43 protein-coding genes and 1 pseudogene (1 of these 44 running past the window's edge) are annotated in these 57,671 nt (G+C 45.4%); 13 read left to right on the top strand and 31 right to left on the bottom strand.

The genetic code is table 11. The features are described from left to right. Nucleotides 1-205: 205 nt before the first annotated feature. From Q1A41_RS19235 to Q1A41_RS19250, 4 genes are all read right to left on the bottom strand, one after another. Nucleotides 206-928 (bottom strand): CpsB/CapC family capsule biosynthesis tyrosine phosphatase, encoded by a 723-nt coding sequence (locus Q1A41_RS19235; protein ID WP_299982468.1) that lies wholly within the window; start codon nt 926-928, stop codon nt 206-208. Further along, nucleotides 925-3,213, bottom strand: coding sequence for a polysaccharide biosynthesis tyrosine autokinase (locus Q1A41_RS19240; protein ID WP_299982470.1), 2,289 nt, complete (start codon nt 3,211-3,213; stop codon nt 925-927). The genes Q1A41_RS19235 and Q1A41_RS19240 overlap by 4 nt, the downstream gene beginning before the upstream one ends. A gap of 60 nt (nt 3,214-3,273) precedes the next feature. After that, nucleotides 3,274-3,858: a polysaccharide biosynthesis/export family protein gene (locus Q1A41_RS19245; RefSeq protein ID WP_299982473.1), complete on the bottom strand. Its 585-nt coding sequence runs from the start codon at nt 3,856-3,858 to the stop codon at nt 3,274-3,276. A gap of 254 nt (nt 3,859-4,112) precedes the next feature. Further along, nucleotides 4,113-5,342 (bottom strand): outer membrane beta-barrel protein, encoded by a 1,230-nt coding sequence (locus Q1A41_RS19250; protein ID WP_299982476.1) that lies wholly within the window; start codon nt 5,340-5,342, stop codon nt 4,113-4,115. A 629-nt stretch (nt 5,343-5,971) separates the two neighbouring features. Between Q1A41_RS19250 and galU the strand changes: the two genes are divergently transcribed. The 4 genes from galU to Q1A41_RS19270 all read left to right on the top strand — a co-directional run bounded on the left by galU (nt 5,972) and on the right by Q1A41_RS19270 (nt 10,846). Beyond that, the gene (galU, locus tag Q1A41_RS19255; protein WP_299982480.1) at nt 5,972-6,886 is read left to right on the top strand and encodes a UTP--glucose-1-phosphate uridylyltransferase GalU; all 915 of its coding nucleotides are present in this window, start codon (nt 5,972-5,974) and stop codon (nt 6,884-6,886) included. A 39-nt stretch (nt 6,887-6,925) separates the two neighbouring features. Next, entirely contained in the window at nt 6,926-8,587 is a 1,662-nt protein-coding gene (gene pgi / locus Q1A41_RS19260; RefSeq protein WP_299982483.1) for a glucose-6-phosphate isomerase, read from the top strand. Nucleotides 8,588-8,691: 104 nt separating this feature from the next. Beyond that, entirely contained in the window at nt 8,692-9,984 is a 1,293-nt protein-coding gene (locus Q1A41_RS19265; protein WP_299982486.1) for a nucleotide sugar dehydrogenase, read from the top strand. 295 nt (nt 9,985-10,279) lie between these two features. Then, the gene (locus tag Q1A41_RS19270) at nt 10,280-10,846 is read left to right on the top strand and encodes a UPF0149 family protein (protein ID WP_299982488.1); all 567 of its coding nucleotides are present in this window, start codon (nt 10,280-10,282) and stop codon (nt 10,844-10,846) included. A gap of 116 nt (nt 10,847-10,962) precedes the next feature. On the opposite strand, the gene Q1A41_RS19275 is transcribed toward Q1A41_RS19270, so the two are convergent. From Q1A41_RS19275 to Q1A41_RS19345, 15 genes and pseudogenes are all read right to left on the bottom strand, one after another. Next, nucleotides 10,963-11,697 (bottom strand): WecB/TagA/CpsF family glycosyltransferase, encoded by a 735-nt coding sequence (locus tag Q1A41_RS19275; RefSeq protein ID WP_299982491.1) that lies wholly within the window; start codon nt 11,695-11,697, stop codon nt 10,963-10,965. Continuing rightward, the gene (locus tag Q1A41_RS19280) at nt 11,684-12,709 is read right to left on the bottom strand and encodes an SDR family oxidoreductase (protein ID WP_299982494.1); all 1,026 of its coding nucleotides are present in this window, start codon (nt 12,707-12,709) and stop codon (nt 11,684-11,686) included. Before Q1A41_RS19280 ends, Q1A41_RS19275 begins: the two co-directional genes overlap by 14 nt. Before the next feature lie 5 nt (nt 12,710-12,714). After that, on the bottom strand, nt 12,715-13,989 hold the full coding sequence (gene tviB, locus Q1A41_RS19285) for a Vi polysaccharide biosynthesis UDP-N-acetylglucosamine C-6 dehydrogenase TviB (RefSeq protein ID WP_299982497.1): 1,275 nt from the start codon (nt 13,987-13,989) through the stop codon (nt 12,715-12,717). 632 nt (nt 13,990-14,621) lie between these two features. Then, the gene (locus Q1A41_RS19290; RefSeq protein ID WP_299982499.1) at nt 14,622-15,791 is read right to left on the bottom strand and encodes a hypothetical protein; all 1,170 of its coding nucleotides are present in this window, start codon (nt 15,789-15,791) and stop codon (nt 14,622-14,624) included. Between the two features lie 3 nt (nt 15,792-15,794). After that, nucleotides 15,795-17,957 (bottom strand): bi-domain-containing oxidoreductase, encoded by a 2,163-nt coding sequence (locus tag Q1A41_RS19295; RefSeq protein ID WP_299982502.1) that lies wholly within the window; start codon nt 17,955-17,957, stop codon nt 15,795-15,797. Then, nucleotides 17,954-19,372: a hypothetical protein gene (locus Q1A41_RS19300; protein WP_299982506.1), complete on the bottom strand. Its 1,419-nt coding sequence runs from the start codon at nt 19,370-19,372 to the stop codon at nt 17,954-17,956. Before Q1A41_RS19300 ends, Q1A41_RS19295 begins: the two co-directional genes overlap by 4 nt. Before the next feature lie 4 nt (nt 19,373-19,376). Continuing rightward, on the bottom strand, nt 19,377-20,507 hold the full coding sequence (locus tag Q1A41_RS19305; RefSeq protein WP_299982509.1) for a glycosyltransferase family 4 protein: 1,131 nt from the start codon (nt 20,505-20,507) through the stop codon (nt 19,377-19,379). Continuing rightward, nucleotides 20,495-21,595, bottom strand: coding sequence for a glycosyltransferase family 4 protein (locus tag Q1A41_RS19310; RefSeq protein WP_299982512.1), 1,101 nt, complete (start codon nt 21,593-21,595; stop codon nt 20,495-20,497). The genes Q1A41_RS19305 and Q1A41_RS19310 overlap by 13 nt, the downstream gene beginning before the upstream one ends. Further along, entirely contained in the window at nt 21,570-23,477 is a 1,908-nt protein-coding gene (gene asnB / locus Q1A41_RS19315) for an asparagine synthase (glutamine-hydrolyzing) (RefSeq protein ID WP_299982514.1), read from the bottom strand. Before asnB ends, Q1A41_RS19310 begins: the two co-directional genes overlap by 26 nt. Beyond that, nucleotides 23,477-24,538, bottom strand: coding sequence for a glycosyltransferase family 4 protein (locus Q1A41_RS19320; protein WP_299982593.1), 1,062 nt, complete (start codon nt 24,536-24,538; stop codon nt 23,477-23,479). The genes asnB and Q1A41_RS19320 overlap by 1 nt, the downstream gene beginning before the upstream one ends. A 47-nt stretch (nt 24,539-24,585) precedes the next feature. Continuing rightward, the gene (locus Q1A41_RS19325; protein WP_299982517.1) at nt 24,586-25,983 is read right to left on the bottom strand and encodes an oligosaccharide flippase family protein; all 1,398 of its coding nucleotides are present in this window, start codon (nt 25,981-25,983) and stop codon (nt 24,586-24,588) included. Further along, nucleotides 25,980-26,183, bottom strand: a pseudogene (locus Q1A41_RS19330) (DapH/DapD/GlmU-related protein); the annotation flags it as partial. The gene Q1A41_RS19325 and the pseudogene Q1A41_RS19330, both read right to left, overlap by 4 nt. Before the next feature lie 308 nt (nt 26,184-26,491). Then, complete coding sequence (gene wecC, locus Q1A41_RS19335; protein ID WP_299982520.1) at nt 26,492-27,733, bottom strand: UDP-N-acetyl-D-mannosamine dehydrogenase; 1,242 nt, start codon at nt 27,731-27,733, stop codon at nt 26,492-26,494. Then, complete coding sequence (gene wecB / locus Q1A41_RS19340) at nt 27,730-28,869, bottom strand: UDP-N-acetylglucosamine 2-epimerase (non-hydrolyzing) (protein ID WP_299982522.1); 1,140 nt, start codon at nt 28,867-28,869, stop codon at nt 27,730-27,732. The genes wecC and wecB overlap by 4 nt, the downstream gene beginning before the upstream one ends. A gap of 15 nt (nt 28,870-28,884) precedes the next feature. Further along, a complete protein-coding gene (locus Q1A41_RS19345) occupies nt 28,885-30,795 on the bottom strand; it encodes an exopolysaccharide biosynthesis polyprenyl glycosylphosphotransferase (RefSeq protein ID WP_299982525.1) in 1,911 nt (636 codons plus the stop codon). Nucleotides 30,796-31,987: 1,192 nt separating this feature from the next. On the opposite strand from Q1A41_RS19345, the gene Q1A41_RS19350 reads away from it, so the two are divergent. Continuing rightward, nucleotides 31,988-32,731, top strand: coding sequence for a hypothetical protein (locus tag Q1A41_RS19350; protein ID WP_299982527.1), 744 nt, complete (start codon nt 31,988-31,990; stop codon nt 32,729-32,731). Between the two features lie 114 nt (nt 32,732-32,845). Further along, on the top strand, nt 32,846-34,219 hold the full coding sequence (locus tag Q1A41_RS19355) for an O-antigen ligase family protein (RefSeq protein ID WP_299982530.1): 1,374 nt from the start codon (nt 32,846-32,848) through the stop codon (nt 34,217-34,219). 170 nt (nt 34,220-34,389) lie between these two features. Here Q1A41_RS19355 and Q1A41_RS19360 read toward each other — a convergent pair whose 3' ends face one another. From Q1A41_RS19360 to Q1A41_RS19390, 7 genes are all read right to left on the bottom strand, one after another. Continuing rightward, nucleotides 34,390-36,030 (bottom strand): SH3 domain-containing protein, encoded by a 1,641-nt coding sequence (locus Q1A41_RS19360; RefSeq protein ID WP_299982533.1) that lies wholly within the window; start codon nt 36,028-36,030, stop codon nt 34,390-34,392. A gap of 84 nt (nt 36,031-36,114) precedes the next feature. Continuing rightward, entirely contained in the window at nt 36,115-37,533 is a 1,419-nt protein-coding gene (locus Q1A41_RS19365; RefSeq protein WP_299982536.1) for a mannose-1-phosphate guanylyltransferase/mannose-6-phosphate isomerase, read from the bottom strand. 351 nt (nt 37,534-37,884) lie between these two features. Next, nucleotides 37,885-38,466 carry a transposase gene (locus tag Q1A41_RS19370; RefSeq protein ID WP_299982537.1) on the bottom strand — a complete coding sequence of 194 codons (582 nt, stop codon included), beginning with the start codon at nt 38,464-38,466 and terminating at the stop codon, nt 37,885-37,887. A gap of 722 nt (nt 38,467-39,188) precedes the next feature. Continuing rightward, on the bottom strand, nt 39,189-40,838 hold the full coding sequence (gene aceF / locus Q1A41_RS19375; protein ID WP_299982540.1) for a dihydrolipoyllysine-residue acetyltransferase: 1,650 nt from the start codon (nt 40,836-40,838) through the stop codon (nt 39,189-39,191). Nucleotides 40,839-40,850: 12 nt separating this feature from the next. Next, nucleotides 40,851-43,514, bottom strand: coding sequence for a pyruvate dehydrogenase (acetyl-transferring), homodimeric type (gene aceE / locus Q1A41_RS19380; protein WP_299982542.1), 2,664 nt, complete (start codon nt 43,512-43,514; stop codon nt 40,851-40,853). Between the two features lie 270 nt (nt 43,515-43,784). Continuing rightward, on the bottom strand, nt 43,785-44,861 hold the full coding sequence (locus tag Q1A41_RS19385; RefSeq protein WP_299982546.1) for an AI-2E family transporter: 1,077 nt from the start codon (nt 44,859-44,861) through the stop codon (nt 43,785-43,787). A 44-nt stretch (nt 44,862-44,905) separates the two neighbouring features. Further along, nucleotides 44,906-45,151 carry a sulfurtransferase TusA family protein gene (locus tag Q1A41_RS19390; RefSeq protein WP_299982549.1) on the bottom strand — a complete coding sequence of 82 codons (246 nt, stop codon included), beginning with the start codon at nt 45,149-45,151 and terminating at the stop codon, nt 44,906-44,908. A gap of 256 nt (nt 45,152-45,407) precedes the next feature. Between Q1A41_RS19390 and Q1A41_RS19395 the strand changes: the two genes are divergently transcribed. Beyond that, nucleotides 45,408-46,862, top strand: coding sequence for a M48 family metalloprotease (locus tag Q1A41_RS19395; RefSeq protein ID WP_299982552.1), 1,455 nt, complete (start codon nt 45,408-45,410; stop codon nt 46,860-46,862). Nucleotides 46,863-47,180: 318 nt separating this feature from the next. On the opposite strand, the gene Q1A41_RS19400 is transcribed toward Q1A41_RS19395, so the two are convergent. Continuing rightward, the gene (locus Q1A41_RS19400; protein WP_299982555.1) at nt 47,181-49,112 is read right to left on the bottom strand and encodes a winged helix-turn-helix domain-containing protein; all 1,932 of its coding nucleotides are present in this window, start codon (nt 49,110-49,112) and stop codon (nt 47,181-47,183) included. Between the two features lie 274 nt (nt 49,113-49,386). On the opposite strand from Q1A41_RS19400, the gene Q1A41_RS19405 reads away from it, so the two are divergent. Then, the gene (locus Q1A41_RS19405; RefSeq protein ID WP_299982558.1) at nt 49,387-50,451 is read left to right on the top strand and encodes a class I SAM-dependent methyltransferase; all 1,065 of its coding nucleotides are present in this window, start codon (nt 49,387-49,389) and stop codon (nt 50,449-50,451) included. Nucleotides 50,452-50,478: 27 nt separating this feature from the next. On the opposite strand, the gene Q1A41_RS19410 is transcribed toward Q1A41_RS19405, so the two are convergent. Both Q1A41_RS19410 and Q1A41_RS19415 read right to left on the bottom strand, forming a co-directional pair. Further along, the gene (locus Q1A41_RS19410) at nt 50,479-50,724 is read right to left on the bottom strand and encodes a SlyX family protein (protein ID WP_299982561.1); all 246 of its coding nucleotides are present in this window, start codon (nt 50,722-50,724) and stop codon (nt 50,479-50,481) included. Nucleotides 50,725-50,779: 55 nt separating this feature from the next. Continuing rightward, the gene (locus tag Q1A41_RS19415) at nt 50,780-51,919 is read right to left on the bottom strand and encodes a serine hydrolase domain-containing protein (protein ID WP_299982564.1); all 1,140 of its coding nucleotides are present in this window, start codon (nt 51,917-51,919) and stop codon (nt 50,780-50,782) included. 234 nt (nt 51,920-52,153) lie between these two features. Here Q1A41_RS19415 and Q1A41_RS19420 point away from each other — a divergent pair, with 234 nt between their 5' ends. After that, nucleotides 52,154-52,978: a UDP-2,3-diacylglucosamine diphosphatase gene (locus Q1A41_RS19420; protein WP_299982567.1), complete on the top strand. Its 825-nt coding sequence runs from the start codon at nt 52,154-52,156 to the stop codon at nt 52,976-52,978. 208 nt (nt 52,979-53,186) lie between these two features. Here Q1A41_RS19420 and Q1A41_RS19425 read toward each other — a convergent pair whose 3' ends face one another. Next, on the bottom strand, nt 53,187-53,978 hold the full coding sequence (locus Q1A41_RS19425) for an ion transporter (protein ID WP_299982596.1): 792 nt from the start codon (nt 53,976-53,978) through the stop codon (nt 53,187-53,189). A gap of 189 nt (nt 53,979-54,167) precedes the next feature. Between Q1A41_RS19425 and Q1A41_RS19430 the strand changes: the two genes are divergently transcribed. The 3 genes from Q1A41_RS19430 to lnt are packed head-to-tail and all read left to right on the top strand — an operon-like array spanning nt 54,168 to nt 56,367. Beyond that, nucleotides 54,168-54,515, top strand: coding sequence for a hypothetical protein (locus Q1A41_RS19430; RefSeq protein ID WP_299982569.1), 348 nt, complete (start codon nt 54,168-54,170; stop codon nt 54,513-54,515). Then, on the top strand, nt 54,508-54,831 hold the full coding sequence (yciH, locus tag Q1A41_RS19435; RefSeq protein WP_363322492.1) for a stress response translation initiation inhibitor YciH: 324 nt from the start codon (nt 54,508-54,510) through the stop codon (nt 54,829-54,831). The genes Q1A41_RS19430 and yciH overlap by 8 nt, the downstream gene beginning before the upstream one ends. A 6-nt stretch (nt 54,832-54,837) precedes the next feature. Beyond that, a complete protein-coding gene (gene lnt, locus Q1A41_RS19440; RefSeq protein ID WP_299982572.1) occupies nt 54,838-56,367 on the top strand; it encodes an apolipoprotein N-acyltransferase in 1,530 nt (509 codons plus the stop codon). Here the strand turns inward: lnt and Q1A41_RS19445 are convergent. After that, nucleotides 56,350-56,745 (bottom strand): hypothetical protein, encoded by a 396-nt coding sequence (locus Q1A41_RS19445; RefSeq protein WP_299982575.1) that lies wholly within the window; start codon nt 56,743-56,745, stop codon nt 56,350-56,352. The two genes, lnt and Q1A41_RS19445, sit on opposite strands and share 18 nt — an antisense overlap. 362 nt (nt 56,746-57,107) lie before the next feature. Between Q1A41_RS19445 and Q1A41_RS19450 the strand changes: the two genes are divergently transcribed. Beyond that, nucleotides 57,108-57,671 carry the 5' portion of a DUF6279 family lipoprotein gene (locus tag Q1A41_RS19450; RefSeq protein ID WP_299982578.1) on the top strand. It continues 285 nt past the right edge of the window, so 564 of the gene's 849 nt are visible here — the first part of the coding sequence; the start codon lies at nt 57,108-57,110; the stop codon falls past the right edge of the window.

Below are 57,671 nucleotides of genomic sequence, written 5' to 3' on the forward strand. Positions count from 1 at the left end.
GATCATCTAAACCACATACATCGTGCCTTAACATGGGGTCAGATCCCTTGGGATCTGACCCCGGTATCGGAGCCGGGGTTTAAATCGCAACTACCCAAGCCATAAACGGCAATATCTGAAAGATCATCCAAACCAAGAACATCGTGCCTTAACATGGGGTCAGATCCCTTGGGATCTGACCCCGTATCGGAGCCGACCTTGCTTGCTATTCGCTTAGGCCTGCAATTCTTCCAGGGTTTGTGACAAACAATTGCTCGGCCATCTTATCCCCATAACGCTCAGCCACAATGCCAAACGCCTCAGATAAAACCGGCGGCCTTGATTCACAATTATGTGCATCACTCGCGACAATCGTCGCCCATCCTTGCTCTAAAATGGTATGCGCTGTCTCGTACGCATAATCACCAAAGCGATCACAAATACTCATTGCGGTTAACTGCAACAAACATCCCATTTCTAAAAATGGATACAGGCGGCTAATATCCGCTGCAAAGCCTTTGTTCCTCTCCGGATGCGCAATCATCGGTAGCACCCCGCGATCAATCAGCCACTTGGCTAACTTATCACTCCCCGGCGGCACATTGCCGTGGGGCAACTCCAGCAACATTACCTGCTTACCTTCCCATTCACCCAAATACGGCAAGGATTGATTAGCAAACAAGGCCAACACCTCAGCCGATAAACGTACCTCTCCAGCCATGGCCAAGCTCAAAGGAATATTTTCCGCCACTAACTGCGATTGCAAATGCTCAAAAACAGGCTGAATAGACTGGCGAGTATTTTCCCAGCGACCGGGGTGAATATGAGGGGTGGCGGTCATATGGCGAATGCCATCAGCCGCCGCCATTTTACAAAGCGCTAAGGCATCTTCAAGATCGCGGGCACCGTCATCGATGCCCGGTAAAATATGGCAGTGTAAATCAATCATGCCGCCCGAATTTTTTGCTCTTCTTTTTGGTTTTTACTGGCTTTGGCGGTTTCTGCTGCGTAGCCATAACTATCATAATAGCCCGCATAATAATCAGAGCCGTAATAGCGCGAAGATTTATCCAAATCTACCTGATTTAGAATCACACCAACCAGAGGTGCATTAATATCGCGTAAACGCTTCAGGCCAGCCTTCACCTGGGTTGCCGAGGTAGAATCGGCTTTTACCACATAAACCATGGCACCCACCAAAGGTGCAATCGCCAAGGCATCACTTACCGCCTGACACGGTGGTAAATCAATAACAATACGATCGTATTTATCTTCAAGTACTTTCAAAGCCTGTGCAAAGCGCTTAGAAGATAACAACTCTAAAGGATTCGGCGGAATCAAACCGGCCAGCATCACATCAACATCACCTTCTTCATAACGCTGAATGCAATCACTAAGATCGGCCGTACCAGCAACCAATGCAGATAGGCCCGGCTTAGCGCGATCTAAGCCCAGCACCTTACCAATGGATGGGCGACGCATATCAGCATCGATCAATAGAGTTTTTTCCATTTGCGATAATGCGCAAGCAAGGCTGATGGATGTCGACGTTTTACCTTCTGAAGGTACTGTAGAGGTTACAGAAATGGTTTTTTGTGGCGAATCCAAAGAAGACAGTACAATACCTGTACGAATCGTTCGCACCGCTTCACCAAAGCCAATATCTTCGCCTTCAACAAACGCTCGATAACTCTTAATAGCCTTATCTTTACCCTTGGACTTAATAAGCGGCAGTAAGCCCAACATGGTGCTTTGTAATTTTTGCTCAATATCTTCCGTTGTTTTGATGGTGTTATTAAGCGCTTCCAATAAAAACGCACAAGCGACAGCAAACATTCCGCTCACCACCATCGCCAACATAGCAATCAGCTTTTTCTTTGGTTTGGCCGGACTAACAGGAACAACCGCTGGATCCACAATACGAGCATTTGCCGAGTTTAAGTCACCCGTTGCGCTGGTTTCGTTAATGCGTTGCAAAAATGTATTGTAAATAGCACGCTTGGTTTCAACATTTTGCTCTAGCTCACGTAATTTAAAACGCTTGCGACTCAAGCTTTGCAAATTGCCTTTTGTCCCTGCCAGTGCGTTATCTAAACTACGCTCACTTGCTACAGCTGCGCGATAATCTGACTCGATACCTTTAGCTACTGAAACCACCTGCGCATCCAAAGCCACTTTGGCTCGCAGCACTTCTGATTCTACAGCAATCATTTTAGGGTGCTTGTAACCATAACGTTTCGCCAACTCCGATCGTTTTAACTCCACTTCTAATAGTGACTCTTTAAAACGTTGTACAGTTTGATCGCGCAAAATACCGGATATACGCTGCAAGCCCTCACTATTGTTACTACCAACTGTGCGAATCTGCTGATAAACCCCCTCCAAGGCCAAGCGCTCTTTACGGGCATCAACCAATTTATCTGCGACTAAATCAACTTCTTTATTCGCAATATCTGTACCGCCAGCATTACCCACCAAGCCTTCTTTGTCTTTATATTTCTGCAACGCTAATTCTGCTTCATTCAGCTCGGCCTTGATATTACCCATACGGTCATTTAACCAAGAAGAGGCTTGGACAGTAACTTCCAGCTTTGCTTCAAGCCCGCTTTCTATATAAGCCTGCCCCAAAGCATTAGCAACCTCAGCAGCAAGAACCGGATCATTAGCTTCGAAGGAAACTTTTGCCAATTGGGTTTTCCGAATTGGTGTAATTCTTAGACGCCCAAGAAAGGTATAGACAAGCTGGTTTAAACCAATTGAATTAGAATTTTTCTCGCCTTTTGATGGAAGCTGGAAAGGAAGCATTCCTTTCCAATTAAAACTTTCTTCAACCTGAAATTCTTTATGAGATTGTAAATTTAAAGAAGTTATAACCTTTTCAACTAAACTACGGCTTTTCAAAATCTCAAATTGAGTCGATAAATACTCTTGGTTTGTACCATCAATTCCATACACTGACTCAATTGAAACAACATTATTATTTTTATTTTCAATCAATAAAGTGGCTGTAGCCCTGTAAACAGGTTTCATAGACATTAAAACCAAAACCGTCAGCAAGGTAACTACAAGCGAGAAACCCATTATCCCCCAACGATAACGCATCAATGTGCGCCAATACTGACGAAGATCGATCACCTCTTCATCATACGCAGCCCCCATAGCAGGCTGATTTAGTGCCATCGGTGAGGCATGCACCGCAGTGGGTACATGTGAATTATGAGCAGGAGGGTTCATAAAAGTATTCCGTTTTTGCTAGCGCCACTGCACATCTTGTGCTTCGCCTTGCTTTTATTGTTAGAAAAAGCTCTGTTCTATATCGATAATATCGCCGGGCAAAATTTTACTGCTTAACTCGCCCTTATAAACACTGCTTGTGCCATCAGCCTTTTCGCGAGTAATTGTGATTTTGCTTTTGGATGCACGCTCAGTAAAGCCACCTGCTAGGGCTACGGCTTTTTGCAGTGTTAAGCCTGGCAAAAAGGCAAAACCGCCAGGCTCTTCTACTTCGCCATTAATAAAAAACTGGCGATACTCTACAACAGAGACATTTACACTAGGGTTTATCAAGTAACCGTCTTTTAACTGTGTAGTGATATATTCGCTTAACTCACCGGTGGTAAGGCCTTTAACTTTAATTTCGCCTACAAATGGGTAAGAGATGGTACCCGCATCACTTAGGCGAGTTTCAAGGCTTAAATCGTCTTCACCAAAAACCTGAATACTCATTAGATCACCCGAGCCTAAACGGTAATCGGATAGGCCTGCCTCTTGGGCGCTAATTTGTGGGGCAACAACAAAGCAAGCTAAGAATAAAAACAGAAAAGAAACATTAAATTGACGCTGCAGAAACCACAGATGCGAAGAAATACGCTCAACCACAATACACCTCTATCCTTGAATTGCCATAGCGACTGCACACTAGCTGCCACTGGCCAAATATCAAATATTCGGCACTGGCACATAGAGCCACATTATGACACAGGAACACCCAAGTAAAACTACCGTTTGGCAGGCGCATCAGATGTAAAAATGATACACGGCCAAAAATTTAGAAACAAAAGTGGGCGACAATAAAAGCCGCCCACTGATATTCAAAAACCCAAGCAAATTAACTTTAAGAAAGCGCTCAGCGCTTATAAAGAAACATCCGCTCGCAAATAAATCGTATTTTTATCGTAATCTAAACCTGAAATATTGGAGCTACGATCACTGTAGTCATAGTTCAAGCTTAAATCTAACCAGCGACGCATGTTATACATTAAGCTAATACCCCAAGTATCTTCTTCGTCTTCACGGGCATTACCAATGTATTCGCCATCGCGACGACCAGCACTTAAACGCGTTTTAAAGCGTTCACTCCACTGGTGAGACCAGCTTAAGTTAACCCCAGTACGATCAATATAAGTGCCTGTACCATCTGTTTCTTCAGGTAATTTAGACGTAGCCAAGGTAAACACTGTTCTCTCGATTGGAGACCAATCTACGCTCACTTCCCAGCTTACACTGTCATCGTCTTGTAAGTTCGTCGAGTCAAAATCTTTCTCTGCTAGACCTATTTTGACCGTACCGGACGTTTGAGCGGTTGCTTCCCAAGTGGCACCTACCAAGTAAAACGTCTCTGAGCTATCCAGTGGTGAAGTTGTTAGATCGTAATCGATCTTTTTACGCTTAATCTCAAAAATAGCTTGAGTTTTGGGGGCTACGCGATAATAGAATGTACCGGCGACATAATTGTTCTTACGATCACGGGCTGCGTTTTGATCCAAAAAGTTGGTGTACTCTTTATCCAAAAAGCCGGCCGCAACTTTTAGTCGGCCATCAGCTTCTTTACCACCGTAGGTATACGCCACATCAAAAGTGCGCTCGTCATACTCTGCTGGCACCGGGTTAGATGTTGCATCGTTACCTTGGTTGGCACCGGTACCACGTGGCTCGTGATTCTTGGTAAAAGCAGCGCTGATATCAAGGTAGTTACGGCTATTTAGCTCTAGATTGATATCACCACGCAAAGAATGATCGGTATAATCATCATCTCGGCTATCTTGCACGATACCGTGATTTACACCATAGGTAATGGAGTAGCTGTCATTGCCGTTTTCAGCAATAAACTGCACTTGAGGGTTAATAATGGTTACCCACGATTCCTTCTCGTTACCGTCGGTTAAGAAAAGGTTGCTATCGTAACCATTGCTTATACCTAAGGTAGGCACAAGCCGAAAAGGCCCCATATCTACAGCGGCAGGCTCCAGCGCATTAACCGGCAGCGCCATTGCAATTGCCAAGGGCAGTGTGGCGAGCTGAACGCTCTTTTTTCCTAAGATCAGCTTAGCCTTATGGCCAATACAGCCGGTACGCGTCGTCATGACGTCCTCCATGATTATGTCCTTCCTTTTTGCTCCCTAAACCCGCCATTGCGCTCTCTACCGGCTACGCCACAATGACCGAAACAGACCCATTTGTTTATTTGTCGTTATAAAAACACCACGAGCTCAATAAATCAGGATGACTACTTAAGCATAACTAAAAGGACTTAGTTCGTAGTTTGGGGGCAGACTTTATCACACTTTTGGGGTATTTCTAATGCCGCTAGCGCCAAAAAGCATAACATTTCACCAATTAAACGATTTACGCGCCAATTATTTGACTAACGCTGCCCCATCAACTACATGCAATGCGATATCTTTGCTTGAACAAAAAACAAGCATATCAGTTCACTATGTCAGTGATATAACAACAATAAGACAGGAACCTTAAAACTCACTCATGGGAGACACAAAATAGACATGTTAGACTATTACCGTACGCTGGATGCAAGTGCCGACCACATGGGATGGCACGAAATAAACAAGACACGCGTCTTAAGAATCAGCTTTAGGTAAACAAACCTAGAACTTCCAGCTGGCGGGGTTAAATCTGAGCCCTTTGGGCGAAGAGAAAGCAAGGCTGCTGTTATTCGCGATAAAACAAATATGGATATTTAAGGGTCTTTTAAATGCAAAGTAGTAGCTCTTCAGTGAACTCAAAACCTTTACGTAAAGTCATTATCCCAGTGGCCGGCTTAGGCACTCGCGTGCTACCCGCCAGTAAGGCTATCCCCAAAGAAATGCTACCGGTTGTGGATAAACCGGTGATTCAGCATGTGGTAGAAGAAGCGGCAGCAGCAGGCTTTACCGATATTATTTTAGTGAGCCGAAGTGGCAAAAGCGCGATTGAAGATCACTTTGATGTGCACTATGAGCTAGAAGCTGAGCTTGCCCGCAAAAACAAAGATGCCATTTTAGCGAGCGTGCAAAGCACCTTACCTGCAGGCGTAAATATTAGCAGCGTGCGCCAAGCAAAAGCCCTTGGCCTTGGGCATGCCGTTTTATGTGCGGCACCTTTAATAGGCGATGAAGACTTTGCGGTTATTTTGCCAGATATGCTTATCCCTACCCCTGCCAAACAAGAATCCGATTTAAGCCAAATGGTCGCCGCCTATAAAGCTCACGGCTGTGGTCAAATCATGGTGGAAGCCGTGCCAGAAGATAAGGTAGAGCGCTATGGCATTGTTGATTGCAATGGCGAATCGCCCGCAGCTGGTGAGTGCGCCGACATTATAGGCATGGTGGAAAAACCAAAGCCTGCCGATGCCCCCTCTAATCTCAGCATTAATGGCCGCTATATTTTACCGGCGCGCGTTATGGAGCTATTAGTAGATACCCAACCTGGCGCTGGCAACGAGATACAGCTTACCGATGCCATGGCCAACCTTATTGCCGAAGGCGGTAAGCTGATGGCCTATACTATGTGCAGCAAAAGCTACGACTGTGGTAATAAAGCCGGCTTTTTAGAGGCCAATATTGTTTATGGCTTAGAGCACCCGGAAACTAAAGACAGTTTGCGCGCTCTATTAGCCAACATAATTTAATACGGCACAGCCCTTGCGAACTAATTACAAATAAAAACTATGAATACTATTAGCGCAGGCCCTCATTGGCAGGCCTTGCAAGCGCTGGCAGAAAACCAGCGTTTGCAGCCCATCCACCAGTTGTTTAGCGAAAACCCCGAGCGTTTCAGCCAGCTGAGCTTTCGCTTAGGGGCATTATTGGTGGATTTTTCCAAGCAACATTATCAGCAAGAAACCATTGAACAGCTAATTGCATTAGCCGAAGAAAGCGAGCTACCCAGCTGGATAGATAAACTCTTCGCAGGTGTCGAAGTCAACCACACCGAAAACCGCCCAGCATTACACACAGCATTGCGCTTACCCGAAGGGCGGGAGTGCTTTTTAGACGGGCAAAATATCAGTATCGATGTGCAAGAAAATTTAAAGCGCATGGAAGAATTGGTTAATCATATTCATACCGGCCAGTGGCGCGGTTTTAGCGGCGAAGCCATTAATACCGTTGTGAACATTGGCGTGGGCGGTTCAGATCTTGGGCCGTTGATGGCTTGCAACGCACTTGCCGAAACCCCCGCCCGCGATGACAGCAGCCAGCTTGCACAGCAAGCCGCTATTGATGTGCACTTTGTAAGCTCTATGGATGGCAGCCAATTGGCAGACCTACTAAAGGTGCTTAACCCTGCCCGCACATTATTTGTGATCGCCTCTAAAAGTTTTACCACTATCGATACCATGGCCAATGCCGCCACCGCAAAAGAGTGGCTATGTAAACATGCCAATTGTAGCGATACCGCTTTAGTGGCCAGGCATTTTATTGGTGTTTCCTCTAAGCCAGAGAAGATGCTGGATTGGGGCATCCCCAAACAAAACCAATTGGAATTCTGGGAATGGACCGGTGGGCGCTACTCCATGTGGTCGGCCATTGGCTTGCTTATCGCTTTAAAGCTAGGCATGAGCACCTTTAAAGATATGTTGGCCGGCGCTCATAATATGGATGAGCACTTTCGCCTAACGCCATTAAAAGAAAATATTCCTGTTTTACTCGCATTAACCGGTATCTGGAATATTAATTTTTTAAATATTGGCGCCCATGCCATATTGCCCTACGACGGCCGCTTAAAAAACTTGCCGGCTTATTTAGAGCAGCTAGAAATGGAAAGCAATGGCAAAAGCGTAAACCGCCAGGGCGAAACTGTCGATTACAATACCTGCCCTATTTTATGGGGTGAAATTGGCACCAATGCGCAGCACGCTTTTTATCAATTGCTGCACCAAGGTACCGAGGCTGTAATGTGTGATTTTATCGTAGCCGCTAAACGCTACGGCCCAGATGCCAGCCAAGAGCTACGCCACCAACATCAATTAAACCTAGCCAATTGCTTTGCCCAAAGTCGTATTTTAGCCTTGGGCGATAGCGTACTTGAAGATGCCCATACAGCACCAGCCCATAAGCGCTACCAGGGCAACCAACCTTGCACCACCATTATGCTGAATGAGCTTAGCCCATTCACCTTTGGCCAATTGATCGCCATGTACGAACATAAAGTATTTGTACAGTCAGTCATTTGGGGGATCAACCCCTTCGATCAATGGGGTGTAGAACTTGGTAAACAGGTTGCCACCAATCTGCTCGGGCAACTCGATGGTGAAAACCTAGAAACACTTGATGCCTCTACCGCTGGTTTAATCAAAACAATTAATGGAGATAAGGTAGGTGTAATGTGAGAAGCAAGATGTGAGAAGTAAGACGAGGGCAAGCATAAGCAGCAATGTCCAAACTCACCTCACATCTACCCTCTCACGTCTAACATCTAACTTCTACACATACTATGAAAATAGCCATTTGGGGTAATGAATTAATCGCTTGGACAGCCGCCGCCTGTTTTGCCGAAATGGGTAACGAAGTTTTGTTTGTACCGCACTATAAAGGCGGTAGTGAAAACACTCGTAAAAGCAGCAGCAAAGATGCACCTGCAAACGTAAAAGAAGAACCTGGTTTAATTAAGCAATTTGAAGAGCAAGAAAATAGCGGCCGCCTACAATTTAGCAATAGCAGCAATGCCAGCGAAGCCATACTGCATCTGCTTGCTTTTTTACCTAAGCAAATTGATCTGGCCAACTCCCTGTGTGAATTATTAGCCATTGATGAAAGCCGTCAACTGGTACTCATCAACACCAGCAACTTTGGTATTGGTGCCAGTGATAAGCTACAGGAGAAGTTTAAAGGCCAGCAGCAAGTTATGGCTTATATACCCGATCAACTGCCCGCTGGTAGCGCACTTAAAAACTTCAAACAGCCAGACCACTTGATCATTGGCTGCCAGCACGATTGGGCATTAATGCATATTCGCGCCTTATACCGCCCCTTTAGCCAAAACCTAAGCAACTGGTTAATAATGAGCGCCAAAGAAGCGGAATATACCAAGTTCGCTATCACTGGCATGTTGGCACTGCGCCTAGCCTATATAAATGACCTAGCAAACTTAGCGGATGAGTTAGATGTCGATATCGATATTATTCGTGAAGCCATGGGCAGCGATGAGCGTATTGGCCAGCATTACTTAAACCCAGGCTGCGGCTTTGGCGGTGAACACTTCCCGCAATATATTGAAGGCCTAGCAGGCACTTTAAGCGAAGCAAGAAACTCCAGTTTGCTAAGCACAGTGCTAGAGCAAAATGAAAAGCAAAAAGAGCTTCCCTTTAGAAAGCTGTGGCGCCATTATGACTGTGACCTACAAGGCAAAACCATCAGCATTTGGGGCCTAGCCTTTAAACCCGGCACCGCCAGCATAAGCAATGCACCCAGCTTAAAAATTATCGACGCCCTATTAAACCAAGGCTGCACAGTACAAGTGCACGATCCAATGGCGCTTGAAAATATACAACAGCATTTCGAGCAGCATATATACCGTAATCAATTGCAACTATGCCAACATGAAATGCAAACCCTAGAAAACAGCGACGGACTACTACTACTCACCGAGTGGCCACAATACTCATCCCCTGATTATCAGGCTATGAGCGAATTGATGAACACTCAACTAATCATCGACGGCCGCAACCTATTCGACAAAGAATTCCTCCAAGAACTAGGCTTCACTTACCAAGGCGTAGGCCGCTAAGCATAAAACGAGGCCGAAAACGGCAAAGCCTCCCACCCAACGGGGTCAGACCCTCACAGGGTCTGACCCCAAACCCATGCACAATCTAAACGCCAAAGCCGATCCGAACCATCCAACGGGGTCAGACCCTCATAGGGTCTGACCCCAAACTCATGCACAATCTAAACGCCAAAGCCGATCCGGGGTCAGAACCCAAGGGTTCTGCCCCCTACCCCCTACACAATCCAAACGCCCCCACTCACAACCCCACCACATAGTCTAAGCTTAAAAAACACCACCAAACAAAAAGCCAACCATGCCCATAAAAACCATCCACCTCCCAAGCGACAGCCAACAACAAGTCCTCACCCAAGAACTCGCTCGCTTCCAAAATTTCCCAGGCGCCCTAAACCTAGAACAACTAGACGGCTACTTCACCGCCCTACACCTAAGCCCCAGCGATTACGACATTGCCGACTGGCTAGAACTAATATGGGGCGGCGGAGACCTCCCCGTAGGTGGCCACTTCTACAGCACCGATGAAATCCAACAGTTCTTCACCACAATGATTCAACACTGGCACAACGTTCGCGCACGCTTAGAAGAAGATGAGCTATTTATGCCACTCACCTTTATCACCAGAAATGACGCCAGCTACTGGGCACAAGGCTTTTTATTAGGAACAAAACTCTACGAAGAGACATGGCAGGAATACTGCGAAACAGATGACCAAGGCATAGAAACCGCATTACTGGCACAGGCCTACCTACACCACAAAGACAAAGATCTAAAAACTTACCAAACAGAAGAAGAACAACAAGAACACACCGCCGAACTAAACCAACAACTGATCATCACCCTAAACCACTTCATAAAAAATTAAACCAAAACAAAAAAGGGTCAGAACCCAAGGGTTCTGACCCCACATCAAAGCCGAAATATTTAAACCTCACCAGAAATCGCTACCAGGCACTAAATTACGATCGCTGCTTATTAAAACTATAAACGCTTAAACTTTTCCTTAATCAACAACCAAGCATACTGAGTATTGGTCATAAGATAACGCTTCCACATACGTCCAGGCTCTTGGATAACCCTATAGAACCACTCTAAACCAGACCGCTGCATCCAAACCGGCGCCCTTCTAACCTTGCCAGCCACCACATCAAATGTGCCACCCACACCCATTACAAAATTTACACCCAGCTCCTCACGCCATTTATTAATAAAATTCTCTTTCTTTGGAGAGGTAATTGCAACAAAGAGTAATTCTGCTCCAGAATCTTTTACTTTATTTACCAAAGATTCCTCATCATCCCAAAAGTAACCATGGTGGAACCCAGCAACCCTTAAATTTGGATGTTTTGCCTTCATTATAGAAGCTGTTTTCTCAACAATTTCTTGCTGGGCTCCAAGGAAGAAGACAGAATACCCATCACGCTCTGCCATTGCATTCAACTCTAGAAACAAATCAACGCCTGCAACTCTTTCTTCTACCTTATACCCCAGAAAACGAGCCCCCCAAACAACACCCATTCCGTCGATATTTATGATGTCGCACTCAGTTACAGAGCTAGCCAATTCCGAATCTTTGCGCATATTCACTAGCTTTGCCACATTGACCACGACATGCTGCGTGAACAAGCTATCCCGCAATCGGAGTGATATAGTATCGACGGTTTCGACCATGGAGCCCGTATCCATAGGAGAACCCAAAAATTCAATTCTTTCCATTTTCTACGTACCAATCTATTGCTTCCGACAACCCCTGCCTAATTGAATGGGTTGGACGGTACCCCAAATCTCTTGAAATTTTCGAAATGTCAGCTCGAGAGTGGCGAACGTCGCCCTTCCTGAAATCTCTATAAGTTGGAGGTCTAATTTCATTAACCCCCTGGCTTCCAAGCTCCTCCGCGAGAAATCCATAAAGCTCGTTAAGTGAAGTTTGATCACTTAACGCAACGTTATACACTTCTGAGCCTGATATACCATACGTAGCTGCCAACAAGTTTGCCTGAACTGCATTCGCCACATAACAAAAATCGCGACTCGTCTCGCCATCACCATTTATGTAGACTTCTTCGTTGTTGAGTATTGACTGTATCCATTTTGGAATAACTGCAGCATAAGCCCCGTTAGGATCTTGTCTCCGACCGAACACATTGAAATAACGCAAACCACAGCTATCAAATCCATATGTTCGATGAAATACCGAAGCATATAGCTCGTTTACATATTTGGTTACAGCATATGGAGATAGTGGATTACCAATAACATCTTCAACCTTAGGGAGCCCTGGGTGGTCACCATAAGTTGAACTACTCGCAGCATAAGTAAAGCTCTTCACTCTTGCATCTTTGGCTGCAATTAGCATATTCAAAAAACCAGAAACATTAGTTTCGTTACTGGCAATGGGATCATCAATTGAACGGGGAACAGAACCTAAAGCTGCCTGGTGCAAGACAAAGTCAACCCCACTGCATACTAATTTGCAAGATGACAAGTCTCTGATATCAGCCTCATAAAAAGTAAAATTAGACCAAAGTGTTTGGCCAACAACATCTTCAACTTCCTCTAGGTTCTTAATATGACCAGTAGAGAAGTTGTCAATCCCAATAACTTTTTGATTTAGTAAAAGCAACTGTTCCAATAAGCTAGACCCTATAAATCCAGCGACTCCTGTAACCAGCCAAATTTTCGGCCTTTCCTTTAGCTCCATTTTTAATTTATCGAATTTCGTTATCATATCAATTACAACCTAATATCCGACTGAGTCGAGCCAAAAACGTACTTCAAGTCGCAAAAAACATGAATGTCTTTTCCAAACTCTCTTATATTAGCGCAACCAAGCTCATAGAACTCGTCATGAGCAACGGCAAGAATGATACCATCGTAGAAATCCGGCTTTGGAGATTCCACCAGGTCGATCGCATACTCGGACAAAGCTTCCTCCGCACTTACCCACGGATCGTATACATCTACGAAAATCCCGTATTCACGTAGCTCTGATATTACATCAATAACCTTAGTATTTCTGATGTCGGGACAGTTCTCCTTAAACGCTAACCCCATTAGGAGTATCTTTGCCCCTTCAACTTGAATCTTTTTCTTTATGAGCTGCTTAACGGTAAGTGAAGCAACATACCGTCCCATCCCATCATTTATCCTCCTACCAGCCAAGATCATTTCAGGATGGTAACCAATAGCCTGTGCCTTGTGAGTCAAATAATATGGGTCAACACCTATGCAATGCCCTCCCACGAGGCCCGGGCGGAACGGGAGAAAATTCCATTTCGTACCTGCCGCTCTTAATACAGCCTCCGTATCTATATTCATCTTGTTAAAAATTAAGGCCAATTCATTAACCAACGCGATATTCACATCCCGCTGAGTATTTTCAATAACTTTCGCAGCCTCAGCAACTCGAATACTTTCCGCTTTATACGTGCCTGCGCTTATAATTAATCGATAGACTTCATCAATAAAACTAGCTGCCATATCACATGAACCTGAGGTAACCTTCAGTATGTTAGTTACTCTGTGTTCTTTGTCACCAGGGTTAATTCGCTCGGGGCTATATCCAGCATAGAAGTCTGTGTTAAGTTTAAGTCCCGAGACCTGCTCAACAATTGGGATACAAACCTCTTCAGTCGCACCAGGATACACGGTAGATTCAAACACAATGTAATCTCCAGGAGAAACAACCGCACCTATCGTTTCCGAAGCCTTTCTCAAAGGAGACAGATCGGGCGCCTTGTTATCATCAATAGGCGTAGGAACTGTGACTATATAAAAATTCGAAGATTTTATATCGCTCAATTTATCTGTGAGAGTAAGTTTAACTGAGCTCTTTAACTGCTCACTTGATACTTCCAAAGTCGAATCAAAGCCTTCATTCAGAGCTTCGATGCGATTTCTATTTACATCAAACCCAACGGTTGAAACTTTGCTACCAAACTCAACCGCCAATGGCAGCCCGACATACCCCAAGCCAATTACAGCCAATCTCAATTCATTAAGATCCATCTCAAAATCCCCAAATCAAATATACAGTCAAATTTCAAAGGCCACTGAAAAAGTGTTAGGCATTAAAACTCATCGCCTATCGCAGCCAACTCAGAAAAACTTACAATATGATAGCTCCTCTCGGAAAAGCACATTAACTAACGCACCAATAGTGGAGAAAAACAAACATTTTAAAAACCTTAAAGCAAGGTCAAACGAGAATTCGCCAATAAACCTTTACCTTTCACATTGGGTCAACCTCAACTATACAAAGCACATACTAATACCACCCAAGCCCTTGCCTCTGTCACACCCACCTCATCTTAACAAGTCAAAACTATGCTGCTTATTAATGATGATAAACAAACAATCTAGACTGATTGCTCAGCGCTCAGGAGGTATCCAATGTTCTTTAAACACTAAAAACCAACAACCCGGAACGATCTGGCCTTCGTTTTTTAACTTCACCACCCGTAGCCCACGAGGATCGAACCCTTGCCCAGATAATAAATCACCATACCCGCTTAACTGCACCTCTTGAAAGATGCACACAACCGAATCCAGAGACTTTAAGATTTTAACCGCCACAGTCCTGCGACTACTACGTCAAAGTTAGCTTTACACCTTAACCTACGCTGGTAGAGCATGAGATCCTAAATAAAATTTCTTTTCCTTCGATTATAGTAAGAAAATGAATAGTAAACCCAAGCCTGAGTCCAGCGGGTATAATCAATACGATTAGTGTACCACTTCGTTTTTTGATAAAAGAACTTACGACTTCTCGGGCAAAACATCTGTTCTATTGATCGACTAATGACTCTATCTGCCAGTGCATAATCTTCTTTACCCCCGCCAACCCCCAACAAAGTAATAATTGCCTGAGCAACAGAGTGCATATCCAAGGGATATACGTTGTCGTTATAGTATTTTGCATCAAATGAATCCGTAAAGAAATTTTCCCTATAATACTTGTAACCTAAGTCAATAGATTCAGTTAATTCTGATTGCTCTAAGCTAGAACGAATTAAAGACAGTGCCTCCAAATTGTACCCTGTGTGAAAACCGTCAATAAACTGATGATGACTACTACTGCCATAAACCCAAGATCCATTTTCGAGTTGATCTCTAACCGATTGACGGGCAACTAACAATGACAGGTCTCTATACCTATCATTATTAGTTTCGCTCCCAACAAAAGCTACCCATGCCGCGCCCCAGAGGCTCGCATTATGAACAAATGCCGTTTCACCTGGTATATACGCGAAATAGTTTTTGGAGTCGTGGAAAGTGTAAAGTTTCTCAACAATAAAATTAGCAGAGCTAAATGCTTCTTGGATATAATCCGACCTATTCAATAACCTACCAAGTCTATATAGTGCTTGAGATACATAGATAGTAGTTATCACATTGGGCTTTCCTTTTGGCACGTAAAATGCTCTAGCCTTCCAGTCAAAATGATAGCCCCAACAGGAATCTGGCCATATTTCTGGATCACTTTTCACAGACACCAACCAATCAGCCAATTCTACACAAACATCTCTAATATGGTGGTCTTTGACAGGCAAATCATTTTCAATCATCCCTAAAATATATAAAGCTATACCTTTGGGGTTCCTCATTTTAGGAATCAGCATCGCAGGCCGGAAGTTGATAGGGGATACTTTATGAAGTTGTGTCCAAAGCAAACCTAAGATCCCGTTTTTAAGCACTGGCATGCATGTAAATATCCTACTATTTAAGCCATCGAATGGATCGTGCCCGCAAAAGTTAGACTCCCTAGACTTCTCAAGTATGGACTCAGTGATTTCATCGATAAAATGCATCTGCTAATCTTCCAAAATTGACGAATCAACCTGCATAATCGCACCGCAAATAATAGATTCAATAGACATTATTGTCGCTATACTGCAGCTAATTAGCATATGGTAGTCGATGCAGCTCTTCCCACTGCGCAAAGAATCGAGCCAGGCATTTACCATATTACGCTGCCCCTTGTCCTGCGTTCTATGCCTGATAGTTTTACCTCCCTCCGTACTAGAGAATAACCTCAACTCCTTAAAATCATCTATAATCGCCCCCAACCCACCACCAAAAACTTCGATGTATTCTTTTGGAATACTCTCTGCACCACTTGAACAGTAGATAATATTCGCTATTCCGCCGTTAGCGAATCTCAAGTTGATTGTGACATTATCATTCGTTATCGCGGGACAGCTATCATTTTCAGTAGCAAAAGCTGAGACGCTAACAGGCACAGCGCCTATAATTGCAGAAGCCATATCAATGAAATGACACCCCTCACCTATCACCCTACCGCCACCTACTGACGGATCCTGAATCCAGTGGTCACTAGAAACTTCCCCTGCATTAACTCTAATATTCACAACCAATGGAGATTTAATATGTTGAAAATGTCTAATAAGCTCAATTGTAAAAGGGGCAAACCGCCGATTGAAGCCAACCATTAAACTAGATTTCGCCTTTCCGTAAGAAGAGTGAACTTCGGATAAATCATCAATAGAGAGAGCTAAAGGTTTTTCAACATATACATGTTTGCCCCGATTTAGTGCCTGTACGACCGAATCCGCATGAGTATTGTGTCTTGTAGTGATTACTACGGCATCTGTGTTATCACCCAACAGGTCCGAAAAGTTAGAGGAGCAAAAATCGAAACCAAACTGTCTCGAAACACTCTCTGCCGTCCGGCCACTGGCTGTCACAATTCCAACAAGATGGGAGCAAGACGTTGACTGAACAAGCGGGAGAAGGGTCGCTGTAGAGTAGTTCCCTCCACCATAAAAAGAGAGCCCGATCTTATCTATTGAGGCCATTCTTCGGGGTGTGGTAACTTTTTTAGACGCAACAGCATCAGGATTGTAATTAAGCATAATAGCCAAGTATGGATCGGTTTTTCTCCCGGCGATTAAGTCATAAGCCTCCTCCGCACGATCCACATCAAAGCGATGAGATATTAGCGACTTAACATTGACATTACCGGTCGAAACGAGATCCAAAAACGACTTCATATTTCGCTGCTCGGTAAACCGAACATAACCGTACGGATAATCGTGCCCACCTTCCTCATAACTCGAATCGTACCGCCCTGGGCCATATGAACGAGATATAACTACATTAATTTCCTTTTTAAAATAATCTTCACGCGGAATATCCATTTTGACAGCCCCAACAACAACAACGCGGCCTTTTTCTCTCGTTACACGCCCGCAAAGCTCTATTGGCTGATTGCTATTACTACCAGCACAAACTAAAACCCCGTCGACCCCTTGATTCTCGGTTAGATCTCTACATAATTTCTCTAAGTTTGAACCTGGATATATTCCAAATGCTCCGTACTCCTCTGCCAATTCCACCAACTTGGAGTCCAAATCAATTGCCAATACCTTACACCCGTTAGATCGAAGTAGCTGCACACTCAATTGACCTATCAGCCCAAGGCCAATAACCAAAAATGTTTCCCCTAACTTAGGTTCCGCCAGCCTTAAACCCTGCAATGCAATTGAGCCAACTGTAGCAAAAGACGCTTCTTCATCCGATAAATCGCACGGTATCTTAACTGCCAAATTCTTGGGAATGGCGACATAATCTGCATGATTCGCATATCCGGCGCCTCCACACGCAACCCTGTCTCCGGGTTGTAGCCCCTCAACTAGACCACCAACCGCCACCACCGTACCTGCGCAGCTATAACCGAGAGGGGAAGGGGAATCCAACCTTGAGCTAACAGTTTGAAATGTCTTCCTAACTCCTTCATCTCTCAGCTTTCGAAGAACCTGTTTCACGAGATCCGGGCGCGCCTTTGCCTTTTGGATCAGATTTTTATTCCCCATGTCGACTTTACTTTTCTCTGTCCCCGCACTAATAACAGAACACGAATTTTTGACCAAAATGAATTTATCCGACAAGGCTGGAATCGGAACATCTTCTATAGAAATTTTACCGTCACGCAAGACCTGAACTACTTGTTTCAAAACTTCCTCCCTCTGTGTTGATCTTGTAAACTTGCAAACGAGGCCCAATTAGCAACCCAAATAAACAACGTAGCCCTAGCCATTTCCCAGTAATTATCTAGAAAACCTAGAAGGAATACGAAAAAAGTTCCGCAAAACGCAAAAGCACAAATCCCCACACTACTATGCCGCCTAAGGCTTTCTTTAAGATTTCCTAGCGAGAACAGTAAAAGCCAGAAATACAAAAGAATACCAACGAATCCCCCAAAAAAACCTAGCTCTCCTAACAACGTCAAATAGCTAGAGTTAGGGTTCGACAATTGATAACTACCAAAAACGATTTCTGACCTAAAATTACTAATGTACTCTAGGTCATAAGGGCTGAATCTTGGCTGAGTCTGACCAAGATACTCTCTTATTATTCCAGACACTCCTGATCCATCTTTTATTAAAAACTCGTAACTAAAAGTGTAATACGACCTACTGGTGTAGTTTCCTGGACCAACCCCCAAAAAGAAATTCGCTATCTCGTCTCCCCACATATCCATCGTGGCAGCGTAAGACTGGAATTTCCCGAACTGCAATATAAAATATGGATCATCCAATATATCTAGAAAATCACCATACTTTAGTCTATCCGAGTTATCGAAAAGAGAATCAAGCATGTAAACAACTGATACGGCAGCAACCGCCAACAACCCAAGTACTGAAAATATTCTCAGCGCATTCCTGCTGTACATAAAATATATAAACACAAACACCACCACCAAAAAAAACGGTAGCGCCGCCCTATACTGAAGCAAAAAGAAGGTTCCAACTACAAACGAAACAAACGCAAATAAAATACCTACGCCAATTCTCCTTTCATAAAACAAACCAACACCAGCCCCAAGACTTGCCACCAAAAAAATCGAGAAATAATACGCATTAGCTCCAAAAGTACCGGACAGCAAGTCCGGATTCCCGCCCGAGGAGATATAAAGCGGGTAACTCACAAATATTACAACAGCGATGTTTATCAGAATCAAATACAAGAACGTCTTTTGAATTAGTAGCGAAGAGCCATAGTCCTTACCTACCAATCTAGTTAGAACAAAGAAAATCAACGGACCCTCATAAAATCCTGCAACATATAGGACAAACGCCGGAAAATATACTGTTGCCACATTCCCCAAAAATGAGATTATTAATAGAGCGAATCCAACCACCAGGATCAACTCAAATTTCTTTAAGCAAGCGCCTCGAAAAAACAAACAAAACACAGTTGCAGATAGCGTTAGAACAAAAAAAGGATAGTTAATTACATCTACTATTTTTGGCAGCAAGCCGAACGTCTCGGTGAAAAGCCGGCTAGAAACCATAAAAACAATTAGAGCCGCCACCAAGTAAATAAAACATTTTCTTATCCCCAAAGTTTTCGATTGCAAAACCTGCATATGACTATCTCAAACTTTCGAAATTAGCAACTAGATTGTCAACAAGCCGACTTTCCGTAAACTCATCAACATAAATTTTTCTAGACATTTTAGAAAATTTCATCCGCAACTCAGGGCAATATAGAAATTCAATATGTTTAGCAATATCCTCAGGAGTTCCTACAGTTAGAAATCCATTAACACCACTTCGCACCGATTCTGATATTGCCCCTTGGTCGGTAGCGATAACTGGCAACCCTGCTGCAAGAGCCTCTAATATTACCCAGGGGTGACCCTCAGGTAGCTGAGGAGGAAAGACAAAAACATCGGCCTTCGCTAAGAGTGCTCTTTTTTCAGCCTCATTAACTTGACCAACAAATACTATTTTCTTTGCGAACTTTGTAGACAAAAGATTTTCTATATACGATTCGACTTCGGCATCCCTTGATGCACCAGCGACAATAAAAGCCAATTCTTTCTCGCTTTTTTCAATAAGTATTTTCGCGGCCTCCAAAAACTCCAAAATCCCCTTACGCTTTTTTAAGTTAGCGAGAAAAAGTATGTTCATCTCGCGCTCATTCTCACTCAAAAAGTAGTTTTGAGATTCATTAATCTCCAAATCCTTTCCGTTAGGCACCACCGAAATTCGTTCAGGTGGCATAACTTCTTCATACAGATACTTCAAACATTCCCCCAAGACCAATTGCCGATCTATCTTAGCCTGAATATATCTCACATATAGCTTTACCAGAAAATTTTGATCTTCGTACCAGCTTTTAAACTCACTCCCCCTAAGATGGGCTACAACCCTTAACCCAAACAACTTGGCAATTAATACATATATCGAATCTTTAAAATATGCCACAGTGCTCTGAGCACACTGAAGGTAGAGCAAGTCCGGTTTCACCTTAAAAATAACCGTTATGATTTTTAAGTAAGTAAATAAAGCCCTTGTAAGACTAGTTATCGAAAATCGACCTAAAGTCCCAAAATCCCTATTGAGAGAAGTATCAACATGTGTTAACTCAACCAATTCAGTTAACTTGGAATCTAAAATAATCTTGTTTGCCAGAGTTGGTCCAATAATCGGAGGAGGGATAGCACCCGCCAACAGCACTTTCATCTTTGGAAGTTCTGAATCATTCAGACTAGGCACAAAAATCCCTCCGCCATTTTCTCAAGAGAACATGACTCTACAGCCGTTCTCCTAGCATTTAGCTTAAATTGCCTCAACTTATCTGAATCACCCAATAGCTCTTCAACTTTTTGTGCGACCTGGTTCGAGTTATTAAAATCGACAATAAATCCATTCTCTCCACTTGAGATTAACTCTGCCACACAACCTGGATGCTCAGATGCAATAACAGGCACGCCAGAGGCCAAACTCTCCACAACCACCAAACCCCATATGTCGTACTCGGAAGGAAACATAAAGAGTGAAGCAGACTCGTAAAATTTCGGAAGATCTTCTTTTTGGATAAATCCATGAAAATTTACCATTGACGAAAGCCCATTACTATCAACATAACTTTCTAGCTCCTGCCTAGCCGAGCCATCGCCAACCAAATCTAGAGTAAAGTTCACATTCTTTCTTGCAAGTACTTCAACAGACTTTATTATCAAATCTACTCGCTTTAACCGTTCTAAATTACCAACATACAAAATTCGTCTTTCGTTCGGCTCTTTCAATGGAGTACTTAAGAAATATTCAACATCTACACTATTTTTAGCTATTGAAATAGACTTACGATTAATGCATATATCCTCTAAATATTTCTTAGCGGTACTTCCGTATGCCACACCCCCAGACACTAGCAAACCTATCAACCGCCGGTAAGCTTTTCGAACCCAAGAAACTCGCCTGTGCTTATTATGTATCTCTCCAGACCATACGTACGTTTTTTTAAAAAATAGCTTCGCATAGACAATCGACTTTACAGCACAAACTCCAAAGCCTCCGAAAACCACCACATCTGGCGAATACCTGTACATAAGTCTAAATAGACCGACATAGCTAAAGGACGCTGATTCGCCAGAGTTTATTCCCAGTTCTCTACTTTCCAGAAATACGTATTTAAATTTGAAAGATCTTTCACTAACTTCCCAATGTCTTCTTGAATAACTTCGCGCCCCAAAGACCACAATTAGCTCCACGCCGACTTTATACAAAAGGTCATTTAAGCTGTTGAAAAAGGGGACCCTGTACGGCGTTGGGATATTAGTTATTACCATCATTTTTTTCATGTAATTCCCCCCACCTAATTATCCACTGAACAATAAAGTAGATATTCCATATCACTGTAGATTCTCGTCGCTGCCCCCTCGCTCGCTTAAGATACCTAAGGGTTTCAGGGACATTAAAAATAGGCATAATCGACTGAGAGTCAACAAGATTTTTTTCTACCAAACTGGGAATTACTTCTCCCAACCAATCATCAACAGGAACACAAAAACCCATCTTCTTCCTGTAGAGGATATTTTTGTCTACGATAGGCTCCATTGATTTTTTTAAAATATACTTGGGAATTCCATTTTTATACTTCAATCTAGACGGAATATTCATCCCAAACTGTACTAACTCATGATCCAAGAAGGGAACTCTTGCCTCTATCGAATGGCTCGATGTTATTTTATCCATCCTATATAAAAAATAGTTGGGGTGAACGTCCATTAACGAGGAATAACACATCCAACTAACAGAGTCCTCGCGTTCGAAACCAGACCCAATATAGCCATCCATTAACTCAACAGCATTTTGAATATATGCTACAGGGCGATCACCCGAGAGCATGCGCGATATATCTCGAACCACATTCGGCTTAATACCTCCATCGCCCGGCGCATAGGCCCCCAAACCAGCATTTACCCTTCTCAAGTACTCGCCTAACCTAGAACCTTTCGCTCCACTAACATCTACCATCTTCAGCAGCACCCTCGGAATAAAGGACACTCGCAACAGTAAATTCGTTATTCCTTCGACTTTTTTGTACTTTGCCCAGCTCTTGTACCCATAAAATATCTCATCAGCACCGTCACCCGTAAGGATAACCTTGGTACCTTTTGTTTTTGCCTCTTGAGACAAATAATGAATTGGTATAGAGGTTGGATCCGCTAAAGGGTCATCAAAGATTTCAACCATATTAGGCAAACTCTCGATCAGAGACTCTTTATTCACCATTACAGTTTTGTGATCGGTATTGAATTGTCTTGCGACTTTTTCCGCATACTCTATTTCAGTAAAATCTTCTGCACCTTCAAATCCAATACTAAACGTATCGATACTATCTCTTGAGTGCCTTCTCATCAACGCAACTATCGCGCTTGAGTCAACCCCCCCACTAAGAAAGCATCCAATTGGCACATCACTTTGCATTTGCCCTGATACCGCACATGATAACTTTTCAAGCAGCAAATTGGATACTTCATCTTCAGTCATTCTCGAAACCAATTTATCTCTTGCTAAACTCCAATAGCGATTGACTTTGATTTCCCCACCATGACTGACTTCAACATAACATCCAGGAGGAACTTTCTTCACATACTTATATACTGTCTTATTCCCACTTTGCCTATTTGATGTCATGTAATTCTCAATTGCTTCATCTTCGACATCAGGGATAAACTCATCGAGGGTTGACAAAGCAGTAAGCTCGGATGAAAAAGCAAAGAAGCTTCCGTAACTGAAGTAATATAGAGGCTTAATACCCAACCTATCTCTTACAAGGTAGAGTTTATCGTCATGCTTCTTATACAACGCGAAAGCGAACATTCCGTTTAACTTGGACAGCGCACCCATCCCCTCTTGGAGCAGAATCTTCTCCAATACTTCAGTATCGCAAGTCGAAGAATAATTTTTATCGGAAATGAAACCTTTTAGACTATTACAGTTATATAATTCGCCATTGTATACGAGAACAATATCTTCGTTGTCTATAGGTTGATCTCCATCATTAGAAAGATCCAGAATGGCTAGCCGCTGATGTCCTAACACCATTGACCCATTATAATTCTCCCAAATCCCGCTAGAATCCGGCCCACGATGTAAAATAGCGCTATTCATTTTTTGAACTTTTCTCGCCATATCTTCGCCTTCACCGTGACACCAAACCCCATTGATACCACACATCACATCTCCCTCAACTTGTAGAGCTTTAGGTACTGCTTCGAAGAATTTTCGTATGTGTACTTCCGCCTAACATACGCTCTGCCTTTCTCTGCTACACTTTCTCTGTAAACCTTATCATTCATTAATCGCCTCAAAATACTCTCAAGGTTTCTTTCATTACCTGCAACCAGGCCACCTTCAAACCTCATATGCTCCACCACCCCTGGTGAGTCAGCCATTACAATAGATGGCAACCCAAATCCCATCGCCTCGACCACAGAATTCCCAAAAGACTCCGACTTGTCAGTTGGAAATATAAAACAATCCATTAGTCTTAAATAGTTAGATACATCCTCTTGCTCACCTACAAAGAAGCAACGATTTTCTACCGATAACTCAATAGCTAACCTTTCTAACCTTGCCCTATCAGGTCCATCACCCACTATACATGCAACAACGCCTTTAACAGATGCAACAAGTCTTAGGAGATATTCGACTCTTTTAAGCGCACGTAAATTAGCTGTAATTCCGATGCAGAAATCAACAGTGCTTATTCCAATAGCTTGCCTCAATTCACAAGCTTTTTCTTTAGACACCAACAAATCAAAGTCCACCCCATTGTAAGTTACCTCTACATTCTTACCCTTCAACTTAAACAACCGTTTCGCTACTTCAGCCGCATGCTCTGTATTAGCTGACACAGAGAAATGCCCCCCTCTTAGCAACCACCCTATTGCTCCATAAGTAGACTTCCGCTTTAACCCGTAGTTGTGGTCTCCAGCCCTATGGGTGTATACAAACTTTACGCCTGATGCAAACAACGAAAGATACATTTCAAATGGTTGGGGCGAATGAAAATGTACATAGTCCATTCTTTTAAAAATATTGATTATATCTATCGAATAACGAGGGTCTAATTTTCCTCTACCTCTAGCAACTGAAACATCCACATTCAGCTCGCTAACTCGCTGAGCGTAGTAACCGGGATTACTTAAAACTAATAAACTAGGAATTACGCCCTTTTGCCCAACCTGACTTCTTATTAATTGATATATTGCGCGTTCGGCCCCACCGACACACATACTATTGGACACATGTAATATGCGAATACCATCAATGTTTTTACTGATCAACTCCTCGCTCCCCAAGAATGGACAATAGCTGGAAGATAAAACGTTGAGGTAGCTATCAAAGAGAACAAAACTGAGAAGGCAAGCCCGACAATCCCCACCGCACCAACTTCCACAGCGATAAGCACAGTTAGAGCAGTAAGAAACATCGAATACAGGAGCGCCATGAACACACTAGTGAACTGCTTCTTACAGTCCTCCGTGTATTTATACAAATAATAACCGCTTAAAATATAGTTAACTAATTTAGAAACTGTATACATAACACAAGCCCCCTTTAGCCCAAATATACTCCCACCCAACACAAGCATAGCTGTCACTATAAACTTTAAAATGGATAAATTTATAAACTTGGTCACTTTCCCTACGGACGGATAATATATATTTAGTAAACCGTCTAAAAGTTGAAGCGCGATTCCAAGTGCAGCTATAGGAAATATCCCAACCAAACCAAGCCACTCTTCTCCTAAAGCAGACCTCACCAAGTATTCCGAGTATACAAATGCAACCGAACATAAGGGAAATAACAACAAAATAGAGAAGCTGGAAATCGAAGCGAGTTTTTCTATAGGAAAATTATCCTTCTCTTTCGAAAAGTACGGAAACAAAACTGTAACCATAACCTGCGTGACTTTCCTTAGGGGCGAAGATACAACCTTCATTAGGAACGAATAAAGCCCAAAGCCTGATGCCGACAGGGCCTTGGAAAGTATTAGGAGATCAATGTTCTTCTCAAAGTAGACTATCACTTCTCCAATTTTGTACTTTATGGAATATTCTACCAATCCTTTTACTTCGCTAAAATTGAAGTATAGCTTTCCGGGCCAACGATCTGAAAACATAAATATTACTAAGTAACCAGCGTGAAGCAGCACAAGTTGTATAACAAGCGCATATACACCATAACTTGCGAAAGCCGCATAAACTGCTACCATCCCCGATATAGTAACTGACACCACATCGAACACCGCCAGCCTTGCAAATTTCATTTTTTTTTCATTTATCCTCCTCTGAATTATATAAAGAGGCCTCATAACAAATATAAATGAAAACAAGGGGATTAATTCAGACAGTTGATTCTGGCCAAAAATACTCACTGCTATTGGACGCAATAAGTTCAACACAAAAACGGAACATACTCCCAGAGCCAACCCAAGCCAAAAAAGGGTCGATATCTGGTTCTCGGATATGTGTTTTTTATTTATTATTGCTTGCCCAAAACCCACACTAGATAGCATTGTTACAAAATTTGAAAACAGAAGAATCATTGCAATCAGCGCAAAGTCTTCAGGCTTAAGGTATCTAGCCAACACCCCCACAACCAATATACTAAATAGCTGCTGGTAAACCGCAGACAGAGCAGTTACTCCACCGCCAAGGAATAAGCGCTTTATCATAAACAAAGTTTTCTACGTTCTAATAGCTCCTCAGTCTTGCAAATAACCTTGGCAGGGTTTCCACCAACGACTGAGTTCGCGGGAACATCTTTGGTAACGACCGCACCAGCGGCAACTATCGCACCCTCCCCTACAGTAACCCCCATTAGAACTATCGCTCCAAATCCAATGAACACACCGTCTTCTACAACCACCTCTTTAGTTACAGAAGGTCGACCTCTCTCAAAGCCCATCAACCTGTTTGTCGATGCATCATGCCCTAGGACAGTGCAGCCCGTAAGCACGCAGTCACTACCAATGGTAATCGGATCTCTGCCTCCGTTACCAAACCTCACGGTCTTGTAAATTGCTGTGTTTTCTCCTATTTCCATTCCTATATTTCTGTAAAATTGCGCCACCTCATACGCATCTTTAGCCAATGTAAATAGTAACTTGCTTTTTAGTTTTCTAAATATTTTCAAGATATTCATAATTGCTTCCATATCTCATACCAGTATTACTCCGTACACTAGAATATACCCTTAGTGTCTATAACTACTTTTTCACTTAACAACCTGCGCTCTATAGAGAGGAACTCCTTATGATCTACTAACAGAACAATTATATTCGCTCGTTCCAATGCAGGGACTACTGGTAATAGCTCCAGTCCTTTTGACGCTAGACTTTCAGGCAGGCTGGTAATATTCGGCTCTACCACCAAAACCTCACCAATTCCCATTTCAGAAACTTCTTCAACAATTCTCATAGACGGGCTTTCTCGAAGATCATCTATATCAGCTTTAAAGGTCAACCCAAGAAAAGCCAGCACTGGTTTTTTGTATTGATCTGCTGATTTTATAACTTTGTCAATAACATGATACGGCTTTCGATCATTTACCTTTCTAGCCTGCTGAATCAACTTCGCTTCTTCAGGACAACTGCTTACTATGAACCAAGGATCAACGGCAATACAATGCCCTCCGACACCAGGACCAGGGCTCAATACATTCACCCTTGGGTGTCTATTTGATAGCCTTATTAACTCCCATACATTTATTTTCAATTTCTCGCAGATCACCGACAACTCATTTGCGAAAGCTATATTCACATCCCGGAAAGCATTTTCCGTCAGTTTCGCCATTTCCGCAGTTCTTGATTTCGTAGTTATACATTCACCTTTAACGAAAATTTTATATAATTCCACCGCTTTACGGCTGCACTCAGCAGAAAGACCTCCAACCACACGATCATTGGTCACTAGTTCCTGGAGCACCGAACCGGGCATAACCCTTTCTGGACAATGAGCAATTTTAATATCAGCTTCCTCCCCCTTATCAAGTGGAGTTGTTAGATCAGGCCTATATTCTTTTAACCAACACGCAACTTTCTCAGTAGTACCAACAGGAGAGGTGCTCTCTAGTATCACTAAATTTTCTTTGCTTAATGCTGGCGCTATAGACTTAATAGCTTCTTTAATATAACTGAGATCTGGTTCATTGTTCCCCACCTTAAATGGTGTCGGCACAGCAATTAAGAAAGCTTCCGCTGGCTCTGGCTCAGTTGTCGCTCTAAGCTTTCCTGTTGTTACGGCAGCCTTCACTACGATATCTAGATCCGGCTCGACTATATGCACCCCACCGCTATTAATTGTATTAACAGCTTCTGTACTGATATCAACACCAATAACATTGACACCTCTAGATGCTAATATGGCTGCAGTAGGCAGCCCTATATAGCCCAGCCCAATAACGGATACGGTTTTAAAATTCATATATTTACTACTCGCTTTACACCTGGAGCTAATGATTCTGATATTCTGCTGCATGCCATGCCATCACCATAGGGATTGATAGCTTTAGCCATATCCTTGTAGCTTGAACGTGACTCGAAAAGCCCACTTACCGCATTAACTATTCTTTCAACACTCGTACCAACTAACCTAACTGTTCCTGCATCTACAGCCTCTGGCCTTTCAGTGTTTTCTCGCATTACTAAAACAGGCTTACCCAGAGATGGAGCCTCCTCTTGCACTCCGCCAGAGTCGGTCAAAATTAGATATGATTTATTCATTAGGTATACAAATGGGAGATAATCTAGAGAGTTGATTAAGTATACATTTTCCAAGTTATTTAAAAGTCGATTTACAGGCTCTTGCACATTTGGGTTTAAGTGAACTGGATAAACGATTTGGGCATCTGGATATTTATTTGCTATTTTTCTTATAGCTTCACATATCCTCTCAAAGCCACCACCAAAAGATTCTCTACGGTGGCCTGTTACGAGTATCATTTTCTTATTATCATCGAGAAATCCAAAGCATTTCGCCGCTGTTGCTCTGAGCTCTTCATCCTTATCCATTCGCGCTACTACCCACTGCAAAGCATCAATTACCGTGTTCCCAGTAATCCAAATATTCTCTTCAGGTATTCCTTCAGATAAGAGGTTTTGCTTTGACTTTTCCGTTGGGCAGAAATGATAAGACGCTATCGCACCAGTCAGCTTTCTGTTCATTTCTTCTGGCCAGGGTGAGTATATATTTCCGGTACGTAAGCCTGCCTCAACGTGGCCAACTGGTATTTGTTCATAGTAAGCTGCCAAACTCGCCGCGAAGGTTGTTGATGTATCACCGTGCACTAGTACAACATCTGGCTTGCTATCGCGTAGCACCTCTCTCATCCCTAGGAGAATTTTAGAGCTGATATCGTATAGATCTTGCCCCGGCGCCATGATATCTAAGTCATAGTCAGGTTTTAGTTCAAATAAACCCAACACTTGATCCAACATTTCTCTATGCTGAGCTGTTACACACAACACACTTTCGAAATTCGGATTTTTTTCTAGAGAACGCACCAGTGGCGCCATCTTTATGGCCTCTGGACGAGTGCCAAATACAGTTAGAATTTTCATTAAAGATCCCTCTACTTAGTAGATATCCTTCGCAAAAAGCGTGAATGGCGTCTTAGCCAATATCTTCATATCCAGCCACAGCGACCAGTTATTGATATAGGCCATATCAAACTCCACACGCTTTTCCATTTTATCCAGCGTTTCTGTTTCACCGCGGCAGCCGCTTACTTGGGCTAGGCCTGTGATGCCAGGCTTAATTCTGTGGCGCGCTAAATAGCGGTTTATTTTTTTGCTATAAAAGTGATTGTGCGCTACTGCGTGTGGGCGCGGGCCCACTAGGCTCATGCGGCCCTGCAATACATTTATTAGTTGGGGCAGCTCATCGATGGAAGTGCGGCGAATAAATTTACCTATGGGGGTTACTCTATCGTCGTTTTTGGTCGCTTGTTTTACTTCGCCGCCTGCCTCATCGTGTTGGCGCATGCTGCGGAACTTCCACACTTCAATAATGCTGCCATCCCAGCCGTGGCGCTGCTGCTTAAAAATTACTGGGCCTTTCGAGCTTAGTTTTACCAGTGCCGCTATGGTTAGCATGATGGGCGATAGCGCAATTAGGGCCAGTAATGCGATGCTTCTATCCATTAAGTCTTTTAGCACGGTAGATAAGCGCGAGCTGGTTAGCGGGCTTTCGTTTAGTGATATCAGTGGTACGCCGCCCACTTCACGTACTGAGTGGTTTACTAGGTTTAGGGCAGAGATATCTGGTGCCCAGATGATGTCTACATTGGCATCCATTAGCTCGATGTTTAGTTTGCTTACTTGTTGGGATAGCAACATAGGCAGGGCTATGTAGATGCGTTTTATGCCGCAGGCTTCTACGATTTTTATTAGCGAGCTGATGTGGTTTATTTCTGTGTAGGCGGCCAGCTCTTCTAGTTTTTGTTTTTGGGCTTGGTTTTTGTTGTGGTTTACTACTAGGGATAGGCGGTTTGTGAATGAGGCTGGGGCCGCATTTTGATTAGTGGCTTCGATTTTGGGGTCAGATCCCTTGGGATCTGACCCCGTGTGTGGCGTTGCTTCGCTCGCCTTGAACTCTGTGAAGGCGGGTTTGTTTAGGTAGGTGCTGCTTAGCTTGCCGATGATGGGGACGTTGGCTAGTTTGCGGTTTAGCTTTACGTTGAATAGGCGCTTGCGCTTTTGGGCGAAGACATCGAGTGTTTTTTCTTCGCCTAATTCTTGTGCGGCTGCGTATTCGCTTTCGGCTACGCTGGTTTGTAGCCCTGGCTGTAAATCCGGCTCGCCCTCTACTTTAATTGTAGCCACTACATTATCGCGCACCCATGGGTTGCGGTTTAGGCTGTTTACTAATTGCTGGGCGATTGCTCCGCTACCGATAACTAATGTGGGTATAGAGTGGGAATGGTGAGCGCGATACATACGCGTTAAATAATGGAAGGCAAAGTAAGCAGCTATTTGGCCTGCCCATGCTGTTGCAAACCACACTAATAAAACTTCGCGCGAATAGGTGACGCTGGTTTTGGTAATAAAACCCAGCACTGCCAACAAAGCGACTGTAGTAGCCCATGCAATACTAATGCGCAGCACACTATTAAAGTGCCCTGTCGATCGGCGGTGTATGCCTTGGCTGCTATATACAAAGGCAATGGCAAAGGCACTGAGCACCGCAAGCACACGATAGTCAGAGCTGATAGCACCCATCTTTATATAGGCAAGCGTGCAAAGGCTGGCAACTACCCAAGCGATATCGCAGGCCAGTTGTAAAAATGCCACTAGGTTTTGATTGTTTTTTAGCAGGCGCCGGCCTTGAGGCACATCTACCCCTGCCTGGGGCAATATTGCCTGCTGAATAGCTTCAGAATTTACGGCGGCGCCAAATGCCGGCTCGTTTAACCCTGCCTGCTGTATGTTGTTGTTTGCTATATGCTCGCCTGCCATATTGGCGGCGTGATTTCCCTGTGACTCCATGATCCGCTCCGAGCGTTGTCACATTCCTATTAATCCGTTACATCCTGGATTTATGTCAGCCGTCTGTGCAGCCTCTTACATCTATTTACTTCTACGCTTATAACCTACTGATCTTGCAATTGGCCGTTTTTATAAATGCTGGCATATATAAAAACAGACAAAAAAATGCATCAAACATGAGCGCTAATCACCTTTAAGGCACTCTTGTTTATTTCATTGGTTTGGGGGCTTTATGTTTATCGAAGGCTTACTCTTATTCTTTCGCTAGAGCTAATAGCTTCGATTGATTGGAATAGTTGGTTGGCTTAGCGCGGCTTAATACCACTGTTTACCGCAGCGTTATGTCAGTAAATCACCGTCCCGGTGAACTTCATACCGACCGCCGCTTGTAAAGCCAACCCAGCAGTTTCTGGCCTCCCTTTAGCTCACTCTTTTTGGCGCGCTAATCTACCCTTTTAACTGCGAGAACACCCTATTTCCCTTGGCCTTTTCCAAACTCCGTCTTAGAAATCTCCCTGGTTCTTTATGTTGAACCTAATAAATTTGATCCCAAATACTTAGCTGGCAGAATCTTATCTTGCCACTATGTAATTTTTTTTACGGATTTAACTTTATTACTTTTTAACTATAAATCCTTAAGAATTGGCGAGCAGTCTAAGTAATTAAGTTGATGCGAGCAACATTATTAATGTGAGCTGAATCACGATTTTGTGGTTTTTGGTGTTTTAAGCGACAAAATGTCGATAACTGGCTGGACAACTCGGTTTTTATAAGATTAAGGAATTTGCAGGCATTTTTATAATAACCAAAGGGATTTAATAAGGTTTGTATTTTTAGGAGTTATATAAACTTTAGAGCCAGAGTATTTGTCGTTTTTTCAGGGTTAGCTCGAAATAAGACTTTAAAACTAAACATTCCTATCAGTTAGCTTATACGACAGGCACTTAAGTTTTGTCGCGTTAGTCGTTTTTTTAGGAAATTTTATTTACCTAAGTTCATTAGCTTTGTTAGAATTTTAAGTGGTCTTAGATTGCAGCGCCATTTGCGATTGTTAATGCTTCCTTAGAAGATGTACGGCTGACAGTACTAGAGGTATCCAAAGCACTTAAGCAACCTAGGCAACACGGCGCAAAACAGCATTGAAGCTGCAATGGAAGAAAAAGCGATTGAACGCATTCAAGGAGAAACCTCAATGCCTAGTTTATTCAGAAAGGGCGTATCGCCCCTGCTGTTATCATTGCTATTGCCTTTAATGGCCAATGCCGATGTAGCATCCGATTTATCCAATAATGTTCCTATTGCCGATGTACTGGCAAATGCTATTGCTGACGGCATGACTGCCGAAGAAGCCGTAGCCGTTATTGCGGCCAATGATGCCTCACAAGTAGCTGCCGCTGTAGCAGCGGCTGTAGCGGCTAACCCGGCGGCGGCTGTAAGCATTACCCAAGCGGCTATCGCTGCAGTGCCAGCCCAGGCGGCGGTGATTGCCTCAGCTGCAGTTAGTGCGGCGCCTAATAATGCACAAGCTATTACCAATGCAGCAGTAACCGCAGCACCTACCGCAGCTGAAGCGATTGTTGGCGCAGCGGTAACAGCGGCCCCACAAGTGGCAAATAATATTGTACAGGGTGCAACTCAAGCGCAACCTGGCAACAACACTAACTTTGTTCAGGCCGCGATTGCTGCCAACCCAACGGTTGCAGGCCAAGTAACCGGTGCGACGGCGGCTGGTGGCCAGCAAGGTAATGCTGGTGACTCAGGTAATACTGGGAATACCGGTGATACCGGCAACACTGGTAATACGGGCAATACCGGAAATACCGGTAACGCAGGAACTGGTAATGCTGGAGCAGGCGGTGCTGGTGGCGCCGGTGGTTCTGGTGGTGCCGGCGGCGGTGGTGGCGGCGGCGGCGGCGGTGGTGCCAGCCCTGCCTAAGCTTTGTGTTTACGGCTTAACGTAAACATACATTACATAATAAAGCGCCCTTTGCGGCGCTTTATTTTTGTCTGCAACACCCTGCCTTTATAAAAATAACTTTATGGATGATGTATGAGCACCCTGCTATCGCAATCAGGTAATGCCATTGTTAATAGATATTATTATTGGTTCTTGGGCTTACTCGCCTGGATGCCCCTACCCTTAGCCAGCAAACGTATTTGGGCGAGCATGTTGCTGTGCATTTGGGTATATGTTCTTAGCGCCTTTGTTATTCGTTTTTATATTGTTCATGCCTTGCAAGTACCTAAGCCACTTAGGGTAGCCTGGCCCGCCTTTTTACTGCTGGGGCTAAGTTTTAGCTGGCAGTTGTATTTAAGTATACAAGCCAATATTGATACCTTTTCGGCCTATTTAAGCAGCATGCTTGCGCTGGCTTATATATTAATATTCTTGCTGTGTTTTTTGCTAATCAATAGTACAGAGCGAATTAAAGCTTGTGCCTGGGTGTTGGTGCTTAGTGCGCTGTTTCAAGCCTTGTATGGCAGCTTTATGAATTTAAGCGGTATTGAGTATTTATTTTTTGTTCCGAAGGATACTTACTTTGGGGTTAATACCGGTACTTTTGTGAATCGCAATAGCCAAGCGGGTTATTTAGTGATGTGCAGCTCGATAGGTATTGGTTTGATGATATCTACCTTGGCCAGTACGCCGGCTAAAAGTATTCGAGAGCATGGCCGGCGTTGGATGCAGGCGATTTTAAGTCGCAAAATTATTTTGCGTTTAAGCCTGGTGATGATTGTTGCTGGCCTTGTTATGACCCATTCGCGCATGGGTAATACCTCCTTTTTTGCGAGCTTGATGATTATTAGCCCGCTGGCTTTGATTCTTGGGCGTTTTAATAAGCGGGTAAAGAATAAAGGCTCATGGAAAGGTTTGTTTGTTTTACTGGCCAGCTTGGTAATTATTGATATTGCTGTGGTGGGTACTTTTTTTGGGGTAGATAAAGTTGCTCAACGTTTAGAAGCTACTGCGAGTGAAAAGGAAACTCGTGATGATGTCGTTAAAAATGCAGCCCCTTTACTTGATAAGGTTTATGTGACGGGTTTGGGGGGCGGTAGTTTTTATACGGCCTTTCCGGAATATCGTACCTATGAGACAGGGCGCTCTTTTTATAATTTAGCGCATAATGATTATCTGCAGTTTATGTTGGAATTTGGTTTGATTGGCTTTTTGCCTTTGCTGTTGCTTTGTATGGTGGTTTTTTATTTGGGCTTGGCGACGCAGATGCGGCGTGGGGATCGATTGCTGCGAGGAATTGGTTTTGGAGTGGCCATGGCGGTTTTAGCGATGGGGATTCATGCTACGGTGGATTTTAACTTGCAGATGCCGGCGAATGCTGGGACGTTTATGGTGGTATTGGCGCTTGGGTTGATTGTTTATTATTTTCCGAATCAAGGGAAGAGGAAGCGTCGGGGATTGAGTTAGGGTTTTTGGTGTTTGATGGGGTGGCTGGGGATTTTGGATCTCGGCTTCGATTTGGGGTCAGAACCTTTTGGGTTCTGACCCCGGGTTGGGTTTGGGCGCTATGGTTAGGGCATTTGGGATCTCGGCTTCGAGGTGGGGTCAGAACCCTTGGGTTCTGACCCCTTTTTGGTTTAGTTCTTTTTGCTGCGGCCGAAGGCGGTTACTGCGCAGCGGTGTGAAAGTAGATCTACGGTGCGGATGTTATAGTCGCCGCCGCTGGCTTCTAGGGTGGTTACCATTTGGTGGCTATTGGACTCTTGTTCTACTTTGTAAATTTGCTCTTGATTTAGTGGGTAGCGTACTGGATCGCCTTCGGCCATGCCTACTAGCAGATCAGCTTCGCAGCGCACTTTTGCACGGGTGATATCTGGCTCGCCCTGTAATGCGAAGCGCATGGTTAGTTCGCAAGCTTTTACTTCTTTATCGTCGGTGCGTTGGCAGGCTAGTAGTTCTTTTTCTAGGGTTAGCAGAACGGGTTGGCCTGTTGGGTTTGATTGTCTTTTTCTTGTTGTAGCGCTGCTTGGTTTTGCTTGTTCGGGCTCAGCAAGGGAAGCATTGCCAGCCAGGCGATCTTTAAAGCTTGGTGTTGTGGACGTTGGCGGCTCGGTTTTTGCGCTTTGTTTTTGCATTGGGTGGTTGCTGACGAGGTTATCTGGGTTTTCTTCTGGCCATGGGGTTTTGTTAGCGGGCTGGTTGGGCCTCGCTGCTGTTTTTGTGCTTGCTGTTATTTGGGTGCCGGTATTAGGGTCAGAACCGATTGGGTTCTGACCCTGGGTTTGGGCTTCTGCTTTTGTGTTTGCTGCGGTTTGGGTGCCGGTATTAGGGTCAGAACCGATTGGGTTCTGACCCTGGGTTTGGGCTGCTGCTTTTGTGCTTGCTGCGGTTTGGGTGCCGGCATTAGGGTCAGAACCGATTGGGTTCTGACCCTGGGTTTGGGCTGCTGCTTTTGTGGTTGCTGCGGTTTGGATGCCGGTTTTAGGGTTAGAACCGTTTAGGTTATGACCCTGGGTGTTTGTTGGCTTGGTGGCGGATTTGGGGTCGGAACCCTTGGGGTTCTGACCCCGGATTGGTTGAGGTTTTACCTTTGTTTTTGCTAGGGCGTTTATTGTGGCCCAGTCTTTTTTTAGGAAGTGGGCAGCTACCCAACCGTGTAGGCGTTTGCCATCGTTGTTTGGATCTATGGTGGTTATTCTGGCCCAGCCGTTATCTTTGTTATACACCATTACTGGGTGCTCAAATGGTATGGCGCTTAGGCGGATGTGTTTGGTGCTGGGGCCGCTGCGCACTTTTAGCGATTTAGTTTTCACTTGATGTGGTACGCCTTCACCTATGGGGTGAGGCTGTACTAACGCGGTGAATTCTGCAGCGTTGGTTTTTTTATTTCTTTTTGGGCGGTTCGATACTGGGTCTACTTTAATATAGCGTGATGACATCCAGCCAGTGCGTTGTTGTTTGCCCTTGGGTAGGTTTTTATTGATAAAACTGACTTCTGTCCACTCTCCTTGTACGCGTAAGCGAGTGACTACATGGCCTTTATTTAGCTGGCTAATGCCGGGGTAATCAGAGCCTGGGCCTTGGCGAACTTTGACGAAGTTGGCGGTGATTACGCCGTATTCGGCCGCTTGGGATTTTGGGGTTGTTATTGGGGTGGTTAGTAGGGTGACTAGGGTTAGTGCCAGTAGGTAGAGTGGGGTCAGACCCCGTGGGGGTCTGACCCCGGTGGTGGTGTTGGTGAAGCTGTTTTTAAACTGGCCTATTTTTGCTGCTGGCATTTTGTTCCCTTGCCTTGTTTTGGTTTTTTGGCTTCGAGGTGGGGTCAGACCCTATGAGGGTCTGACCCCGACTTTGCTTGCCTTTTATTCTTTTGTTCTGCCGTAGTCGTCTTGTAAGCGTACGATATCATCTTCGCCTAGGTATGAGCCCGATTGTACTTCAATCATTTCTAGGGGAATCATACCTGGGTTTTCAAGGCAGTGTATTACACCGATTGGGATGTAGGTGGATTCGTTTTCGCTGAGTAGTAGTGTGTTGTCGCCGTTGGTTACCTTGGCTGTACCACTAACCACGATCCAATGCTCGGCGCGGTGGTGATGTTTTTGCAAGCTAAGTTTTGCACCTGGGTTTACGGTAATACGTTTTACTTGGTAGCGCTCGCCTGCGTCGATGGAATCGTATTTGCCCCATGGGCGATACACTTCGCGGTGCTGCACATGTTCGCTGCGGCCTTCTTTTTTTAGTGTGCTAACAATATCTTTTACTTCTTGCACTCGGCTGCGATCAGCGACTAACACAGCATCTTTGGTATCCACGATGACTAAGTCATCTACACCGATGGTGGCGATTAATTTTTCTTGAGCGATAACAAAGTTATTGTGACTGTCTTTATCTATCACGTCGCCTTGGTGAACATTGCCATCAGCATCTTTTTCTTTGATATCCCATAGGGCCGACCAGCTGCCGACATCGCTCCAACCAGCATCCAATGGTAATACTACCGCTTGATCGGTTTTTTCCATTACTGCGTAGTCGATGGAATCGTCTGGGCAGGCTTCGAAGGCTTCCTTGTTGATTCTTAAGAAGTCTAAATCGGCAGCAAGGTTTTGAGAGGCTTGCTCGCAGGCTTGGAATATATCCGGGCGATATTCTTTTAGCTCTTCTAGATAACGATCAGCGCGGAATAGGAACATACCGCTATTCCATAAGTATTCACCACTGGCTAGGTAGCTTTCTGCGGTGGCTAAATCTGGTTTTTCTACGAAGGCATCTACCTTAAAGGCATCGGCTTGGGCTTCGCCTTGGCGAATATAGCCATAACCTGTAGCGGGGCTATCGGGTACGATGCCGAAGGTGACTAGCTTGCCATCGCGGGCAATGGGTAAAGCCTGTTGTACGACGCGCTGGAACTCTTGAGTGTTTTCTATGACATGATCGGCCGCCAATACCAATAAAAGCTGGCTGCCCTCACCTTTCTGTTGAGCTCTAAAGGCTGCCAAGGCAATGGCTGGGGCGGTGTTGCGGCCAATGGGCTCTAATAAGATTTCGGCTTTGGTATCTAACTGGCGTAAGTGCTCGGCTACCAAAAAGCGGTGTTCTTCGTTGGTAATAATGGTGGTTTGGTGATCGGCCAAGCCCTCAAGGCGCTGCACGGTTTCTTGCAGCATGCTGCTGTCGCTATTGAGGTTTAGAAACTGCTTCGGATAGGCCGTGCGGGACATAGGCCACATGCGAGTACCCGAGCCACCAGCCATGATGACGATATTCAGATCTGCAGACATTTTTCAATCCTTTGTTTTATGTTGGTTATTTAATGGACTCTCGCTATTCCTTACACCCTGTTAGCGAGTTACTGCGTCCTGCATAGCACGGTAGAGGTTAGGCCTCTATTATTGCTGTTTAATTTAACATTTCGTGGGCCAAAGCCCAATGGCTGAAATTGATCAATTTTGGTGGCTAGATTTGGGGCGTAAGGGGTCAGATCCCGTGGGATCTGACCCCGGGTGTGGGCACGACGGTTGTGGCCTTGCTGTTTTCTATGGAGGAGCTGTGGATTCGTTTTAGTACTGGCTTTGAATTTTAGATCACGGCTTCGACGTGGGGTCAGATCCCTTGGGATCTGACCCCGAGTGTTAGGTGGTTCGGATTGATTGGATTTGTTTGGGGTTTAACGCTTCTTGGAAGAGGTTTTGGTAGTTGGTTTGTTTTTGTTCTTTGGTATTTCCTAAAGAATCATATATGGAATGAGCTGTTGTAAGATTGTCACTTTTGCCAAATGCATTGCAGTTGTAGCTGGACCATTTGTATTGGCTAGGGTGGTTAACTAAGCCAGCTCGGACGGGGTTTAGCTCTACGTAACGATAAGCACACAACAGGTAACTATCGTGAGTAATTTGCTTTGAGCGGTAGCGGCCTTGCCAAAGTGTGCCACTGCGCTGGTATTTTTTGTTGTAGTAGTTGCTGTAGGCAATGCTTAGGGTTTGCATCATTTTTGAGGGGGCGTTTGATTGCTCTGCTGTACAGAGTAGATGGATGTGATTACTCATGAACACCCAAACGTGGATGCTTACTTTGTAATGGCTGGACTTTGTTCTTAGTAGGCTTAGGTATTTTACGTGGTCTTGCTCGTCGTGGAAAACTTGTTGCCGATTGCAGCCGCGCTGGACGATATGGAGGGGAATGCCTGGGGTGGTTTGGCGGGGCTGTCTTGGCATTTTGGAGTTACCTTTGGGGGTTGGATTTGAGCTTTAGTTCTCGGCTTCGATATGGGGTCAGATCCCTAGGGATCTGACCCCGTTCTGACCCCGTTTTGGTTTTAGGTTTTGATTTCTGCTTTTTGTTTGGCTAGGCCATATTTTATGAAGGCGAAGTTAATGGTTTTGTAGGGGAAGATGGCTTTGCTTTTGTCTGAGCACTGAATGACGTGTAGTGGGATTATTTGGGGTCTTTGTTTGCTAGGCATGGTGTTTTCTCTTTTTTTGAGGTTTGTTTTAGTTTGGTGATTTGTTTGATGGTAGGTATCAGCCAAGTGGGTGGTTTGTGATTTTGAGCTTGGGTAATTTGGTTTATGGCGTTGTGTTTTTGGTGGTGTTTTTGGTGTGGTTGTAGCTTTGGGATCTCGGCTTCGAGATGGGGTCAGATCCCGAGGGATCTGACCCCGGGTGTGTGGGTATTTGGGTTCTGCTTTTGTTGTTCTTTAAGGCGTTTTTTTTGGGTGGGTGTTTTTGGGGTGGTTGTAGCTTTGGGATCTTGGCTTCGATGTGGGGTCAGATCCCTTGGGATCTGACCCCGGGTTAGGCCGCGAATTTGATGGCTATAAAAAAACCAGGCCGGGGCCTGGTTTGGAAGGTGTTAAAGAGAGAGAAAATCTTTAATCGCTTTGCTGTTGTTCTAGCTAGCCATTAAGACAAGCTAGAGCAACTAGCTACTTCGCTAACTAGAGTAATAAGCGGCGGATATCGCTTAGCGTGGCTACTAGGTTTGTGAAGAAGCGGCCGCAATCGGCGCCGTTGATGGCGCGGTGATCGTAGCTGAGTGACAGCGGTAGCATTTGCCTTGGCTGGAACTCTTTGCCATCCCACACTGGTTGGATAGAAGCTTTTGATACTCCCATGATAGCCACTTCCGGTGCGTTGACGATTGGGGTAAAACCTTTACCGCCCATGGCACCTAAGCTTGAAATGGTAAAGCAAGCGCCTTGCATATCTTTTGGCATTAATTTGCCATCGCGGGCTTTGCCAATTAGCTCGTTTACTTCATCAGCAATTTGCCATAGGCCTTTTTTATCCACATCGCGTAATACCGGCACCAATAAACCTCGCGGTGTATCGGCTGCAATACCAATATGCACATAATCTTTGCGCACGATATTTTCGCCATCGCTGTGCAAAGAAACATTAAAGCTTGGCTCGGCGCGCAAGGTGGCGGCTACGGCTTTAATTAAAAACGGTAGCGGTGTTAATTTGCTGCCACGCTTTTCGGCTTCGGCTTTCATGCTTTTACGGAAAGCTTCTAGCTCGGTGATATCGGCATCGTCAAACTGCGTTACATGGGGAACGTTCAGCCAGTTACGGCTCATGTTCTGGGCCGTAATTTTTGCAATTTTACTCAGCGGCTCAATACTTATCGGGCCAAACTGGCTGTGATCAACGTGAGGGATTTCTGGAATACCCGCACCGGATGACAACTTGCCGGATTTAACATCTTCGATAATCGTCTTGGCGTGATTGCGAACATCTTCTTTGCTTAAACGCCCGCGTGGGCCACTGGCTTTTATTTCAGAAAGCTCTACACCCAACTGTCGTGCCAACTGGCGCACTGCAGGGCCTGCATAAAATGCCGTTTCAGGGCCAGGCTCAATAGTGGCTACTGTTGCTGGCGGCGGTGCTAGTTTTGCTTCGCCAGAGCTTTCTGCAGCAGGTGCTGGTGCCGCTGTAGCTGGCTCGGCTTTGGGATCAGTAGCTTGAGAGGCAGCAGCCACAGGTGCCGCAGCCACTACAGCCTTAATGCGACCAATGCTCTGTCCCTTGTTTATCTTACCGCCTTCGCTAACATCCAAAGATACGATGGTACCGGCATGCTCAGCAGGAATTTCCATCGAGGCTTTGTCGGTTTCCAAAACAATAATGGAATCGCCTTCGGCAACTTCATCACCGGCTGCCACGCAAACTTCGATAACATCAACATCTTCTGCGCCACCAAGATCGGGCACGATGATATCAATTTCAGTTTCTGTCGCCGCAGTTTCGACAGCTGGCTCAGCAACTTTCTCTGCGGCTTTATCTGCAACAACGACTTCTTCAACGGCTGGTGCTGCCGCTTTTTCTTCAACAGGCGCCGATTCAGAAGCAACCACTTCGATATCAACTAAAGCATCGCCTTCATTTAATTTACCACCTTCGCTGATATGCACAGCCGTTACTTTACCGGCTTTGGTGCAAGGCACTTCCATGGTGGCTTTATCGGTTTCTAGCACTACGATAGATTGCTCAAGCTCTAGCTCGTCACCTACCGCAACACAAACCTCAATGACTTCTACGTCGCTGGCTCCGCCCAAGTCAGGTACGGATAAAGTTTCAATACTCATATCCACACCTCCTTAAACTAAGCACGGGTCGACTTTATTAGGGTCGATGCCGTATTTTTTAATCGCTTTGGAAACCAGCTTGATGTCCAACTCGCCACGATCAGCTAATGATTTAAGTGCAGCTACAGTGACAAAATAACGATCCACCTCAAAGAAGTGACGCAACTTCGCACGCGTATCACTGCGACCAAAACCTTCGGTTCCCAGTACTTTGTAATCACCAGGAATATAGCCGCGCAATTGCTCGGCGTAAGTTTTTAGGTAATCGGTTGCAACGATAACAGGGCCCTGACGATCCTTAAGCTGCTGAGTTAAGTACGGCAACTTAGGCTCTTCCTCAGGGTGCAACATGTTCCAACGCTCGGCCGCTTGGCCATCGCGGGTTAGTTCGTTGATGCTGGTTAAGCTCCAGATATCGGCTTCTACACCGAAGTCATCTTTTAGCAATACCGCCGCTTCGCGAACTTCGCCCAAGATAGAACCCGCACCCATTAGCTGTACGCGTGGTTTTTGTTTTTTACCTTTTGGCAACTTACCTTCACTTAATAGATAGCCGCCTTTAATGATGCCTTCTTCGGCGCCCACTGGCATATCTGGGTGAACGTAGTTTTCGTTCATGGTGGTGATGTAGTAGAAGCAGTTTTCTTTATCAGCAAACATGCGCTTCAAGCCATCTTGAATAATGACTGCCAATTCAAAAGAGTAAGCCGGATCGTAACTCTTACAGTTTGGAATGGTGTTCGCCAACACTAAGGAGTGACCATCTTGGTGCTGCAAGCCTTCACCGTTTAGGGTTGTACGGCCAGCGGTGGCACCAATTAGGAAACCGCGCGCTTGGGAGTCACCCGCTGCCCATGCCAAGTCGCCAATACGTTGGAAACCAAACATAGAGTAGAAAACATAGAACGGCACCATTGGGCAGTTGCTATTGCTGTAGGCGGTTGCTGCTGCAATCCAGCCCGACATCGCGCCGGCTTCGTTAATACCTTCTTCAAGGATCTGACCTTTTTTGTCTTCCTTGTAGTACATGATCTGATCGTGATCGTGCGGGGTATATTTTTGACCGGCCGAAGAATAAATGCCTAACTGACGGAACATACCTTCCATACCAAAGGTACGTGCTTCATCGGGAACAATCGGCACTACGCGCTCGCCCATATTTTTGTCTTTTACCAGTGCCGACAAAATACGAACGAAAGCCATGGTGGTAGAGATTTGACGCTCACCCGTGCCTTTTAACTGTGCTTTAAAGGCATCCAAGCTTGGAATATCCAAACCTTCAAACGTTGGGCGACGCTTCGGTAGCTGGCCACCTAATTCTTCACGACGCTTACGCATGTATACCATTTCTGGTGAATCTGGCGCTGGGCGATAGTAAGGAACGTGTTTTAATTCTTCATCGGAAATTGGAATACCAAAGCGATCGCGGAAGCGCTTCAAGCTTTCGATATCCAGTTTTTTCACCGAGTGGGTTTCGTTCGCCGCTTCACCGGCGGCACCCATACCGTAACCTTTTACGGTTTGCGCCAAAATTACCGTTGGCTGTCCCTTGTGTTCTACCGCTTGTTTATAAGCTGCGTACACTTTAAATGGATCGTGGCCACCGCGGTTAAGATTCATAATGTCGTCGTCCGACAAATCTTTTACCAGCTCTAGCAGCTCTGGGTATTTACCAAAGAAGTGCTCACGAGTGTATGCGCCACCATTGGCTTTATAGTTTTGCAACTCACCGTCGCAAACTTCATCCATACGCTTTTGCAACAAGCCCGAAGTATCTTTTTCCAGCAGCTGATCCCAGAGGCGACCCCAAACAACTTTGATCACGTTCCAGCCAGCACCACGGAAGACACCTTCGAGCTCTTGAATAATTTTACCGTTACCACGCACTGGGCCATCTAGGCGCTGCAGGTTACAGTTGATCACAAAAATTAAGTTTTCTAACTTCTCGCGACCGGCTAGGGAAATTGCACCTAGAGATTCTGGCTCATCGGTTTCACCGTCGCCCAAGAATGCCCAAACCTTACGGTTGCCACGTGGTGACAAATCACGCGCCGATAGGTAACGCATAATATGCGCTTGGTAAATCGCTTGAATAGGACCTAGCCCCATGGATACGGTAGGGAACTGCCAGTAATCCGGCATCAACCATGGGTGTGGATAAGAGGATAAGCCAGCGCCATCCACTTCACGGCGGAAGTTATCCAGCTGATCTTCGTTGAATCGACCTTCTAAATAAGAGCGGGCATACATACCTGGCGCCGAGTGGCCCTGGAAGTAAATAAGATCGCCCTCTTCTTCGCCATCGCCGCCGTGGAAAAAGTAGTTAAAACCAACATCGTACAGGGTAGCTGCTGATGCAAATGAAGAGATATGACCGCCCAGGCCCTCATCATTATCGTTCGCACGCATTACCATCGCCATCGCATTCCAGCGAATCAAAGAGCGAATTCGACGCTCCATAAATAGATCGCCCGGCATGCGCTTTTCTTTGGCCGGCGATATGGTATTGCGATAAGGGGTTACGATAGCGTGAGGCAATTTAACGTCGTGCTCGCCAGCACGTTCGGCGAGCTGCCGTAATAAGAACGCGGCACGATCTTTACCGCCATGACGAATTACGGAATGCAAAGCATCCAGCCACTCTTTGGTTTCGAGGGCGTCGATATCTTCTTGCATCTAGGTCTCCCTTGGCCTTTTGGGCAATATATGTCGAGGTGAACTGAGTATAGGCAATAATTTAATCGTTGCTTGGTGAATTATGCAGCGAATAGCCTAAAATTTGGCGCACAAACTTGGTTTTTTGTGCGCTCAGCAAATTTAATGTAGCAATACTACAAAAATCGAACGATTTTTTAAAGATTAGACAACATATCTGAACAAAACTGTCCAAAAAACCTGCAGCCTCGTCCAGAAAGGCCAAGACCACCGTGTAAACAAACTACAAGACTACTCTTCTAGTTGCTCAGCCTGCTCGGCATTGGCCACTGGCCAGGCATTCAAAACGGCTTTGATTAAGGTCGCTAATGGGATGGCAAAAAACACGCCCCAGAAGCCCCAAATGCCACCAAATACCAATACGGCCAAGATAATAGCCACAGGGTGTAGGTTTACAGCTTCAGAAAATAGCAAAGGCACTAAGGCATTGCCATCAAGAGCTTGAATAATGCCGTAGGCGATCATCAAGTAATAGAACTCGCTGCTCCAGCCCCACTGCAAAAAGCCAATCATCGCGACCGGCAGGGTAATTACCGCAGCACCTATATAAGGTACCAATACCGATAAGCCCACCCCCACAGCAAGCAATAGCGCATAGTTTAGGCCCAGGAACTGGAAGCAAACAAAGCTTACGCCACCTACGATCAAAATCTCGATAACTTTACCGCGCACATAATTGGCCACCTGGATATTCATCTCATGCCAAATGCGGCTCATTACCGGGCGCTTGCGGGGCAAAAATGAAGACATCCAAGCGCGGATTTCGCCGGCATCTTTCAAAAAGAAGAACACCAAAATAGGTACCAACACCAAGTACACCAAGATAGCGATCAGCACTGGGGCTTTGGCCAGGGAGAAGGACAAGACACTTTGCCCTAAGCCACCCAATTTGCTGCCCATGGCGGCAACGATCTGGGAAACCTGCTCTTCACTGATAAATTGCGGGTACTTTTCTGGCAGGGCCAACATGATCTTTTGCCAATCGGCCAGCATGCCCGGCACCTCAGAGAATAAGGTGGCCGTTTGATGCCAGATTAGCGGGAACAAGACAAAGATGCCGGTAAGCAGTAAGCCAACCAATAATAAAAAGGCGATATTAACGGCCATGATATGGGGCAAGCCCCAAGCGGTTAAGCGCTGCACCACGCCTTGCAATAAGAAGGCGATAATCAGGCTGGCGATCATAGGGGCTAAGATGCCACCCATGGTGACGACCACGACTAGGCCCAAGCCTAAGATGATAAGTAGCAATACCGCCTCTTCGCTGGCTAGGTATCGCTCCATCCAATTTTGAAAAATACGAATCATAAGCTTCTCATAACACTCCTAGCGCTTTTGCCATTATGGCAGCCCTAGGATTTTTGAATCACATAACAATAGTCCTCGCCCTGCTGCTCGGCCAATAGCAATTGATGGCCAGCAATATCGGCGAAGGCTTTAATATCGCGCATTGAACCTGGGTCGGTGGCTAGTAACCCTAAAGACTCACCAACGGCAAGATTGTTCAGGGCCAGCTTCATTTTTAATAGTGGCATGGGGCAATCTAGGCCTCTGGCATCCACTTCGGTGCTTAATTCGGTAAATTCTGAATAAGCCACGCTTTTCGACTCCAATACAAAGGGTACGCTGTTATATCAAGCATTATCCCCTATGGACACTCTTTTTTCATTGATTTAGAAACGCGAACTTTTCTTAGCAGTGTCACTCTAGGATAGATGTTATAGTCGTGAACCCGTTTTAGCGCGGTTATTTGTGATTATATTAGGACTACATTGTGAGCACAGCAGGGCTACATTGGAACTACAATGTAGCTGTTTTGTAATTACCGCCGCGAACCATCGATAAGAGAGTATTATGGGTATATCCAGCAAGCCACTGGCCTGCCTAACACTGAGCTTAAGCTTAGCCTTTGCCGCCAGTCCTTTGAGCGCTCAAAAAAAGGAAATTAAGCTGCCAAGTTTGGGCGATGCTACTTCTGGCATTGTCTCCCCTCAGCAGGAATATAAACTTGGGCAGGCTTGGGCCCGCTCCTTTAGGGCTCAGGTGCCTACCTCTATCGATGCGCAATTAGCCGATTACACTGAGAAGCTGATGAGCAAGCTGGCCGAGCACAGCGAGCTGCACCATAAGCAGTTGGATATCATTATGGTGGACAACCCCACTTTGAACGCTTTTGCGGTTCCTGGTGGTGTGGTGGGTGTGCACACGGGTTTGTTTGCTTATGCCCAGAGCGAGGGCCAGTTGGGTGCGGTTTTAGCCCATGAGTTAGCTCACCTTAGTCAGCGACATTTTGCTCGTGGGGTGGAACAGCAGCAGCGCAATACTTTACCTATGTTAGCGGCTTTGATGACCAGTTTGGTGTTGGCCGCTACTACGAGTGGCGATGCCGGTTTGGCGGCGCTTTCGGCGACTCAGGCAGCGGCTATTGATGCTAAGTTGCGCTTTAGTCGCCAAAATGAGCAGGAGGCTGATCGTATTGGTATTCAAACTATGGCGGCTGCTGGTTTGGATCCTTATCAGGCGCCGGCCATGTTTGAGCAGATGCTGAAGGCTACTCAGTTTAGTCGTCGTCCCCCGGAATTTTTGCTAACTCACCCGGTGACGGAGAAGCGTGTTGCGGATACGCGTAACCGGGCTCGTCGTTATGTTGAGCGCCCTTTGCCTCCTTCGCTTGATTTTCATTTGATGCGTTCGCGGGTAAGGCTGGCTCTTGCTGAGACGCCCAGTCGGGCGGCTAAGTCTTTTGCGAGTGAGCTGGAGGGCCATAGTCTTTTGTCTGAAGCCAGTCGTTATGGCCTGCTGCTTGCGCTTATTGATATGAAGGAGATTAAAAAAGCTCAGGAGCAGTTGGATATTCTGCTGGAGGATAATCCGGAGCATGTGAGCTATTTGATTGCTAAGGCTGATTTGATGGCCGCTAACGGTAATTATGATGGCGCGCTGATGGATTTACGGTTGGCGCTTAAGAAGAATCCGCATAATCATCCTGTTACGGTTCGTTTGGCGGAGCTGTATATGGAATCTGGGCAGTATCATCGTGGTGAGCAGTTGTTGCTTAAGCATTCGCGTCAGCGGCCGCACGATACTTATGTGTGGTATTTGTTGGCGGAGATTCATGGTCTGACTGGGGATATTTTGAATCTTCATCAGGCGCGTGCGGAATATTTTGTGTTGAATGGTATTTACGATAAGGCTTTGCATCAGCTTAAGTTGGCTCAGAAGATGGCGCGTGGTAATTATCGTTTGAGTACGATTTTGGAAGAGAAGATTCGGCAGGTTTATAACATGATTGAGGATCAGCGGGGGTAAGTAATTACGTTAGCTGTCTTATAGCGACTATCCCCCCAATCCACATCAGTATTTTTTGTACTCTCTACTACACTGGCCGATTGCAGCCCCTGCCATAAAGGGTCTGGAGCGCACTTAAACCATCCGAGGGCGCTCGACTTCGCGGCGTCCATGCCGCTCTACGGCTCCCGACCCTTTATGGCAGGGGCTACAATCTACTACTTGTCTATTATCAAATTTTGTTTGCTTGAAAAATTTAAAAGTATGAATAGCGATACATAGCAAGTTGTTGAAAGCCATGTCCCTTTTCTAGCGATGCCAACTCTATTGAGTTAATACCTACAATTTCTCTGTCCGCTTATAGAATCTCAAAAACTCCGCCTGACGCTGTTCGGCTTTAGCTACAATAGCTAGAAACTCTGGATCATCTTGCCACTGTTGTAGCGCGATATTATTGCGAATAAATTCTACGTTAAAGTAACCCAGCTCGATTGCCTGGTTTAGTTTGGCGAAGGCTTTTTCTCGGGCGTTAAAGAATCCATAGTAGGCGGCCATGTAGTAGCTGGTTTCGCCGTCGTATACTTTGCTCTTTTCTAATTCGGCTATGGCCTCTAAGCCGGCTTGATGATCTTGATCTATGAGCGCTAAATGAATTTTAGCTACTTGCCCCCATAGGCCGCCGTGTTGTGTGATCACTTTTTGTAAGCTTTCTCTGGCTTCGGGGATTTTGTTAAGGCGGTACATTGCTATGCCTGCCCAGGTATCGGCAAAGGCGCTTGGGCGGTAGTTTTCTAATAGTGGTGGGATTTTTTCGTATTGCCCTAGGCCTGAATAGAGTCCTACGACTGAGCGATACAATGGGTTGTGCGGATCGATTTTAACTGCGGCTTCTAGTTCTTGGCGGGCGCAATCTATTGCTCCGGCGTAGCGACAAACGTAGCCTAGGGCAAAATGGCTGCTGGCGTCGCTGGGGTTTATTTGGTTTAGACTCCTGGCCATTTGTAAGGCTTGTTCTAATCGGTTGGATTCTGCGTAGATCAAGGCGAGCTGGAATAAGGCATCAACTGATTGCTGATCGAGTTCGATGGCCCGTAACAAAAAAGATTCGGGGTTGCCTTCAATGCCGGCGTCATCTAATACGAATTGTTCGAAGCGGCGCATTCTTGTGGCGAGGGCTACATAGGCCAAGGAGAAGTCTGGGTTTAAGCGTAAGCTTTCTTGTAGCAGCGATAGGGCCTTGCGGCTTGAGTGTTCATCCCAAGGTAAGCTTATTGCTTCGAAATAGTGTTGGTAACTTTTCGGATTAATGCTGCTCATGTAGCTTAGCTGCTGTTGATCCTCTTCCCCCAGTTCAATTTTTAGAGCCGCTACCATTTCCCTTGCAATGCTGCCGTGTTGGGATAAGAGCTGGGGCCAGCTAAATGCGACGGTGGACCTTTTCCATAACAGTTTTTGTTTGTGGGTGTTTAGTAACTCCAAGCTAAGCTCGTAGCGTCCTGCATTTTCTTGAAAGTTAGAAATCAATAAGTAATCTACCGACAGGGTTTTTATTTTTTCTTCAAAGCTTAGGCGTTTTATATTTGGCGAGTTAACGCGCGACCATGATCTTACGTGAAGCTTATCGATGTAAATTAGATCGCTGATAATTTGTTGGGGTAGTGAGCTTAGCTGCTGACCGACAGAAAGGCTGGGGGTTTCTATTGCTACAGGCAAGACGGCAATGCTTTTTATTTCCCCGCCATCTACGGTCTTTGAGTTTTCCTCGTGACGAGGGAGAGGGATAAAAAACAACAGCAAGGCGATGATGCCAAACAGAACTGCCGCCATGAGGTAGGCGTATCGGAATTTTCGAGAATGTGATTCAGCCTGCAGGACTTCACCCTGCTCACCTTTCTGCTTACTCTCCTGATCATTCTCCTTTTCACCCGCCTGATCTCTCTCTTGAAGAGGGCCTTGCTGATCTTTTAGCTCAGCAACAAACTGGTAGCCTCGGCCATGAATGGTTCGAATAAAGGCTTGCTTGCGGCCGTCGTCACCCAGCAGCTGTCTGGCGGATTTAATGTGGTTGCTTAGGGTGGTGTCACAAACCTCGCGCCCCTTCCACAGGCGTTCAAATAACTCTTCACGCGTCATTACTCTTTCGCGATTTTCAATCAGTAGATGGAGCAAATCGAAGACTTTAGGTTTAATATCTAGGGGCGTGCCTAAACGACTAAGAGAAAAGTCCTCTTGGTTTAAGCAAAACTCTGCGAACTCATATTTCCTTGCCATAGAGCACCCTTTCCTTACCTCGGGGCATGAGCCAATTCCGATCACGACCATTTTGAAAACTTAGACGCCAAACGCACTAAGATTACAAAAAAATTATCTTTTTATTAGGTTTTCAATCCCCCTGAGCACTATAAACCAAGTTGCGTCTTTTAACAGCCAATGCTTTAGAGGCCACTTTTATAGCCCTCAAATAGTTTTAAGCCCTCCTAATTTAGCTACAGCATATAAAAGCGCCTTTCCATATAAAAATCACAGGGAAATTCTGGAGAAGATTATGAGTGATCAAGCTAGCCAACAAAGTGAAGAAATCACCGGCAAGGTTTTTGCTGATATTGCCGGTGCCATCGGTGTGTTAATGGCATTTCTTGGCGATCAAGCAGGTGTTTATAAAGCGATGGAAAATGCAGGGCCGGCGACACTGGAAAAGCTATCGGATATTACTGGCGTCAATCAGCGTTACTTGCAAGAGTGGCTAGCCTGCAATACGGCCCAAGGTTATTGCCAATACAATGACAGTACAAACGAATATTTTTTAACGCAAGAACAAGCAGCCTTGTTTGCTCACGAAGGTGAGCCTACTTGCCTGCAAGGTTTCTTTCAGTGCATTGTCGCTCAGTATGAAACCCATGAAACCGCCAGTGATGTTTTTAAGAGTGGCCGCGGACGCCCTTGGGGCGAGCACAGCAATTGTTGCTTTTGTGGAACCGATCGTTTTTTCCGCCCAGGTTATGCGGCCAATTTAATTAGCAGTTGGATTCCTTCACTGCAAGGTATGGAAGGCAAGCTGGCCGCCGGCGCTAGAGTGGCTGATGTTGGCTGTGGCCATGGCTCTTCTACTATTTTAATGGCTAAGCAATTTCCACAAAGTACAATCATCGGCTACGACTTCCATGAACCTTCCATTGAGATTGCGCGACAAAAAGCACGTGACGAGGGATTAAGCAATGTGGAATTTCATGTATCGGATGCAGGCAGTTTTGAAGGTAAGGACTTTGATTTGGCCTGTATCTTCGATGCCCTTCACGATATGGGTGATCCTGTTGGCGTCGCACAACATATTCGCAACAGTTTAAAAGATGATGGAAGTTTTATGTTGGTTGAGCCGCTGGCCGGCGATACCCTGCAAGAAAACAGTAATCCGCTAGGTGCAATATTCTATGGCTTTTCGACACTTATTTGTGTGCCCACTGCCATCGCTCAAGATGCGAGCTACGCCCTTGGCGCTCAAGCTGGCGAGAAGCGCTTAAGCCAAGTATTGCGCGATGCGGGTTTCACTTCAGTAGAGAGGGTTAATGAAACCCCTAGCAATATGGTTCTAGAGGCCAGGGGCAATGTATAGAACAGCGCAAATAGAGCTGGGCAAAGCTTAGTAATGCGGCGGGCGTTCCTGGGTCACTGTGCCCGGAGTGCCCTGTTCTACCGCATACTGCATATCATCAATCTTTTTGGCCAAATGACTCAGCTGTAATTGCAAAGCTGCGATTTCTTTATCCTGCTGGGCCACTACATCATTGAGTTGGGCAATGGTGTCTTCGCTGTAAATTTGCCTTGCTTCCAGCTCGGCCAAGCGCTCTGCTTGCGACTCTAGCGCGGTTTGTTCATTGCCACTCATGTTGTTCACCTTCAAGTATAAAACGCTCGCTATTATAGCGGCTGCGAGAACTCGATTACAGGCATTGATAAGCCGCTTCGATCAAGCGGATAGCCCGTGGATCGATCAATAAGCTTTGCCCCATATCTCGGGTGGTGTAAGAGAAGGCGATATCGTATTTAGGATCTGCAAAACCTAAGCAGCCGCCAGCACCTGGGTGACCAAAACCTTCACGGCCAAAGCGGCACTCGTCACGCTCATCGCTCAACATAAAACCCAAGCCAAAAGACAGCGGGGTTTTTAATACGCGATCACAATCACTATGACTATGCTGCTGCCTTAGGGCCAGTAGCGATTCTTCGCTTAATAGGCGACCTGGCTCTAACAATGCTTGATAGAAGGTAGCCATGCTGCGGGCATTGCTAGTGGCATTACCACCAGGTATTTGCGCTTGACGCCAAGCTTGGGAGTTGGTGCCCACCATGATAGACATGGGATTAGTAAAGGCTTTTTGGGTAACACCGCCCGGCTCGTCTTTAAATATGCCCATTAGTTTGGCGGCATCTTTTGGCACATGGGCAGGCGCTAAACCGCGCACATCGGCCAGCAGGGTTTGTTGATCTTCCGGCAAGCCAAAGCTTGCGCGAATAGCTAGCGGTTTGGAGATATCTTTTTGTACCACATCATTAAAGCGCTCAGCAGAAGCTAGGCGACGGCTAATTTCGCCCCCTAACCAACCAAACAGCATGGGTGAATAACCCTGATCTTGGCCTGGCTCCCACCAAGGCTGATCCTGGGCGATAGCTGCTGTTGCTTGCTGCCAATCATAGATGCTTTCATCGGCCATGGTTTGGCTGAATGCGCTGTAGCCAGAGCGGTGGCTTAAGATGTGCTTTATGGTAACGGTTGAGTTTTCAAACTCGGGCCAGATTTCTTGTAATGGCGTATCTAGGCTTAGGCCGGTGCGCTCAAGCTGTTGCAATACGCTAACCGCTACCAATGCTTTACCAGCTGAGAAGATATTTACGCAGGTATCCTGCTGCCAATCTTGCTGATCTTTTTTATCCTGCTTGCCGCCCCATAAATCGGCCTGTAATTCACCGCGATAATAGACCGCCAGTGCCGCGCCGGTATCACCATGTTGATTAAAGCTTTGGGCAAATGCCTCCGCCAATGGGGCAAACTGACCACTAAAATTACCAGCAACTTCAACCATCTTGATACCTTTTATATGCTTTTTATGTTTTTCGTTCTGTCTATTGTTTGGTACATCTCTCTAGTTTGAATTATTCCACAGGCCATTGCGGCTGTTAACCCAAAAGATATGCTTTAAGCGGTCATCAACTGTTCATATTTCCATCACAGTGCAGTCATAATCCCAAAGCATGCTGCCAGCTAATAAATGGATTTCCAGCAAGCAGCTGGTCAAGCAACAAAAAGGGCCCGCAATATGTCCATTAATAAACACAGCCCCAGTATGAACCCAGTACAGTGGCGCACTCTGTGGATCTCGGATGTCCACCTTGGTACTAAAGATTGCAAGGCTGAGTTGCTTAATAATTTTTTAAAGCATCACCAGGCGGAGCAGCTGTATTTGGTGGGGGATATCTTGGACGGTTGGCGTATGCAAAATGGCGTTTATTGGCAGCGTTCTTTCACTCGCCTGATTCGCCGTATTTTAAAGCTCTCTAAACAAGGTGTGCCAATTCACTATATCACCGGCAACCATGATGAGTTTCTGCGCAAATACGCCAATAATGCTTTAGACAATATCCGCTTGGTTAACCGCTGTGTGCACACAACCAAAGATGGCCGTCGTTTATTGGTCATTCACGGCGATCAATTTGATGGTGTGGCCCGTGCTACTCGTTGGTTAAAGTTTATCGGTGATAAGGGCTACGATTTATTGATGTTCCTTAATCGCTGTTATAACCGCTGGCGTGAAAAGTCGGGCCTTGGTTATTGGTCGTTGGCGAGCTTTTTGAAATCACGCATTAAGCGCGCAAAAACCTATATTGAGGAATATGAGAACGGTGTGGCTTATGCGGCCAGTCGCCAGGGTTACGATGGGGTTGTCTGTGGTCATATCCACCATGCGGCCCATAAAACCATTAATGGTATTGAGTACTACAATACCGGCGATTGGGTGGAATCCTGTACGGCTTTGGCGGAAGATCATCAGGGGCAAATACATTTATTGCATTGGCCGGAGATGAAGAGTTTGGGTGGGAGTGATGACTCAAAGGAACTATCAGAGCAGGCCAGCGCAGCATAGAAACCTTCTACAATACTCGATAAGAAAGCCCTAAGCAGAGTGTCATAGCCCTAGTTCTCTTTGCTAGGGCGTCTTCGACTTGGAGGAGAAGGCGAACTTGGATGGACCCAGCTTTTTGTGTCCCTCGCAAAGAGAACTAGGGCTATGATACTCGTTCAGATCTGCACATCTTTACAACTCTGCCCTCTATAAAAGTGCGGTTAGCAATCTACCCCGGCGGCGGCAACTCATGCCCGCAAGCTTTACAGTGCTTCGAATCATGCTCATGTCCAGCCTTGCCACACTCTTCACAAAAGCGATGATCGCGGTGAGTTTGAATCTCGCGAGATAGCTCGGCCGTTAGAATGCCCGTCGGCACCGCAATAATGGAATAACCCGTCAGCATTACAAAACCGGCCACCATCTGCCCCGCCGTTGTTTGTGGGGTGATATCACCGTAGCCTACCGTGGTAATTGTAACGATACACCAGTAGATGCTCTTTGGAATCGATGTAAAACCATGGGCCGGGCCTTCGACGACGTACATCAAAGAGCCAAACATCATTGCCAATACCAGTACCGTCGCAAAGAAAACAAAGATCTTTTGTCGTGATGCCAATAAGGCCCGAATAAGCACATTGGCTTCAGATAGATAGTTAGCTAATTTGAGAACTCGGAAAATCCGTAAAACACGCAGGATACGAATCATCAATAGATAGGTTGCATCACCACTGATCAATGATAAGTACATCGGTAGGATAGAGAGCAGATCAACAATGCCATAAAAACTACTGGCATAAGCCCAGCGGCTTTTGGCGCAGTATAAGCGCGCCACATATTCAAGCGTGAATATCGCAGTAAAGGCCCACTCTAAGCCCCAGAACACCTCTCGATAAGCTTCACCAATCCAGCTTACCGAATCCAGCATAACCACCAGCACACTGAGCAGGATGACATAGATCAGCACGATATCGAAGGCCTTACCTTCCGGGCTGACTGTACCAAAGATAATACGGCGCAACTTTAGCTTTAAACTATCAGCCGCAGGCTCCTGCTTGTCATCGACTTGATTTGCCCCAGACACCATTTGTTCCTTTCTAGCATTAAGCTGCTCATTCTACCCAAACTCTGGCGTATCAGCCAAACTCGCCTAAAGCTATGAATTGCCATAGGGAATTCATACAATAGGGCTTTTTATAAGGAACACGCTGTGCCTTTAAACCTTAAAGCACTGCAATGCCCACACTGCCAACATAAGCTTAGTAAAGCCGAGCAGGCCGATAAGCTCTGGCGCAAGCAATTACTCGCCCGCGAGCCGGTAAGTTGCCCTAATTGTGGGGGGTATAGCAAGCTACCAGAGCAAGCGGAAAAACTGATCTCGGTTGGGGTGTTATGCTGCCTGATTATTGCGCCGCTGCTAGCCTATTGGCGAGATAGCGCAATGCCAGCTTTATCATTGTTTGCCCTCGGTATAGCCATGATAGTGATGGGTGCCGCCCAGCAGCAGCTGCAAGCGTGTGACCACAGCCAAAATCAGAAAGAAGATCATCATGAGTAAAAATTCCCGCCTCGTTTATTCCACCGATCAAGGTCGTGTAAAAGAAGAGAAAGAAGTTGCTAGCGCACCTGAAGGTGATGGCATTGTTCGCATCATGCGTGAAACCAAAGGTCGCAAGGGCAAAGGCGTTACCCTGGTCACCGGTTTACAAATGGAAGCGGCTGAACTTAAAAAGCTAGCCAAACGCTTGAAGCAACTTTGTGGCACTGGCGGCAGTGTGAAAGATTTTGTGATTGAGATTCAAGGTGATCAACGCGAAGTCATTAAGGCCGAGTTAGAAAAACAAGGTCATACGGTTAAGCTGGCCGGCGGATAATACATAATGATGAAACTGCTTCGCGAGCAGAAAAAGCTGCCCTACTTATTTTCTCTTGCTTGCGGTGCAAGCCTACCTTTGGCAATGGCTCCTTTTGATATCTGGCCCATTGCCATTATCGCTTTAAGCCTATGGTTTCGCCTGCTGCTCGATAAACAGCATTCGCTAGGCTGGCACAGCTTCTTTTTTGGTAGCGGCTTGTTTGGCATTGGCGCTTCGTGGGTGTATACCAGCATTCATGATTTTGGGCTGTCATCGGCACCCTTAGCTGGGGCCTTAACCGGCATATTTGTTCTCGCCTTAGCGTTTTTGTTCTGTATACCTTTTGTTATTTTTCAGCGTATCGTAGAAAAATTTAGTAGCACCGCTCGGCGTGATTCCAGCTTTGTGTTGGCGCTTGCAGCGGTATACGTTTTAGGCGAATGGAGCCGTAGCTGGCTGTTTACTGGTTTTCCTTGGCTATATGTGGGCTACAGCCAGATCACAACATCACTTGCCGGCTGGGCGCCTATCGGAGGTGTCTTCTTATTGGACTTTGCTTTGGCTCTTTCGGCCGCAGCACTTGCCTTAGGTTTGGCGAAGCAAGGGCTAAGCCGCAAAGCAAAATATCTAGCCTTGGCGCTGCTGCCTTGGCTCGCGGGCTTAGCTCTTCAAACCCTGCAATGGGCAGCGCCGCAAGGCGACAAGATTAAAGTCGCGATGATTCAAGCCAATATTCCACAAGAGCTAAAGTGGAAGCCGCATTTTCTGCAAACCACCATTGATCGTTACTTAAGTTTAAGCGATGAGCTTTGGGAAGATAGCGATTGGCTTATCTGGCCAGAGGCCGCTATTCCACTACCGCTACATCGAGCGAGAACCGTTTACGATTTAGTAGAGGAACGTGCGAAAGCTAGCCAAACCTTATTTATTACGGGCAGCTTGGTACGTGAGAATGGTCGCTATCATAACTCCGCTGTAGCACTCGGCATGGGTGATGGTGCTTACCACAAGCGCAAGCTTGTGCCCTTTGGGGAATATGTGCCCTTAGAGGAATGGCTGCGCGGGACGATTAGCTTTTTTAATCTGCCTACCTCGATTATTAAACCGGGCCCAGAAAATTACAGCCGTTTAAATAATCATTTGCAAGCTGGCACTCAGCTTACGCCATTAATTTGTTATGAGATTGTGTACCCCGAGCTGGCACGCGCGAAAGATAATGAACACCCTGTTTTGATTACCCTCAGCAACGATGCCTGGTTTGGTAAATCAATTGGGCCTTTGCAGCATATGCAAATAGCGCAAATGCGCGCTTTAGAGAATCAGCGTTATTTATTGCGAGCAACTAACACCGGAATCACCGCGATTGTGGGGCCTGATGGAAAAATACTTAAGCAGGCCGAGCAATTTAAACAGACTCATCTAAGCGGCGAAATCTATCAAATGCAAGGCAGCACACCGTTTGCACGTTTCGGCAATTTATTGGCCTTGCTGTGCTGCTTGCTATCGCTGGCTTTGTTTGGCCATAAACAATGGCGCTTACACCGCTTGGCGTAACTCACCTTGAGGAATCACTTCCAGCAATTTCGAAACATGATCTAGCTCGATTTGGCTCAACATTTTCATTGAATAGCTGACTGGCTTTTCGCCAGATAACTTCAAGGAAAAACGCCCCAGAATCGGCCCGCTGGCGGGAGAAAAGACATAGCGATAGAATTCGCAGTCACTCGCCTGCAGCTCGAACTTGTCTAATAGTTGCTGAATATAGGTCAAGCTGTTGGCGGCAATTGCCTGCTGACCATGACGGTTGTGCTCGGCCATAAATACCATTTTGTGGCCATGATTATCGTACAAGCTAACTCGTATTGTAGCTGCTTGCTCCATTCGATCTAAGAGCTCAACATCCTCCAAATTTGGAAGAATATCTGCTTTCACTTATCGTCCCCCTAGACAAAAAGCCTTGTACCCAATTTCTTTTAGCCATTTTGTATACAATTTCAAAGTGCTTTTATTCAGCGCTTTTAAAAGTTGTGGCTTTATATTGTGGTTTTATATTTATGGCGTTCTTTATGGTGTTCTTTATAGTGCTCTATTAGTTTATAGGCTTACTGCGTTACCCCAAAGCCAATAAACAACGGCCTAACAGCCTGTTAAACCCGCATTCTGACCCGATCAAGCAGCGACAAAACTCAAAGGACATTGCACTAAATGAAATTTTTATCGTCTAATGCAATGGCGGGTATAACCGCATGTTACTTTCTAACGCCAAACTTAACAAGAGCTGAACAGGATAATCCATGGCCATCTATCGTCGCCTTATACTTCTTATCGGCATATTGCTACTCAGTGCTTGCAGCAGCCAATATGCATATCGATTAGCCGATTGGTGGTTGGAAAACCAAATCGAAGAGTACCTCGACTTAAATCGCGAGCAGCAGCAGAAGTTAGCAGAAGCCATTGATGACTGGCATGTTTGGCACCAGCAAGAAGAGCTGCCGCGCTACCAAGAAATTCTGGCAAGCCTGCAACAAAGCTTGGAGCAAGGTGAAATCTCTCCAGAGCAAATTCTAAAGCTCGAAGAAGAGGCTCAATCAGCATGGAAGCGCCTACTGCATAAAGGCGGCCCCTTACTAGCCGAACTCACATTGGATCAAGATGAAAAGCAAAGACAGCAGTTATACAAGCAGATCGAAGAAAACAATGAAGAGCTTAGCGAAAAGTTCAACGATCGCAGCGCCGAAGAGCGTCGCGAGCGCGGCCGCAAAGGTATGGAAAAGCAAGCCAAAGAGTATCTAGGCAAGCTCAGTTCAGAACAAAAAGCTAGAATTAAACAGTGGTCTGAAGAGTTTCAACTGGGCGCT

It is taken from the genome of uncultured Pseudoteredinibacter sp., from assembly GCF_947502065.1.
Classification (GTDB): Bacteria; Pseudomonadota; Gammaproteobacteria; order Pseudomonadales; family Cellvibrionaceae; genus Pseudoteredinibacter.

Coding starts and splice junctions, on each gene's coding strand:
- Q1A41_RS19235 (WP_299982468.1), bottom strand. CDS start 928: ATGATTGATTTACACTGCCATATTTTACCGGGCATCGATGACGGTGCC.
- Q1A41_RS19240 (WP_299982470.1), bottom strand. CDS start 3,213: ATGAACCCTCCTGCTCATAATTCACATGTACCCACTGCGGTGCATGCC.
- Q1A41_RS19250 (WP_299982476.1), bottom strand. CDS start 5,342: ATGACGACGCGTACCGGCTGTATTGGCCATAAGGCTAAGCTGATCTTA.
- galU (WP_299982480.1), top strand. CDS start 5,972: ATGCAAAGTAGTAGCTCTTCAGTGAACTCAAAACCTTTACGTAAAGTC.
- pgi (WP_299982483.1), top strand. CDS start 6,926: ATGAATACTATTAGCGCAGGCCCTCATTGGCAGGCCTTGCAAGCGCTG.
- Q1A41_RS19265 (WP_299982486.1), top strand. CDS start 8,692: ATGAAAATAGCCATTTGGGGTAATGAATTAATCGCTTGGACAGCCGCC.
- Q1A41_RS19270 (WP_299982488.1), top strand. CDS start 10,280: ATGCCCATAAAAACCATCCACCTCCCAAGCGACAGCCAACAACAAGTC.
- Q1A41_RS19275 (WP_299982491.1), bottom strand. CDS start 11,697: ATGGAAAGAATTGAATTTTTGGGTTCTCCTATGGATACGGGCTCCATG.
- Q1A41_RS19280 (WP_299982494.1), bottom strand. CDS start 12,709: ATGATAACGAAATTCGATAAATTAAAAATGGAGCTAAAGGAAAGGCCG.
- tviB (WP_299982497.1), bottom strand. CDS start 13,989: ATGGATCTTAATGAATTGAGATTGGCTGTAATTGGCTTGGGGTATGTC.
- Q1A41_RS19290 (WP_299982499.1), bottom strand. CDS start 15,791: ATGCATTTTATCGATGAAATCACTGAGTCCATACTTGAGAAGTCTAGG.
- Q1A41_RS19300 (WP_299982506.1), bottom strand. CDS start 19,372: ATGCAGGTTTTGCAATCGAAAACTTTGGGGATAAGAAAATGTTTTATT.
- Q1A41_RS19310 (WP_299982512.1), bottom strand. CDS start 21,595: ATGAAAAAAATGATGGTAATAACTAATATCCCAACGCCGTACAGGGTC.
- asnB (WP_299982514.1), bottom strand. CDS start 23,477: ATGTGTGGTATCAATGGGGTTTGGTGTCACGGTGAAGGCGAAGATATG.
- Q1A41_RS19320 (WP_299982593.1), bottom strand. CDS start 24,538: ATGTGTGTCGGTGGGGCCGAACGCGCAATATATCAATTAATAAGAAGT.
- Q1A41_RS19325 (WP_299982517.1), bottom strand. CDS start 25,983: ATGATAAAGCGCTTATTCCTTGGCGGTGGAGTAACTGCTCTGTCTGCG.
- wecC (WP_299982520.1), bottom strand. CDS start 27,733: ATGAATTTTAAAACCGTATCCGTTATTGGGCTGGGCTATATAGGGCTG.
- wecB (WP_299982522.1), bottom strand. CDS start 28,869: ATGAAAATTCTAACTGTATTTGGCACTCGTCCAGAGGCCATAAAGATG.
- Q1A41_RS19345 (WP_299982525.1), bottom strand. CDS start 30,795: ATGGAGTCACAGGGAAATCACGCCGCCAATATGGCAGGCGAGCATATA.
- Q1A41_RS19350 (WP_299982527.1), top strand. CDS start 31,988: ATGCCTAGTTTATTCAGAAAGGGCGTATCGCCCCTGCTGTTATCATTG.
- Q1A41_RS19355 (WP_299982530.1), top strand. CDS start 32,846: ATGAGCACCCTGCTATCGCAATCAGGTAATGCCATTGTTAATAGATAT.
- Q1A41_RS19360 (WP_299982533.1), bottom strand. CDS start 36,030: ATGCCAGCAGCAAAAATAGGCCAGTTTAAAAACAGCTTCACCAACACC.
- Q1A41_RS19365 (WP_299982536.1), bottom strand. CDS start 37,533: ATGTCTGCAGATCTGAATATCGTCATCATGGCTGGTGGCTCGGGTACT.
- Q1A41_RS19370 (WP_299982537.1), bottom strand. CDS start 38,466: ATGCCAAGACAGCCCCGCCAAACCACCCCAGGCATTCCCCTCCATATC.
- aceF (WP_299982540.1), bottom strand. CDS start 40,838: ATGAGTATTGAAACTTTATCCGTACCTGACTTGGGCGGAGCCAGCGAC.
- aceE (WP_299982542.1), bottom strand. CDS start 43,514: ATGCAAGAAGATATCGACGCCCTCGAAACCAAAGAGTGGCTGGATGCT.
- Q1A41_RS19385 (WP_299982546.1), bottom strand. CDS start 44,861: ATGATTCGTATTTTTCAAAATTGGATGGAGCGATACCTAGCCAGCGAA.
- Q1A41_RS19395 (WP_299982552.1), top strand. CDS start 45,408: ATGGGTATATCCAGCAAGCCACTGGCCTGCCTAACACTGAGCTTAAGC.
- Q1A41_RS19400 (WP_299982555.1), bottom strand. CDS start 49,112: ATGGCAAGGAAATATGAGTTCGCAGAGTTTTGCTTAAACCAAGAGGAC.
- Q1A41_RS19405 (WP_299982558.1), top strand. CDS start 49,387: ATGAGTGATCAAGCTAGCCAACAAAGTGAAGAAATCACCGGCAAGGTT.
- Q1A41_RS19410 (WP_299982561.1), bottom strand. CDS start 50,724: ATGAGTGGCAATGAACAAACCGCGCTAGAGTCGCAAGCAGAGCGCTTG.
- Q1A41_RS19415 (WP_299982564.1), bottom strand. CDS start 51,919: ATGGTTGAAGTTGCTGGTAATTTTAGTGGTCAGTTTGCCCCATTGGCG.
- Q1A41_RS19420 (WP_299982567.1), top strand. CDS start 52,154: ATGTCCATTAATAAACACAGCCCCAGTATGAACCCAGTACAGTGGCGC.
- yciH (WP_363322492.1), top strand. CDS start 54,508: ATGAGTAAAAATTCCCGCCTCGTTTATTCCACCGATCAAGGTCGTGTA.
- lnt (WP_299982572.1), top strand. CDS start 54,838: ATGATGAAACTGCTTCGCGAGCAGAAAAAGCTGCCCTACTTATTTTCT.